This window comes from Tenacibaculum aquimarinum, from assembly GCF_022478115.1.
GTDB lineage: Bacteria > Bacteroidota > Bacteroidia > Flavobacteriales > Flavobacteriaceae > Polaribacter > Polaribacter aquimarinum_A.
In genome coordinates this window covers 346,029-403,699 of the sequence record NZ_JAKGSC010000002.1, presented here as the reverse complement: position 1 = coordinate 403,699, position 57,671 = coordinate 346,029, and the positions used below count along the sequence as shown (strand labels likewise).

Genomic DNA, 57,671 nt, shown 5'->3' with positions numbered 1-57,671 from the left:
GTTATATATAATGTCTGATTTTAAGTTGGATGCAGATTCGCCTTATGAAATTCCTTCGAAAGAAGAATTACAAGAAAAACCAGAAGGATTGCCTTACCCAAAATCGGCTTCAAAGTATCGTTATTACGGTAATAATATTCAAACAATGATAAGCGTAGCTTTAAGTTGGGAAGAAGATGATAATGAAAAGCAAGAAGCATTGACTTTTGTAATAGCAAATCACATGAAAAAATGCTATTTAAATTGGAATAAAGATACAGTAGATGATGCTGTAATTTACAAGCACTTATTTGAGTTGTCTGATGGAAAAATTGACTTACGTGAAAGCGGTGAAGAATTAGCGTTGAGCAAAAATTTACTTAGAAAAAGAGCTTCTCAAGGAAGTAATAAAGGTAAAAATCATACAAATAAAGGAAAATCTAATAATAACCATAAATACAGAAAAAGATAAATGGCATCTTTTAAAATTGAAGGCGGACACAAATTAAGCGGAGAAATACAACCACAAGGAGCAAAAAATGAAGTTTTACAAATACTGTGTGCAGTTTTATTAACACCAGAAAAAGTAGTTGTAAAAAATGTTCCAGACATTATAGATGTTAATAAACTAATCTTTATTTTAGGTGAATTAGGTGTTAAAGTAGAAAAACTTAGCCGAAACTCTTATTCATTTCAAGCTGATGAAGTAAACCTTAAATACTTAGAATCAGCAGACTTTAAAAGAGACGGAAGCTCATTACGTGGTTCAATTATGATTGTTGGTCCATTATTAGCGCGTTTTGGAAAAGGATATATTCCACGTCCAGGAGGAGATAAAATTGGTCGTAGAAGATTAGACACACACTTTGAAGGTTTTATAAACCTTGGAGCAAAATTCCGTTATAATAAAGAAGAATATTTCTACGGAGTAGAAACAGAAACAGGTTTAGTAGGTACAGATATGTTGTTAGACGAAGCTTCTGTAACCGGAACTGCCAATATTTTAATGGCAGCAGTTTTAGCAAAAGGAACAACAACAATATACAATGCAGCTTGTGAACCTTACATTCAACAATTATCTAAAATGTTGAATTCTATGGGAGCAAAAATCTCTGGAGTAGGTTCTAATTTATTAATAATTGAAGGAGTAGAATCTCTTGGAGGTTGTGAGCATACTGTATTACCAGATATGATTGAAATTGGTTCTTGGATTGGTATGGCAGTAATGACAAGGTCTGAATTAACCATTAAAAATGTAAGTTGGAAAAACTTAGGTCAAATACCAAATGTATTTAGAAAACTCGGAATTAAATTAGAGAAAAAAGGAGACGATATTTATATTCCTGCACAAGAATCTTATGAAATTCAAAATTACATCGATGGTTCTGTTTTAACAGTTGCAGACGCACCTTGGCCAGGATTTACACCAGATTTATTAAGCATCGTTTTAGTAATTGCAACACAAGCAAAAGGAACCGTTTTAATACATCAAAAAATGTTTGAAAGCCGTTTGTTTTTCGTTGATAAACTAATTGATATGGGCGCAAAAGTTATTTTGTGTGATCCACACAGAGCAACCGTAATTGGGCATAATTTCCAAAGCCAATTAAAAGCAACTAAAATGACTTCGCCAGATATTAGAGCAGGTATTTCATTATTAATTGCGGCGCTTTCTGCCAAAGGAACTTCAATAATTAATAATATTGAACAAATAGACAGAGGTTACGAAAACATTGAAGCACGTTTAAAAGCTATTGGAGCAAAAATTGAACGTATAAACGATTAGAAAAATATTTTTTTTAAGAAGCTATTTCCCGCTTTTTACTATATCTTTTTTCCGAAAAAGAAAAAAGGTTAAAAATATCAACAGAGATTTGAACGGTTTCAATCGGGGCTAAACTAACTTGCTAACTAAAAGAATTATAAAATAAAATAGTGTCAATCTGACACTATTTTTTTATTGGCAATATTTTTGTAAATAAATTGTAGACAATTTAATGAGATTAAAAGAAATGAGTAAAGATCAATATACAAAAGAAGACGAATTAAAAGATAATATCAAAAACGAAGAATTGAACGATATTATTGAGGAAAATAAAGAAGTTGAAGTAGAGGAAGCAAAGCCAGAACCAACTACAGAAGAACTTTTACAAGCCGAAAAAGACAAACATTTACGTTTGTTTGCAGAGTTTGAAAACTATAAAAAACGTACAACAAAAGAACGTATAGAGTTGTTTAAAACAGCTGGACAAGAAGTTGTGACAGCTATTCTGCCAATTTTGGACGATTTCGAACGTGCTTTGACACATATTGAAGATGACAAAGAGGCTGAAGAATTGCGTAAAGGAGTTTTATTAATTTATCAAAAATTATTAAACACATTAGAGCAAAAAGGTTTATCAGCAATAGATGTAAGAGCTGGAGATATTTTTAACTCAGAACTACACCAAGCAATTACACAAATTCCTGCACCAACCGACGATTTAAAAGGAAAAGTTATTGACTGTGTAGAAAAAGGATACAAGCTTGGAGACAAAATTATTCGTCACCCAAAAGTAGTTGTAGGACAAGCATAAATAAATTACAATTAACAATGTACAATTACCAATGATCACTGTTAATTGACAATTGAAAGAAAATGGCAAAACAAGATTATTACGAAGTATTAGGCGTATCTAAATCTGCATCAAAAGCAGAAATAAAGAAAGCATACCGTAAAAAAGCAATAAAATTTCATCCAGATAAAAATCCAGATGATACAACTGCTGAAGAAAACTTTAAAAAAGCAGCTGAAGCTTATGAAATATTAAGTGACGACAATAAAAAAGCACGTTATGACCAATTTGGTCATCAAGCTTTTGAAGGTGGTCATGGCGGCGGCGGCGGTTTTGGCGGCGGCGGAATGAATATGGAAGACATATTTAGTCAATTCGGAGACATCTTTGGTGGCGGTGGATTTGGTGGTTTCGGTGGAGGCGGAGGCCGACAACAAGCCAGAGTAAAAGGAAGTAATTTACGTATTAGAGTTAAGTTAACTTTAGAAGACATTGCAAATGGTGTTGAGAAAAAAGTTAAAGTTCGTAGAAAAATGCAAGCCGAAGGTGTAACGTATAAAACCTGTTCTACCTGTAACGGTCAAGGGCAAGTTATGCGTGTTACCAATACTATTTTAGGAAGAATGCAAACAGCAACAACATGTTCTACATGTCAGGGAGCTGGAGAAATGATTGATAAAAAACCAAGTGGAGCAGATGCACAAGGTTTGGTTGTAAAAGAAGAAACTGTTTCAATAAATATTCCTGAAGGGGTAACTGAAGGAGTACAATTAAAAGTAGGAGGAAAAGGAAACGATGCTCCAGGTAAAAACTCTATTCCAGGAGATTTATTGGTTTTAATTGAAGAAATTCCTCATGAAACTTTAAAAAGAGAAGGAAGCAATATACATTACGATATGTATATTAATTTCTCGGAAGCTGTTTTAGGAGTTTCTAAAGAAGTAGAGACTGTAACAGGTAAAGTAAAGATTAAAATAGATGCTGGAACGCAATCTGGTAAGATTTTAAGGTTAAAAGGAAAGGGTTTACCAAGTATTGAGCGCTATGGAAATGGAGATTTCTTAATTCATATTAATGTTTGGACACCTCAAGAATTAAATAAAGATCAGCGTAAATTCTTTGAGCAAATGCAAGAAGATGAAAACTTTAGCCCTAATCCTCAGCATTCAGATAAATCTTTTTTTGAGAAGGTAAAGGATATGTTTTCATAAATTTATGTAAAAAAACGAAAAAAACTTTTTTTGAATAGAAAAAGAAAGTATATTTGTAGTGTTGATGGAGATATCTATCAACACTTTTTCTTTTTCATAGCAATTTTCCCACTCAATTTATTGAGTGGGTTTTTTTATGAAAACGTTCTTTAAAATATTAGCAGACTTATCTTATCGACTTAAATTTATTTTAAGTAGGAAAGTCCGAACACCAAAGAGTAGCATAGCGGATAACAACCGTCCAACGTAAGTTGAGGACCAGTGCAACAGAAAGAATGTACAGTTAGGCTGTAGTGAAACCAGGTAAACTCTATGCGGTGCAATGCCATGTATATTAGAAATTGAGAGCTACTCGCTCGATTCTAAAGGGTAGGCAGATTGAAGTTACAAGTAATTGTAACTCTAGATAAATGATAAGACTTAGACAGGATTCGGCTTATTAGTCTGCTTTTTTATTATCAACTTGATAATTTTTTTAAGATTTAATTAATTTTTATTGTGATATTCTTTGTTTTTATTGATAAAAACAAGATTAATTCAATAATTAAATCACTTCATTGATTATCTTTAAAAATTCAGAGTAAAAATGTATTTTTGTTCAACAAAAATTAACATAAAACTTACTATAATATTGCTTTTTAAAATTGTTATTAATTTGATAAGCATTTCAGTAAAAAAAGATTTCTTACATGAGCATATATAAAGATTACCTTAAGCAGATTGAAGACCGAAAAGAATTAGGACTTCATCCACAACCAATTGATGGAGCTGAATTAACAAGCGCAATAATCGACCAGATTAAAGATTTAGATAATGAGTATAGAGAAGAATCTCTAAACTTTTTTATTTATAATGTCTTACCAGGTACAACAAGTGCTGCAGGTGTAAAAGCTAAATTTCTAAAGGAAATCATCTTAGGTGAATCAGTAGTTAAAGAAATTACTCCAGCCTTTGCTTTCGAACAATTATCACACATGAAAGGAGGACCTTCTGTTGAGGTATTGTTAGATTTAGCATTAGGAAATGATACTGCTATTGCTAATGAAGCGGCTAAAGTATTAAAAACACAGGTATTTCTATACGAAGCAGATACAGAGAAATTAGAGAATGCTTATAAAGCAGGAAATGCAATTGCTAAAGAATTAATAGAGAGTTATGCACAAGCAGAATTCTTTACAAAGTTACCAGAGATTGATGAAGAGATTGAAATTGTAACATTTGTTGCTGGAATAGGTGATATTTCTACAGATTTATTATCTCCAGGTGCAGATGCACACTCAAGATCAGATCGTGAATTACATGGTCAAAGCATGTTTGAGCACAATAAAGAAATGCAAAAAGAATTACTTGCTTTAAAGGAAAAACATCCTAATAAACGTGTAATGTTAATTGCAGATAAAGGAACAATGGGAGTAGGATCTTCTAGAATGTCAGGTGTAAACAACGTAGCATTATGGACAGGTATTTCTTCAAGTCCTTATGTGCCATTTATTAACATAGCTCCAGTAATTGCAGGTACAAATGGTATAGCACCAATTTTCTTAACAACTGTTGGAGTAACAGGTGGTATTGGAATCGATTTAAAAAACTGGGTAAAGCAAAAAGATGCTAACGGAAATACAATTGTTGATGAAGAAGGAGATCCAATATTAAAAGAAGAGTATTCTGTAGCTACGGGTACTGTTCTTACAATAAACACAAAAACAAAAAAATTATACAAAGGAGATAAAGAATTAAAAGATATCTCTACAGCTTTAACGCCACCAAAACAAGAATTTATTAAAGCAGGTGGTTCTTACGCCGTTGTTTTTGGTAAAAAATTACAAACTTTTGCTTGTAAAGTTTTAGGAATAGATGTTCCTCAAGTATATGCAGTTGCAAAAGAAGTTTCTATCGAAGGACAAGGTTTAACTGCTGTTGAAAAAATATTCAATAAAAATGCTGTTGGAACTACACCAGGTAAAATATTACATGCAGGTTCTAACGTAAGAGTTGAAGTAAACATTGTAGGTTCTCAAGATACTACAGGTTTAATGACTTCTCAAGAATTAGAGATGATGGCTGCTACAGTAATCTCTCCAATTGTAGATACAGGTTACCAATCAGGATGTCATACCGCTTCAGTTTGGGATGATAAGTCTAAAGCTAACATTCCAAGATTAATGAAGTTTATGAATGACTTCGGATTAGTTACTGCACGTCATCCAGAAGGAAAATACCATGCAATGACAGATGTAATTCATAAAGTATTAAATGATATTGCAGTAGATGATTGGGATGTAATTATCGGTGGAGATTCTCACACACGTATGGCTAAAGGTGTTGCCTTTGGAGCAGATTCAGGAACTGTTGCCTTAGCATTAGCTACAGGTGAAGCTACAATGCCAATTCCAGAATCAGTAAAAGTAACCTTTAAAGGTGAAATGAAACCTTATATGGATTTCCGTGATGTAGTTCACGCTACACAATCTCAAATGTTAGATCAATTTGAAGGAGAAAATGTTTTCCAAGGAAAAATTATAGAAGTACATATTGGTACATTGACTTCAGATCAAGCCTTTACATTTACAGATTGGACGGCTGAGATGAAAGCAAAAGCATCTATCTGTATTTCTGAAGATGATACCTTAATTGAATCGTTAGAAATTTCAAGAGATCGTATTCAAATCATGATTGACAAAGGGATGGATAATCCTAAACAAGATCTTAAAGGATTAGTTGATAAAGCAAATAACCGTATTACAGAAATTAAAACAGGTATTAAATCTGCTTTAAGACCAGATGCAGATGCTAAATACTTTGCTGAAGTTGTTATCGATTTAGATAAGATTGTTGAGCCAATGATTGCGGATCCAGATGTAAATAATGAAGATGTATCTAAGCGTTATACGCACGATAATATTCAACCATTATCTTTTTACGGAGGAACTAAAAAAGTAGATTTAGGTTTCGTAGGATCTTGTATGGTTCACAAAGGAGATATGAAAATTTTAGCTCAAATGTTAAAGAACATTGAGAAACAACAAGGTAAAGTGGAATTTAAAGCACCTTTAGTTGTTGCGCCACCAACTTATAATATTGTAGATGAGTTAAAAGCAGAAGGAGATTGGGAAGTATTAGTTAGATATTCAGGTTTCGAATTCGATGATAATGCGCCTAAAGCAGCAGCTCGTGTTAAATATGAAAACATGTTATATTTAGAACGTCCAGGTTGTAGTTTATGTATGGGTAATCAAGAAAAAGCAGAAGCTGGAGATACTGTAATGGCAACTTCTACGCGTTTATTTCAAGGAAGAGTTGTTAGAGATACAGATGAGAAAAAAGGAGAATCTTTATTATCATCGACTCCTGTAGTAGTATTATCAACTATTTTAGGTAGAACACCAACTTTAGAAGAATACCAGGCAGCAGTAGAAGGTATTGTTTTAACAAAGTTTAAACCTTCAACAAAACAATTGGTTGGATAATACATAAAGATTATAATTATATGAAAAGCCTGAGTTTTAAACTCAGGTTTTTTTTTGTTTACAGCTAAACTGTTTATAATTTGGAGGTTACCGTGCTAAAAAAAAAGCACGGTCGGGCTTTACGTTACAATCTTTTTTATGCTGAATTTAGTTCAGCATCTGTTAAATTTATATGATATTTTCTTTTAATAAGAAATATAGAAATTAGTTTAGTAAAAAAGGATTTTCACTTCAATCCCTAACCCAAAATCCGTAATTTCTTTAAACTTATTTCATTTACAATTAGCCAGATTCAATCAAAAAAGTCTATAAAACTATCAGTATTAAATATTTTAGACCTCAAGAAATAAATAATATATTTTGTATCTTGGAGTATTGAAATAATAGAATAACTAAAAAAAAAATAGAAATCTTATGGCTTTTGATATTGATATGATAAAAAAGGTATATTCTAAAGTAGTTGATAGAGTAGATGCTGCTCGTAAAATTACTGGAAAACCTTTAACACTTGCAGAAAAAATATTGTACTCACATTTATGGGATGGAAATCCTAATAAAGCATTTATAAGAGGTAAAGATTATGTAGATTTTGCACCAGATCGTATTGCATTACAAGATGCAACTGCACAAATGGCTTTATTGCAGTTTATGCAAGCAGGTAAAGCTAAAGTTGCAGTTCCTACTACAACACATTGCGATCATTTAATTCAAGCTAAAGATGGTGCTGCTGCTGATTTAAAAATGGCAAATAGTACAAGTAGCGAAGTTTTTGATTTCTTAGAATCTGTTTCTAACAAATATGGTTTAGGTTTTTGGAAACCAGGAGCAGGAATTATTCATCAAGTAGTATTAGAAAATTATGCATTTCCAGGTGGAATGATGATTGGTACCGATTCTCACACAGTAAATGCTGGTGGATTAGGAATGGTAGCAATTGGTGTTGGTGGAGCAGATGCAGTAGATGTTATGGCAGGAATGGCTTGGGAATTAAAATTCCCGAAGTTAATTGGAGTAAAACTAACAGGAAAAATTTCTGGTTGGGCAGCACCAAAAGATGTAATCTTAAAAGTAGCCGGAATTGTTTCTGCAAAAGGAGGAACGGACGCAATTGTAGAGTATTTTGGAGAAGGAGCAAGAAGTATGTCTTGTACAGGAAAAGGTACAATTTGTAATATGGGAGCAGAAATCGGTGCAACAACTTCTACTTTTGGTTATGACGAATCTATGGAACGTTATTTACGTGCTACAGAAAGAGCCGATGTTGCAGATGCGGCAAACAAAGTAAAAGAATATTTAACGGGAGATGATGAAGTATATGCAAATCCAGAGCAATATTTTGACCAAGTTATAGAAATAAATTTATCAGAATTAACGCCATTATTAAATGGACCATTTACGCCAGATTTATCTACAAAAGCTGGTACAGACATGACTGCAATCGCCAATAAAAACGATTGGCCTTTACAAGTAGAATGGGGTTTAATTGGTTCTTGTACAAACTCTTCTTATGAAGATTTATCAAGAGCTTCTTCAATTGCAAAACAAGCTTTAGATAAAGGTATAAAAATGAAATCAGAATTAGGAATTAATCCTGGTTCAGAAAAAGTACGTTATACAGCAGAAAGAGATGGAATTTTAGGAATTTTTGAACAATTAGACGCTAAGATTTTTACTAATGCTTGTGGACCTTGTATTGGGCAATGGGCAAGATATAGCGATCCTAAAAATGCACCAAAAAACAGTATTGTGCACTCGTTTAATAGAAACTTTGCAAAACGTGCAGATGGTAACCCAAATACACACGCATTTGTTGCTTCGCCAGAACTAACAGCAGCAATTGCAATTGCTGGTCGTTTAGATTTTAATCCGATGACAGATTCGTTAATTAACGAAAATGGAGAACAAGTAATGTTTGATGAGCCAACAGGTTGGGAATTACCACCAAAAGGCTTTGAAGTTAAAGACGATGGTTATTTAGCACCAGAAGAAGATGGAAGTGGTGTAGAAATTAAGGTAAATCCAACATCAGAAAGATTAGAATTATTATCGCCATTTACTCCTTTAGGAAATGAATTAAACGGTGTAAAATTATTAATAAAAGCATTCGGTAAATGTACAACAGACCATATTTCTATGGCTGGACCTTGGTTGCGTTTCCGTGGTCATTTAGATAATATTTCTAACAATATGTTAATTGGAGCTGTAAATGCGTATAACATGAAAACAAACTTTGTAAAAAGTCAGTTAAATGGAGAATATGACGCAGTACCAAAAACTGCAAGAGCTTATAAAGCAGCAGGAATTAATACAATTGTAGTTGGAGATCATAATTACGGTGAAGGTTCTTCTAGAGAACATGCTGCAATGGAACCAAGACATTTAGGTGTTGCCGCAGTTTTAGTAAAATCTTTTGCTCGTATTCATGAAACAAACCTTAAAAAACAAGGAATGTTAGGTTTAACATTTGCAAATGAAGCAGATTACGATTTAATTCAAGAAGATGATACTTTCAACTTTATTGATTTAAATGAGTTTGCTCCAGGTAAACCTTTAACGTTAGAAGTTGTGCATTCAGATGGTTCAAAAGACACAATTATAGCAAATCATACATACAATGATGGGCAAATTGAATGGTATAATGAGGGTTCTGCATTAAATTTAATTAAAAAAGAAAACGCTTAGTATCAGTATTTTATATGCGAAAAACTCCTTTTGTTTTAAAAAAGGAGTTTTTTTTTTGTAAGCAGTTTTTTTAAAGTTCGACTTAAGTTGAAATATTAACTATTAAAATTTACATTATGAAAAAATTACTTTTAGGTGTTGCAGCCTTAGCAACATTAGCTTTTACTTCTTGTAGTGATGACGATGATACAGCATCAACATCTAGTTTAACATTAAATTTATCTGGTTTAGAGAATTTAGGAGACGAATATCGCTATGAAGGATGGATTATTGTTGACGGAGCACCAGTTACAACAGGAACATTTTCTGTAGATGATTCAGGAGTTTTATCTCAAACATCATTTCCTGCAAATACAGCGCAGTTAGCAGCAGCAACAAATTTTGTTTTATCAATTGAACCAAATCCAGATAATGATCCAGCACCAGCAGCAACTAAATTATTAGCAGGAGAATTTAGTGGTAATTCTGCTTCTGTAAATTCTGATAATATTGTTGTAGATGCAACAAGTTCTTTAGGAACTTTAGGAGCATCTTCTGGTACATTTATTTTAGCTACACCAACAGATATGGATGATACAAATGAAGATAGTGGAGTTTGGTTTTTAGATAACTCTTCTGGAAGTGCAGCTGTTGGTTTAGATTTACCAACATTATCTGCAGGTTGGAAATATGAAGGATGGGCTGTAATTAATGGAACACCAGTTTCAACAGGAACTTTTACAGATCCAAGTATGGCAGATGATAATGCAGCAACATCTCCATATAAAGGAACAGCAGGTAATGGACCTGGTTATCCTGGAGAAGATTATTTAATGGGAACAGCAGCTGGAGTTACTTTTCCTACAAGTTTAAAAGGAGCTACAATAGTAATTTCTGTAGAACCAAGTCCGGATAATAGCACAGCACCTTTTGCATTAAAGCCATTAGCACAAGCTGTTGCAGCAGATGCAGATTTACATACAGCAATAACAATGGGAGCAGGACCAGTTGCAATTATTTCTGGGTCTGTTAGCAGATAAATTAATATAATTTTTAAATTCCCTTAGAATTTTTAGATATTTGAACCGCCTATTTAGTAGGCGGTTTTTTTATGGAAATAAATTCGTTTTTAACAAAATTATCAGCAAGTCCTTTATATGTAATTGATACTTCAATTTCTTTAAAAGACTATGTTCCAATCTCAATTTCATCAAAAAATAAAGACTTAAATTTTGATGTTTCTTCTGCTGCTGAATGGGAATCATATCTATCAAAATTTTTAAAAGAGAAAAATGCAAAAGTTGCTTTTGGTGGTTATTTAGAAGAAAGAGATATTTATAATAGAAGTGGTTACTTTAATTCCGAAGAAAACAAACGAAATATTCATTTAGGAATCGATTTATGGTGTAATGCCAAAACCAATGTTTTAGCTGTCTTAGAAGGTGAAGTACACAGTTTTAAAAACAATAATAATTTTGGAGATTACGGACCAACAATTATTCTGAAACATCAAGTTGAAGGTATTATCTTTTACTCTTTATACGGACATTTATCAACCAAATCCATCGAAAATATTAAAATTGGAGATTCCGTAAATACAGGTGAAAAGATAGCAGAATTAGGAAATAATACTGTAAATGGAGATTATGCAGCGCATTTACACTTTCAATTAATTTTAAATATGGAAGATTATACTGGAGATTATCCAGGCGTTTCTTCAAAAGAAAAACTACCTTATTACAAACAAAATTGCCCCAACCCAAATACTTTATTAAAATTACCCAATGAAATATAGACAACTTACCAAAGAACAGTTTGAAAGTTTACATGAAGAATTTGCTCACTTTTTAGCATCACAAAGTATTGATGTAAAAGAATGGAAACAATTAAAAGAAGAAAAACCACAGGTTGCAGAAGAAGAAATGAATGTGTTCTCTGATATTGTTTGGGATGATGTGTTAACTAAAGTTGAATATTTAGAGCATTTTTCTGAAAAAACGGTCAACCTTTTTAAGTGTATCGATGAAGAAATTAGCAGAATTGTTGTGAAGGTCGATAAAGATATAAACTTGTTAGAAAAAGAGGGTTATGAGTGGCTTTTAACAAACCCGTTAGATAAAAACGTGGAGTTTTTAAACGGAGAAAAACCGTATGGAAAAGAAAGAAATGTAGAAATTTTTGATTTAATTGAAAAAGGAAGTTCAATTTCTAAAGGAGAATTATACGAGTATTTTAATAGAATTATTAAGAGTTAATCTTAGCCTTTCTTCAATAATATTTCTAATAAAGTATCCGTTCCAGAACTTGCTACGTCTTTAATAATTGTCAAATTATTAAAATCATTTTTTGTTACAGAAGGTTTTGGATCTATAAAATAAATTGGTGTATTTGGTTTAATGTAATCTACCAAACCTGCCGCAGGATATACTTGCATAGAAGTTCCAATAATTACCAAAATATCTGCTTTTTGAGTAATTTCTATTGCTTTATCAAGCATCGGTACCATTTCTCCAAACCAAACAATATGTGGTCTTAATTGTTGGTTGTCTTCTGCTAAATCACCTAAAACAATATCTTTTTCTCTGTAAGTAACCAAAGTTTCATTTGCAACACTTCTTACTTTTAAAAGTTCTCCATGTAAATGTGTAACATTACTACTTTTAGCGCGCTCGTGTAAGTCATCTACATTTTGAGTAACAATTTCCACATTAAAATAAGCTTCTAACTTGGCTAAGTTTTCGTGACCTTTATTCGGTTGTACTTCTAATAATTGTCTTCTACGTTGGTTGTAAAAATCTAAAACCAATTCAGGATTTTTAGCAAAACCTTCTGGTGATGCTACTTCCATAACATTGTGGCCTTCCCATAATCCATCAGCATCTCTAAATGTTTGTATACCACTTTCGGCAGAAATTCCTGCACCCGTTAAAACAACTAAATTTTTCATCAATTATAAGTTATGAGTAAATTAAGCGAATCTCTCTTAGAACGTAAAAATAATAATTTTTATTTTTGTACTATGGCTAATAAAGATTTAAGAGAATATTTAGAAGGATATTTAACGGATAGGAGAAAAGCACTTTTTAAAACTGTTTTAGCAGAAAGAACACGTCATTTTACAGTTGTATTAGAAGACATTTATCAAGCCCACAACTCAAGCGCAGTAGTAAGAACTTGCGATATTTTTGGAGTTCAAGATTTATATACGGTAGAAAATAATTACATCAACAAAGTATCACGTCACGTAGCTAAAGGAAGTCAGAAATGGTTAGATTTTCACCGTTTTAAAGAAGATGGAGACAATATAGAAAATTGTTTTAAAGACTTACGCAGTAAAGGATATCAAATTGTTGGAACAACGCCACATACAGATACCGTTTTATCTGATTTTGATGTTACTAAAAAAACAGCCTTTGTTTTTGGGGTTGAAAAAGAAGGTATTTCTGATTATGTAAAAGATAATGCAGACGGATTTTTAAAAATACCAATGGTAGGTTTTACCGAAAGTTTAAACATTTCTGTTGCTGCTGCAATTATTTTACAAGATGTTACTACAAAGTTGAAGAAGACAGCTATTGATTGGCAACTTTCCGAAGAAGAAAAGGAAACTATTTATGCAGATTGGGTAGAAAAAACCATTAAAAACGTCGATAAAATCAAAGAACATTATTTAAATAAAAATAACTAACTTTAGAAAGAATTTTAAAAAGTTAGATTATGAGAAGTGATGTGTATTTATTTTTTGATGGAAATTGCGAAGAAGCAATGCTATATTACCAAGATATTTTTGATGGTAAATTTGAAATGATAATGCGTTATTCTGAAGGACCGCCAGAGTTTTCTACACCAGAAATAGCTAATAAAATTATGCATGCAACAATGTCTTTTGGTACAAATAGTCAAATAAAACTTTCAGATAGTTTTGAAGAACCATTAATTAAAGGAAATAATAGTAATATTTCTATTACGGCTGATGATGAAGAAAGCGGTTATGCAATTTTTGATGGTTTGGCTGATGGCGGAAAAACAACAATGCCATATGCTGAAGTTTTTTGGGGCGGAAAGTTTGGGAGTTGTATCGATAAATTTGGAATCCAATGGATGATTAGTGCTCCAAGTAACGATAATTCTTAAAATTTAAAATGGATTCGAGAGTAACAGAATTTATAACTTCTAAAGAAAAATGGACACAAGAATTAATATACTTGCGTACTATTTTATCGCAACTTCCTTTGACGGAAACCATAAAATGGGGTTCACCAACGTATAGTTACAAAGGAAAAAACGTGGTGAGTATTGCTGCATTTAAAAATCATTTTGGATTGTGTTTTTTCAAGGCGGCTTATTAAAAGATAAATTTAAGGTTCTAAGAAACGCACAAGAAGGTAAAACCCAAGCAATGCGACAAATGCGTTTAGAAACTGCTGCGGATATTAAAGAGGATATTATTAAATTATATGTTTTAGAAGCTATAGATAATATAGAAGCAGGGAAGGAGATAAAGCCAAACCGAACTACAAAACCACTTTTAATTCCTGAATTGCTAAAAGAAGTGTTTTCTAAAAACAAAGACATAAAAATAGCGTTTAACGAGTTTACAAAAAGCAAACAACGTGATTTTGCCGACCATATTTCTGGAGCAAAACGCGAAGCCACTAAATTATCTCGCTTAGAAAAAATTATCCCAATGATTTTACGTGGAGAGGGTTTACACGATAAGTATAAGAATTGTTGAGAAATTTAATGAAGTTCGCTAACGATCTAGTATAAGTATAGTAATGGATTTTTACGGCCTAATTTTTCGATTAAACCCGTTATATTTTTATACACTATTGGCTGCTGTGCTTTCTTTTATTTTAAGTATTTTATAAACTTCATCAAAAATCTTAGGTCTGTCAGCAAGAACAATCAATTTGTCTTGAACTTCAATTTTTGTTAAACCATTTGGAATTATGTAGCCCTTATCTCTTTTAATCATTGCTATTATCGCATTTTTTGGAAAGCCCAATTCCACAATTTTCTTTTCTACCGCATAAGAGTCTAAAGTTATCAAAACTTCTTTCATTTCTGCTTTGGGATTTTCTGCCAATAGCAAATCAGTAGCGTTCAGTTTCTTTTGTTTTTCAGGCAATCCAACATTTAGCCATTTTGCAACAATGGAAAGTGTGGTGCCTTGAAATAATATAGAAGTAACTGAAATAAAAAATACAATGTTAAAAATAATGCTTGCTTTATCAATTCCTGCCAAAAGTGGATAAGTCGCAAATACAATAGGAACAGCTCCACGTAATCCAACCCAAGAAATGTAAAATCTTCTTTTTAACCTCATTTTGAAAAATAGCAGGCTGATAAATACACCTATTGGTCTGGCAACAATTATTAGAAACAATGAAATGAGTAGTCCAATACCCATATGTGGAATAATTTCAGAAGGAAAAACCAGTAACCCTAATGTAAGAAATAGAACTATTTGCATTAACCAAGCTAAACCATCAAACATTTTTAAAATGGTTTTTTTGTGTATGAGGTCTTGATTACCTAGATAAACAGCACAAATGTAAATGGCAAGAAAGCCATTACCACCTACAAAATCTGTTGCAGAAAATGTAGTAAACATCAAAGCAATAACTAAAACAGGATAGAGTCCTTCAAAGTCAAGTTTGATTTTGTTAATGATATATTTACTACATATGCCAAAAGCAAATCCTGCAATTCCACCCAAAATCATTTGTTGTAAAAATAATGGGATTATAGATACAAAACTTTGGTCTTGATTGATAACCAAAGTTAAAAATGCAATAGTCAGCACATATGCCATTGGATCGTTACTTCCACTTTCCAATTCTAAAGTGGGTCTGAGATTAGTTTTTAGAGCAAGGTTTTTTGAGCGTAGAATTGAAAATACAGCCGCTGCATCTGTTGAAGATACAATTGAACCTAATAATAGACTTTCATAAATTGTGAAATCAGTAATAATCCAAACAAATGTGCCAAGAGAAACTGCTGTTAGTAAAACGCCTAAGGTCGATAATGCAATTCCTTCTCTAAGAATTGGTTTGACAGCTGCCCAATTAGTGTCAAGTCCACCTGAAAACAATATAAAGTTAAGCGAGACAATACCAATAAATTGGGCAAGTTTTGGGTCATCAAATTGAATACCACCAATGCCGTCAGAACCTGCCAACATTCCAATAGCCAAAAAGAGTAATAAAGTAGGAACACCAAATTTATAAGAAGTCTTACCTGCAAAAATACTTGTCAGAAGTAATAAAGAACCAATTAATAAAATATTTTCAATTGTTAAATTCATTCTTTTTTGTCTCTCTTTTCTGTCTCCACAAAGTTATGTTCTAAATTCAGTTAAGTTTTATTTTCTTGCCTTGTAGAACCGAAAATTATTCTCTTTTACAATATATTTCAGATTGTTCAGCATTCTAGCCAACTTTAACGCTGATATGTGTCGTTTTAATGACTAAAATCAATCGTTAGCGAAGTTATTGTTTTTTTATAAGAATATCAAGATCTTAAAACCTTAATTGTTATAAAAAAACCTCACTTCCAAAAATGGAAATGAGGTTTATAAATTTTATATCCTTGTAAATTCTTATGAATTTAAAAACTCTTTTAATTCGGTATAATTACTAACTTTTGTAGCAACTTTTACTTTATCAATTACAGATTTAATCTGCTCAGGAATTTCAACACTTACAGGCAATGTTTCTTCAACAATATCTAAAAACTTTACAGGATGTGCAGTTTCTAAAAACACACCAAAATCTGTATCGGCTAAATTATATTTCTTCAAACCTAAATATCCAACAGCTCCATGAGGATCTGCAACATAACCAGATGTTTTATAAATTTCTTTCATGGCTACTTTAGTTGCTTCATCTGTAAAAGAATACGAAGCAAAAGCTTGTTTTAATTCGGCTGTATTATTACCAAACAATTCTTGAATTCTAATAAAATTACTTGGGTTTCCAACATCCATTGCATTAGAAATAGTAGCTTTAGATGGTTTTGGATCGTATTTTTCAGTTGCTAAAAAGTTAGGAACTGTATCGTTTATATTGGTTGAAGCAACAAAATGCTTAACAGGTAAACCTAATTTTTGCGCCATAATTCCCGCACAAATATTTCCGAAATTTCCACTTGGTACAGAAAAAACGATGTCTTTATGTTTTTTATGTAATTGCTTATACGCAAAGAAAAAATAGAACATTTGTGGCAACCAACGTGCAATATTTATTGAATTGGCAGATGTTAGTGTTTTAGAAATTTCAGTATCTAAAAAAGCTGTTTTTACCATTTCTTGGCAATCATCAAAAACACCATCAACTTCTAAAGCTTTAATATTTTGACCTAATGTAGTTAATTGCTTTTCTTGAATATCACTTACTTTTCCGCTTGGATATAAAATAACAACTTCTACACCTTTAACACCTAAGAATCCGCTTGCAACAGCGCCTCCAGTATCTCCAGAAGTAGCTACTAAAACAGTTACTTTATCTTCATTATTCTTATTAAAATATGCTAAACAACGTGCCATAAAACGTGCACCAACATCTTTAAATGCCATTGTTGGTCCGTGAAATAATTCTAATGCACCAATGTTTTCTTCTACATTTACAATAGGGAAATCGAAAGACAAGGTTTCATCAATAATATTTTTTAAAACGTCTGTAGGAATTTCATCTCCAACAAATTGCTTAATAGCTTCGTACGCAATTTCTTCGTTAGAATAATTGGCAATATTTTTAATAAAATCGCTAGAAATAGGAGTGATGCTCTCTGGGAAATATAAACCTCTATCGGGCGCTAAACCGTTAACTACAGCACTTTTAAAGCTTACTTTTGGTGATTTATGATTAAGACTATAATAGTTCATTTTTATCTTTCTTCTAAAATTTTTATTCCTTCTGTATTAATTTTTGAACGATGCATATTAAAATCGATATTCGTGTTTTTATAAGCATTTTCAATAGATGCGTATACATCGTTTGCAATAGTTTCTCCTTTACATAACGCAAAAATAGTTGGTCCTGCGCCAGAAATTCCAGCACCTAAAGCACCTGCTTTTAAAGCTTCGCTTTTAACTAAATCGAAATGCGGAATTAAATGTTTACGAGCAGGTTCTACTATAATATCTGTTAATGAGTTAGAAATTAACTCGTAATTTTCAGTGTGTAAACCGCTAATTAATCCGGCCAAATTTGCCCATTGCGTAATTGCACTTTTTAACGGTACTTCTTTTGGTAAAACGTCTCTAGAATCTTTTGTTTTAACTTCCACTTGTGGATGAATGGCAACAACTCTTAATTCCGTTGGAACCGGTATTTTAATAATATCTAACGGTTCGTAACTTCTTACTAAAACAAAACCACCGTATATTGCTGCAGAAACATTGTCTGCAATTGCGCTTCCGCAAGCAGTTTCTTCTCCAATCATGGCAAATTTTGTTAATTCTAACTGAGAAAACGGATTTCCTAATAATTGATTTACACCAAAAGCAGCTCCAGCAGCACTTGCAGCGCTACTTCCCAAACCACTTCCAGGAGAAAAACCTTTGTGCATTGTCATTTCAATTCCAAAATCTACAGGATATTTTTCTAACATTGCCAAAGCAACAGCACCTGCGGCATTTTCTTTTGCATTTAAAGGTAAATTTGCGCCTGTTATTTCAGTAATTCTAACACCTTTTTCGTCGGTTTTAGTAAAAGTCATTTCGTCACCAACGGAGTCAATTGCTAGACCTAGCGAGTCAAATCCGCAGGAAACATTTGCTACAGTAGCAGGAGAAAATATTTTTAAATACTTCATTTTTTAGTTCTTTCCAATTCTAATTACATCTGCAAAAATACCAGAAGCAGTAACTTCTGCACCAGCTCCAGCACCTTTTATCAATAATGGATTTACTGGATATCTTTCTGTAAAAAATAACACAATATTATCACTTCCTTCTAAATTATAAAAAGGATGATCTGATGGAATATGTTGTAAACCAACTGAAGCTTTACCGTTTTCAAAGGTTGCCACATATTTTAAACGACAATCTTTGTCATTCGCTTCTTTATAGATATTCTGAAAATGAGCTTCAGATGCTGTTAAAGATGCGTAAAAATCGTCATTATTAGTTGTTTTAAGGCTTTTTTCTGTTAAAAATGAGTTGTTGTCAATATCAGAAAGCTCTAATTCGTATCCGCTTTCACGCGCTAAGATTAAAATCTTTCTGGCAACGTCAATTCCGCTTAAATCTATCTTTGGATCTGGCTCTGTAAAACCTTCTTTTTGAGCTTGTGCAACAACGTCATGAAAAGTAGTATTTTCATTAAAATTATTGAAAACAAAATTTAAACTTCCCGATAAAACAGCTTGTATTTTATGGATTCTATCTCCAGAAGCAATTAAGTTTTTTAAAGTGTCGATTACAGGTAAACCTGCACCAACATTAGTTTCAAACAAGAAAGGAGCATTAAATTTACGCGATACTCTTTTAAGTGTCTTGTAATTATCTAAACTAGAGGCACAAGCAATTTTGTTACAAGTTACTACGCCAATATTTTGTTCTAAATAATTTTGATAAACCTCCGAAACTTCTTTGTTAGCTGTGTTGTCTACAAATACCGAGTTACGTAAGTTTAATGCTTTAGTCTTATTAAAAAAGGCATCTAAAGATGTTTGTTCCCCATTTTCTAAGGCTTCTTTCCAATTTGTTAAATCTAAACCGTTTTCATTAAAAGTCATTTTTCTAGAATTTGAAATTCCAACAACTCTAATGTTTAGTTTTAAATGTTCTTTTAAATATGTTGTTTGTTTATGAATTTGTGCTAAAAAACGCTCACCAACATTACCAACACCAGTTACAAATAAATTTAACTGTTTTATGTTTTCTTCAAAAAACTGTTCATGTAATGTGTTTAAAGCTTTTTTGGCATCTGCACTTGTAATTACTGCAGAGATATTTTTTTCTGAAGCACCTTGTGCAATAGCTCTAATGTTTACATTGTTTTTTCCTAAAGAACTAAACATTTGTCCGCTTAATCCTTGATGATTTTTCATGTTATCACCAACTAAAGCAATAATTGCTAGGTTTTGTTCTACAATAACAGGATTTACTTTGTTTCTTTCAATTTCAAAAGCAAAAGTTTCATTAATGCTTTCCGTAGCTTGTTGAGCATCTTTATCAAAAATACCAATACAAATTGAATGTTCTGAAGAAGCTTGTGTAATTAAAACTACATTAATATTTTCTACAGATAAAGTTTCAAAAACACGTTTAGAAACACCAGAAACACCAACCATTCCGCTTCCTTCTAAAGTAAGTAACGTAATATCTTCAATATGACTTATACCTTTAACGCTACTATCGTTATTGGTTTTGTTGGTAATTAAGGTTCCTACATTGTCTGGTTCAAAAGTATTTTTGATAACAATAGGAATTTTCTTTTCTAAGGTTGGTTGAATTGTTGGTGGATAAATAACTTTTGCACCAAAATGAGATAATTCCATTGCTTCTTGATACGATATATGTGGAATTGGAAATGCTTCTTTTACAACACTTGGGTTTGCAGTGTACATTCCGCTAACATCTGTCCAAATTTGTAATTCTTCAGCATTTAAAGAAGCTGCATAAATTGCCGCAGAATAATCTGAACCTCCACGACCTAAAGTAGTTGATTGTCCGTTTTCTGTATTTGCTATAAAACCTGGTAATAATGTTACTTGGTTGTTGTTCTTTTTAAAGAAATCTTGACAGTTTTTCTCCGTTAATTTAAAATTAACTTGTGCATTTTCGAAACTGTTAGATGTTATAATTAATTCTCTACTATCTTTATAACCCGCATCTAATTCGTTTTTTGCAGCTTCAGAAATTATGTAAGAAGATAAAAGTTCACCAAAACCACTAATAGTTGCTAATGTTTTAGGTGTAATTTCTTCTAATAAGAAACAACCTTGTAGTAAAATTTCTAGTTTAGAAAATAATTTTTCGACCTTAGTTTTAACCTCATCTTGTCTTTCAGTTGCTATTAAATCTCTAATAACTTGAAGATGGTGTTGTTTAACCTCGTTAAAAAGTAAAGTATAGTTATTGTCTTTTGTAGCTGCTTGTTCTGCTGCTGCAATTAACTTGTTTGTGGTTTTTCCAAAAGCAGAAACGACTACTAATACTTTATTGTTTTCTGCTGTTTGTTTTACTACTTGTAAAACTTGTTGTATTGTTTGAGAACTGGCTACGGATGAACCTCCGAATTTTAAAACTTTCATTTTAAATATATATTGATAATTGTTATTGTTTTTTTTACTAGCCTATGTTTATTAGCTTTCGTTTGAAAGTATAATGATGACCTTAAGTTGATATGAAATTAATTACACCCTTAAAGGGTAATTGTAGAAATTGTGATAATAGCAATACGCCCAATCGTTATAATTGAGTTAGAAGTAGTTGTATTTTTATTAACGTTCACGCCTCAAAAGTAAATTATATTTAACAAAAAGACTATTCTTTTGAAAAATTATTTACGAAAACGTTTTAGGTGATAAGAATTAGCAATTTAATTGCTCTTTATTGTAATCTTATTTATTGTTGAAGTACTATCGCAACGTATTATGTATAAATCTAGCTTTTTTCCAGTAATATAATATTCTGGACAAGGTTTAATACGTGCTTTGCTTTTGCCAAAATTAACATCACCATTTTCTAAAACAGTAGCAATTTGAAGACTGTCAATATTATGTTTTGCCATTGTTATTTTAGCTTCATCAGAATATAAACGTTCTCTAATACGTATAGTTTTTAGCGTACGCGCATCCATACCGTAATTAAAAGTAACATCTTTTTTTGTCCAAAAGAAGTAAACAATTAAAGAACCAAGTGATAAACCAATAAAGTAATAAAAAAACCTTTTAAGCATGTTTTAAATTTGAACTGCAAATTTAATGGTTTTATTCCATTAAATAATCAATAAATTGATATCTCTAAATGGTAAGCTAAACCAATCTGCAACCGTTTTATTTGTTAAAATTCCGTGGTAAAAATACATTCCGTTTCGTAAACTTTTATCGTAACGCATTGCATTTTCAAATCCGCCTTCTTCAGCAATACTCAATAAATACGGTGTTAAAATGTTACTTATTGAAACAGAGGCAGTTCTAGAGTATCTAGAAGGTATATTTGGTACACAATAATGTATAACACCATGTTCTGTAAAAGTTGGCTTGCTATGTGTTGTAACGTTTGAAGTTTCAAAACAACCACCACGATCTATACTAACATCTACAATTACTGCTCCATCTTTCATTTTTTCAATCATGCCTTCAGTAACAACAACAGGTGAGCGATCTTTACCGCGAATTGCACCAACAGCAACATCGCAACGCATTAATGCTTTTGCCAATGTTTTTGGTTGAATTGTAGAAGTATAAATAGGTGATGGTAAACGATGTTGTAATGTTCTAAGTTTTGTTAGCGAGTTATCGAATACTTTTACTCGCGCACCTAGACCAATTGCAGAACGCGCTGCAAATTCTCCAACAGTTCCTGCGCCTAAAATAACTACAGATGTTGGCGGAACTCCACCAATATTTCCTAATAATAAACCGTTTCCTTCATTTATGCTGTTCATTAATTCTGAAGCAATTAAAATTGAAGCAGTTCCTGCAATTTCACTAAGAGACTTTACTATTGGATATACACCATGTTCGTCTTTTATATAATCGAAAGCAACGGCGGTAATTCTTTTTTTAGCTAAAGCTTCAAAGTATTTTTTGTTTTGAGTTTTTAATTGTAATGCAGAAATTAAAATGGCTTGCGGATTCATCATTTCAATTTCACTAATAGAAGGCGGTTCTACTTTTAAAATAATGTTGCATTCAAAAACTTCTTTAACATCGTACGATATTTTTGCTCCAGCTTCAGAGTATTCTTTATCGGCATAATTAGAGTTTTCTCCTGCGCCAGTTTCTACAACAATTCTGTGTCCATGTGCAACTAAAGCAGAAACAGCATCTGGCGTTAAACTTATTCGTTTTTCTTCGAAATGAGTTTCTTTAGGTAATCCAATAAATAATTCGCCTTTTTGCTTTTGAATTTCAAGCATTTCTGGCTGAGGCATTAAATCTTCCTTACTAAATGGCGAGTATAAACTCATGAGTTGGTTTTTAGTTGAATGTTGCGTTGTCCGTTTTCTAAAAGTGAAATATTAATTTCCACAGTTTCTAAAGGTAGTAAATTTTCTACATTGTTTGGCCACTCAATTAAACACCAATTATTTGAATATAAATAATCTTCAATTCCCATATCGTAAGCTTCTTCTTCTTGCTCAATTCTATAAAAATCGAAATGATAAACTGTTTCTCCTTTTGTAGTTAAATATTCATTTACTAAAGAGAAAGTAGGTGAATGGGCAACATCTTCGACACCTAATTGTTTACAGATTTCTTTTATAAGTGTAGTTTTACCAACACCCATTTCTCCATTAAACAACAATGTTTTATGTACTGCGGAAGTAATAATTTCTTGTGCAATTTCAGATAACTGCGCTATAGAATAATCTTTGTTCATTAATGCAAAAATAATGAAAACAACGATTAGTTTTTATAAAAAATATAAAACTCTAAAAACTCACCACAGAGTAAACATAGTTTTACTGAAAACTGCTTACTGAATACTGAAAGGCGCCAACTTATTTCGGTTCATAAATAGCACAAGGAATTATCATTTCTTCTAATGAAATTCCACCATGTTGATACGTGTTTTTATAATATTTTACAAAGTGATTGTAGTTATTAGGATAGGCGAAAAACATATCTTCTTTTGCAAAAATAAACGGACTATTAATTGCTATACTTGGTAAGAAAATGTCTTTCGGGTTTTTTACAGCAAAGACATCTTTTTCTTCATAAGAAAGACTTCTACCTGTTTTGTATCGTAAATTAGAACTGATGTTTTTATTACCAATTACCTTTGTAGGATGCTTACAATTTATGGTTCCGTGATCGGTTGTTATTATTAGTTTTTGACCTAATAATTTAGCTTTCTGAATAATTTCGAACAAAGGAGAATTCTTAAACCAACTAACTGTTAAAGAACGATACGCTTTATCATCTCCAGCTAATTCTTTAATTACTTCCATTTCGGTTTTAGCATGCGAAAGCATATCAACAAAATTATACACAACAACTGTTAAGTCATTCTGTTTTGTTCCGTTGTAATTATCGGCAAGTTCTTTTCCGCTTCGCAAATTGGTTATTTTATAATATTCGTGCTTAATATCTAAGTTTAAACGTTTTATTTGCGCTTCTAAAAATTCATTTTCATATAAATTTTTTCCACCTTCATCCATATCATTTTTCCAATAATTTGGATGTATTTTCTCCATTTCAGAAGGCATTAGTCCAGAAAAAATAGCGTTTCTAGCATATTGTGTTGCCGTTGGTAAAATGCTTAAATAAGAGTGTTCTTCCTCCTTTTTATAAAAGTTATTAAGTAAAGGTTCTAGAGTTCTGTATTGATCGAAACGTAAATTATCTATTACAATAAGTAGTGTTCCTTGGTCTTTGCTTAGTTGCGGAACTACAAAATCTTTAAATAATGTATGTGAAAAAGTAGGTCTATCTCCAGCAGTTAACCAATCTTGATAATTCTTTTTTACGAACTTAAAAAACTGTGTATTAGCTTCTTGCTTTTGACTTTCTAAAATTCCCAACATACCAGCATCAGAAATGGTTTCTAATTCTAATTCCCAATGAATTAGCTTTTTATATAACGTAAACCATTCTTCGTAAGAATTTACCATGGCTAAATCCATCGATATTTTTCTGAATTCTTGTTGGTAATTAGAAGTTGTTTTTTCAGAAATTAAACGTGAGTGATCTAGACTTTTCTTTAAACTCAATAAAATCTGATTTGGATTTACAGGTTTTATTAAATAATCTGCAATTTTAGAACCAATTGCATCTTCCATAATATATTCTTCTTCACTTTTAGTAATCATTACTATAGGAAGATTGGGTTGTTTTTGTTTTATTTCGGCAAGTGTTTCTAAACCTGTTAAACCAGGCATATTTTCATCTAAAAATACAATATCGAAACGTTTTTCATCAATTAAATCTATTGCATCTGTTCCGTTTGTGCTTGTTGTAACTTTATATCCTTTTTTTTCTAAAAATAGTTGATGTGGTTTTAATAAATCAATTTCATCATCTACCCAAAGTATATCTATTTGTTTCATAGTGTTTTATATATAAATACAAGCCAAATGTATGGTTCGTAATAATTATTTTAATTTTTTGCTTATTAATATTAAAAAAATAAGCGTCTACTAATTAACGTCAAAAAATAAATTTGTTGCGTTTTAAAAGCTTAAAATTACGTTAATAAAACGATTTTGTTAGATTTGCTAAAAATTATTGATTTGGCTAAACCGAAAAAAAATAAATTAAAAATATTAAACGATCCTATTTATGGATTTGTAACGATACCTAATTCGCTCATTTTTGATATTATTGAGCATCGATATTTTCAACGATTGCGAAGAGTTTCTCAAATGGGAATGTCTAATTTAGTGTATCCAGGAGCAAACCATACTCGTTTTCACCACGCAATTGGTTGTATGCATTTAATGCAGAAGGCAATACGCGTTTTACGTTCTAAGAATGTAGTAATTTCGGATGATGAAGCAAAAGCACTTTTAATAGCAATTCTCTTACATGATATTGGTCATGGAGCTTTTTCACACGCTTTAGAGCATAGTATTGTTAGTGGAATTTCTCATGAAGAGATTTCTCTGAAATTTATGAAAAAATTGAATGAAGAGTTCAATGGGAAACTAGATTTAGCTATTCAAATTTTTGAAGGAAAATACAATAGAAAGTTTCTAAACCAATTAATTTCAAGTCAATTAGATGTTGATCGATTGGATTATTTAAAACGAGATTCATTTTATACAGGTGTTACAGAAGGTAATATTTCTTCAGACAGGCTAATTGCAATGATGCATGTTAAAAATGATGAACTGGTAATTGAACAAAAAGGAATTTACTCTGTAGAAAACTTTATAATTTCTCGACGTTTAATGTATTGGCAAGTATATCTGCATAAAACAGGATTAGTAGCAGAAAATATGTTAGTTAAAGTGCTACAAAGAGCAAAAGAATTGGCAAAGAGTGGAGTAGAAGTTCCTGCTACAAAAGCTTTTCAATATTTTTTAAATACGGAAATTTCTGCTGATAATTTTTCAGAAGAAACATTAGAACTTTTTTCTACATTAGACGATTATGATGTGTTAGCTTCTATAAAACAATGGATGTTTAACGAAGATAAAGTACTGTCTAGCTTAGCAACAATGCTAATTAATAGGAAATTGTTAAAAATTGAAATGCAAGATAAACCCTTTACGAAAGAATATATTTCTAAAAAAGAAACAAAATATAGTGAAAGGCTAACACTATCTGATTCAGAAATTTCTTATTTTGTTTTTAATGATTCTACTTCTAATCAAGCTTATAATTCCGAAAAGCCAATAAAAATACTAAGTAAGAAAGGTAAATTAAAAGATATTGCATCTGCATCCGATCAATTAAACCTTCAAGCGCTAACAAAACCAGTGGTTAAGTATTTTTTATGTTATCCAAAGAAGTAATTTTAGATAAATGGTAGCTTTTTTATACATTTGCATTTGATGAAATTTACGGCCAAACAAATAGCAGAAATATTAGAAGGAGAAATAGTTGGTGATCCTAATCAAGAAGTCTCTACAATTTCTAAAATTGAAGAAGGAGAAAAAGGTTCTTTAACCTTTCTATCTAATCCTAAATATAATCCTTTCATTTACACTACAAAAGCATCTGCAGTTATTGTAAACAAAAGCTTTATACCAGAAAAGGAAGTTACAGCAACACTGATTAAAGTTAAGAATGCTTATAAATCTTTTTCAAAATTATTAGAGTTTTATAACGAAGCAAAAAATAATAAATCAGGTAGAGAAGAACCTCATTTTATAGCAAAATCTGCTAAAATAGGCAAAGAAGAATATATTGGAGCATTTGCTTATATCGGCGAAAACGTATCCATTGGTAAGAATGTTAAGATTTATCCGAACTCTTATATCGGAGATAATGTAACAATTGGAGATAACTGTACATTTTTCTCTGGCGTAAAAATATATTCAGAAACCATAATAGGAAATAACTGTAAATTTCATTCAGGAGTTATAGTTGGTTCTGATGGTTTTGGATTTGCACCAGATGATAAAGGCGAATACAAAGCAATACCACATATTGGAAATGTTATTATCGAAGACAATGTAGATGTTGGTGCTGCAACCACAATAGATAGAGCAACTTTTGGTTCTACAATTATCCGAAAAGGCGTAAAATTAGATAACCAAATTCAAATTGCTCATAATGTAGAAATAGGTAAGAATACAGTTATTGCTTCCCAAACAGGAGTTGCAGGTTCTACTAGTATTGGAGAAAATTGTATGATTGGTGGTCAAGTAGGTATAGTTGGTCATTTAACTTTAGGCAATAACTTAAAGATACAAGCACAATCTGGAATTTCTAAAAACTTAAAAGATGGTGAGAAAGTACAAGGTAGTCCAGCAATGAATTATTCAGATTACTTTAAAAGTTATGCGCTTTTTAAAAATTTACCTAAGATAGCAACAGTAGTTAATAAAATAGAAAAAGAGTTGAATACTCAAAAAATAACCAATGAGTAAGAAGCAAAAAACAATACAAAACGAAGTAACCTTATCTGGTGTTGGATTACATACGGGTAATAACGTAACAATGACACTTAAACCTGCACCTGCTAACCATGGTTATGCATTTATGCGTGTAGATTTAGAAGGGCAACCAACAATAGAGGCTAAAGCTGAGTATGTTACAAACACGCAACGTGGAACAAACTTAGAAAAAAATGGAGTTCAAATACAAACTTCAGAACACGTTTTAGCGGCAGCCGTAGGTTTAGAAATAGACAATCTATTAATAGAAATAAATGCTTCAGAGCCACCAATTATGGACGGTTCTTCTAAGTTCTTTATTGAGGCTCTTGAAAAAGCAGGATTAAAAGAATTAGAAGTAGATGTAGAAGAATATATTGTAAAGGAAATTATTTCTTATAAAGATGAAGAATCTGGAAGTGAAATAATTTTAATGCCTTCAGATGAGTACCAAGTTACTACTATGGTAGATTTTGGGACTAAAATTTTAGGTACTCAAAATGCTACTTTAGATCACATAGCTGATTTTAAAGAAGAAATTTCTGCGGCAAGAACTTTTAGTTTTTTGCACGAAATAGAAATGCTTTTAGAAAACGATCTTATAAAAGGTGGTGATTTAAATAACGCAATTGTTTATGTTGATAAAGAACTGTCTGAACCAACAATGCAACGACTTAAAAAAGCATTTAATAAAGAAGATATTAAAGTTAAGTCTAACGGAATTTTAGACAACTTAGATTTACATTGGGCAAATGAAGCTGCAAGACACAAATTATTAGACGTAATTGGAGATTTAGCTTTAGTAGGAACTCGTATTAAAGGTAAAGTTATAGCAAATAAACCTGGACATTTAGTAAACACCATGTTTGCTAAAAAATTAGCGAAACTAATAAAACAGGAAAAACGTAATAACGTACCAAAGTTCGATTTACATCAACCACCGTTATTAGATATCCATCAAATTATGGATATTCTTCCACACAGACCACCATTTTTATTAATTGATAGAATTATTGAACTATCAGATACTCATGTTGTTGGTATGAAAAATGTTACAATGAATGAAAATTTCTTTGTTGGGCATTTTCCAGGAGCACCAGTAATGCCAGGTGTTTTACAAGTTGAAGCAATGGCGCAATGTGGTGGTGTTTTAGTATTAAATACTGTACCAGATCCAGAAAATTATTTAACATTCTTCATGAAAATGGACAATGTTAAATTCAAGCAAAAAGTACTTCCTGGAGATACTTTAATTTTTAAATGTGAGTTAATTACACCTATAAGAAGAGGAATTTGTCACATGCAAGCCTATGCTTATGCTAACGGGAAAATAGTTGCTGAAGCAGAATTAATGGCGCAAATAGCCAAAAAGAAATAATATGAATCAACCATTAGCTTACGTTCATCCACAAGCAAAAATAGCTAGAAATGTTGTAATAGAACCATTTACAACAATACACGCAAACGTTACTATTGGTTCTGGAACTTGGATTGGCTCTAATGTTACCATAATGGAAGGAGCTAGGATTGGTAAAAATTGTAGAATTTTTCCAGGAGCTGTAATTTCTGCTATTCCTCAAGATTTAAAGTTTGATGATGAAGATACAACTGTTGAAATAGGAGATAATGTTACAATACGAGAGTGTGTAACTATAAACAGAGGTACAGCAGATAGAATGAAAACCAAAATAGGTGACAACTGTTTAATAATGGCGTATTGCCATATTGCGCATGATTGTATTGTTGGTGATAATTGTATTTTTTCTAACAATTCAACTTTAGCCGGTCATGTTACCATTGGAGACAACGTTGTACTTGCAGGTATGGTTGCTGTACATCAATTTGCTTCTGTAGGACAACATGCATTTGTAACTGGAGGTTCTTTAGTAAGAAAAGATGTTCCACCATTTGTAAAATCTGCCCGTGAACCTTTATCTTATGTTGGTATTAATTCAGTTGGATTAAGAAGAAGAGGTTTTTCAACAGAAAAAATTAGAGAAATTCAGAATATATATAGAATTTTATTTCAACAAAACTATAACTATACACAAGCTATAGATATTATTGAAGCAGAAATGGAGGCAACTCCAGAACGAGACGAGATTATTCATTTTATAAAAAACTCACACAGAGGAATTATGAAAGGATACTTTAAAGCAAATTAAAAAATAGAATAATAAATAATTGCATTAAGCAAAAAGCACCAAAATATGGCTACAACATCAGATATTAAGAACGGATTATGTATGAGATATAACAACGATATTTATAAAGTTGTTGAGTTTTTACACGTAAAACCAGGAAAAGGACCAGCATTTGTAAGAACAAAATTAAAGAGTGTTACAAATGGTAAAGTAATTGATAATACATTTCCTTCAGGAAGAAAAATTGATGATGTTCGTGTTGAAACACATAAATTTCAGTATTTATATAATGAAGGGGAAACTTTCCACTTTATGAATCAACAAGATTATTCTCAAATTACATTAGAAAAGGCTGCTTTAGATGCGCCAGAATTAATGAAAGAAGGAGAAATTGTAACTATTATTATCAATGCTGAGGATGAGATGCCTTTATCTGTTGAAATGCCAGCAAGTGTAATTTTAGAAGTAACTAGTACAGAACCAGGAGTTAAAGGAAATACTGCTACTAATGCAACAAAACCTGCAACTGTAGAAACAGGAGCGTCTGTAAACGTACCTTTATTTATCAACGAAGGAGATAAAATTAAAGTAGAAACTACTAAAGGAACTTACCAAGAACGTATTAAAGAGTAAAAATTAGTTAGCAGTATTCAGTCTTCAGTAAACAGTTAGACTGAAAACTGAATACTGAACACTGCCTACTGAATTATGAAATTCAAGCAACCACAAACGTTACAGCAAATAGCCTCTTTAATTGAAGCTGAATTTGTTGGTGCATCAAATTTTTCTATAACTGGAATTAATGAAATTCATGTTGTTGAAAATGGTGATATTGTTTTTGTAGATCATCCAAAGTATTATGATAAAGCTTTAGAGTCTAATGCTACAACAATACTTATTAATAAAGAAGTAGCTTGTCCAGAAGGTAAAAGTTTACTAATTTCTGATGATCCTTTTCGCGATTTTAATAAAATAACGAAGCATTTCAATCCTTTTATAGCATCAAAAAGTACAATTTCTGAAACTGCAATTATTGGTGAAGGAACGATAATTCAACCAAATGTTTTTATTGGAGATAATGTTTCCATAGGAAAAAACTGTGTTATTCATCCAAATGTAACTATTTATAGCGGTTCTGTAATTGGAGAGAATGTAACAATACATGCAAATACAGTATTAGGAGCTGACGCTTTTTATTATAAAAATAGACCAGAAGGTTTTGATAAATTACTTTCAGGCGGACGTGTTGTAATCAAAAACAATGTAGATTTAGGAGCTTCTTGTACAATTGATAGAGGCGTAACAGGAGATACAACTATTGGAGAAGGAACCAAAATAGATAATCAAGTTCATATTGGACATGATACTGTAATTGGTAAAAAATGTTTGATAGCATCACAAACAGGTATTGCAGGTTGTGTGGTTATTGAGGATGAAGTTACCATGTGGGGGCAAGTTGGTATGGCAAGCGGAATTACAATAGGTAAAGGCGCGGTTATACAAGCGAAATCTGGTATTAGTAAGTCTTTAGAAGGCGGAAAATCTTATTTTGGTTATCCAGCAGAAGAGGTAAGAACAAAGTTAAGAGAGCTTGCAACAATTAAAAGAATTGTAAAAGATTTTAATAAAAAATAAAAGTAACAAATCATTTTTTATATAGATTTCAAAAAACTATTTTTGCTTGTCTTATAAAAATAAAAAAAACAAACCAATGAGTGTTTTAGTAAATAAAGATTCAAAAATTATAGTACAAGGTTTTACTGGTAGTGAAGGAACTTTTCACGCAGGTCAAATGATAGATTACGGTACCAACGTAGTTGGTGGTGTAACTCCAGGTAAAGGAGGTCAAGAACACTTAGGTAAACCAGTTTTTAACACTGTAGATAATGCAGTTAAAGAAGTTGGAGCAGATACTTCAATTATTTTTGTGCCACCAGCTTTTGCTGCGGATGCAATTATGGAATCTGCAGAAGCAGGTATCAAAGTAATTATTTGTATTACTGAAGGAATTCCTACAGCTGATATGGTAAAGGTAAAAGCTTATATCGATAGTTTAGAAGACTGTAGATTAGTTGGACCTAACTGTCCAGGAGTAATTACTCCAGATGAAGCTAAAGTTGGAATTATGCCAGGATTTATCTTTAAAAAAGGTAGAGTAGGTATTGTTTCTAAATCTGGTACTTTAACCTATGAAGCTGCTGACCAAGTTGTAAAACAAGGTTTTGGAATTACAACTGCAATTGGTATTGGTGGAGATCCAATTATTGGAACTACTACAAAAGAAGCTGTAGAGTTATTAATGAATGATGAAGACACTGAAGCAATTGTTATGATTGGTGAAATTGGTGGAAATCTTGAAGCAGAAGCTGCTCAATGGATTAAAGCTGATGGAAACAGAAAGCCAGTTGTAGGTTTTATTGCAGGACAAACTGCACCAGCAGGAAGAACAATGGGGCACGCAGGTGCAATTGTTGGTGGAGCTGATGATACGGCACAAGCAAAAATGAAAATATTAGCTGAAAACGGAGTACACGTTGTAAGCTCTCCAGCAAAAATTGGAGAAATGGTTGCTAAAGTATTAGCATAACTGTTAAAATATACATAAAAAAATTACGTTTTAAATCCGAAGCTATATCTTTAGCTTCGGATTTTTTTATTAATCAAAATCAATAATCAATCAATACCTATGAAGAACATCAAACTAATTATGTGGATGAGCTTTGCTTTTATCGCTTTTTTAAGCTGTAAAACAAATACTTCTACAGAAGCAAAAACCGAAAGTCATACGGACGCAAGCGGTTACAATTATGAAACGGTTACAAACGACCCAACAGGTTTACGTTTGTACACATTAGACAACGGTTTAAAAGTATATTTAAGTAAAAATACGGATGAACCAAAAATCCAAACTTATATTGCCGTTAGAGCAGGTTCTAATTACGATCCTAAAGAATCTACAGGTTTAGCGCACTATTTAGAGCACATGGTTTTTAAAGGAACACATAAAGTTGGTACTGTAGATTGGGAAAAAGAAAAAGTATATTTAGATAAAATTTCCGAATTATACGAACAACACAGGGCAGAAAAAGATCCAGCTAAAAAAATAGCATTATATAAAGAAATTGATAAAATTTCTTTAGAAGCATCTAACTATTCAGTTGCTAATGAATACGATAAAATGACAGCTTCTTTAGGGGCAACTGGCACAAATGCACATACTTGGTTTGAAGAAACAGTATATAAAAACAAAATACCCGCAAATGAATTAAACAAATGGTTAGATTTAGAAGCAGAACGTTTTAGCACGTTAGTTTTACGTTTGTTCCATACAGAGTTAGAAGCAGTTTTTGAAGAATTTAATAGAGGGCAAGATAACGATGGGAGAAAACGTTACGCTTCTATGTTAAAAGGGTTATTTCCTAATCATCCTTACGGGCAACAATCAACAATTGGAACGGCAGAGCATTTAAAGAACCCTTCAATGGTAGATATTCATAATTATTTCAACAAATATTATGTGCCAAATAATATGGCTGTTGTTTTAGTTGGAGATTTAGATTTTGATAAAACTATTGCTGAAGTAAATAATGCTTTCGGTAAGTTTGAAAAGAAAGAATTAGTGCATCCAACTTTGCCAAAAGAAGAAGCAATAACTGCCCCAGTTGTTAGAGAGGTTTTTGGTCCAACTTCAGAAAGTATTTCAATTGCATACCGTTCTGGTGGTGTAAATACAAATGATGAGAAAATGGTAACATTAGCTGATATGATTATGGCTAACGGAAACGCAGGATTAATTGATTTGAACTTAAATCAAAAACAATTAGTGCAAAGAGCAGGTTGTTCTCCAACTTTTTTAAATGATTATGGTTATCACTCATTTACAGGAAGTCCAAAATCTGGTCAAACTTTAGACGAAGTTAAAGGTTTGCTTTTAGGTGAAATTGAAAAATTAAAGAAAGGAGAATTTGACGAATGGATGATTGAAGCTGTTGTAAACGATTTAAAATTATCTCAAACGCGTCAGTATGAAAACAATACTGCGTTAGCTTCTGCATACTTTAACGCATTTATTCACCATGAAAACTGGAACGATAAAGTAAATTTCTTAAACGATTTAAAGAAGATATCTAAACAAGAATTGGTAGATTTTGCTAATACTTTTTACAAAGACAACTATGTAGTTACTTATAAGAGAAAAGGTGCAGACAAGAATATTGTAAAAGTTTCTAATCCAGGAATAACACCTGTTAATTTAAATAGAGATAAAAGTTCAGAGTATATTACGGCTTTTAATAAAATGGAATCAGAGCCATTACAGCCAAAGTTTGTAGATTATAAAACTGCAATTAAAGAAACTAAAACTGACAATGGAATTAAAGTTTCTTACGTAGAAAATGAAAAAAATGATTTATTCGACATGAACATCATTTTTGATATGGGAAGCGATAATGATAAAAAATTATCTTTAGCAGCAGGTTATTTAGAGTATTTAGGAACAGATAAATATTCAGCAGAAGAGTTAAAGAAAGAATTTTATAAATTAGGTATTTCTTATTATGTAAGCGCGGGAAGCGATAAAACCTATGTTGGTTTAAATGGATTAAAAGAAAATTTATCTAAAGGTTTAGAGTTGTTAGAACACTTATGGGACAATGCAAAAGCAGATCCAGAAGCGTACGGAAAATATGTGGAGAAAATTTACAAAGGTCGTCAAGATGGTAAAACTCAAAAAGGAAATATTCTTTGGAATGGTTTAATGAATTATGGTAAATATGGTGAAAACTCTCGTTTAAGAGATATCATGCAAATAGATGAGTTAAAAGCAATAAACCCAGAAGAATTAGTTTCTATTGTAAAAGATATGAAAAACTACAAACAACGTGTTTTCTATTATGGAAAAGATGTTGAAGCAGCTATAGCTTCATTAAACTCAAGCCATAAAATCTTTGGAGATTTAAAAGAGTATCCTGAAGCTAAGAAATACGAAGAAACTGAAACAGGTGGAAATGTATTCTTTACAAATTATGATATGGTACAAACTGAAATGATGTTTTTAGCAAAAGGTGAACCTTTTAAAGCAGAAAACTTAGCAGCTTCTACCTTATTTAACACCTATTTTGGTAGCGGATTATCTTCAATTGTATTCCAAGAAATTAGAGAATCTAAATCGTTAGCATATTCTGCATTTGCTTCTTATAGTAATGCTTCTAAAAAAGGAGATTCTAATTATGTTATGGCGTATGTTGGTACACAAGCAAACAAATTAGAACAAGCTGTAGATGCAATGATGGACTTAATGAACAATATGCCAGAAGCAGAAAAGCAATTTAATGCAGCAAAAGCATCAACATTAAAGAAAATTGCAGCTCAGCGTATTACAAAATCTAATATTTTCTGGACGTATGAGTCATTAAAGAAAAGAGGTATTGAGAATGATCATAGAGAAGCAATGTATAATACTATTAAAGACATGACAATTGAGGACTTAAAAGCATTTTTTGATAAAAATGTAAAAGGAGAATCTTACAATGTAATGGTAGTTGGTAACAAGAAAGATTTAAATGTAAAATCACTTCAAAAACTTGGAAAAATTAAAGAACTAGAAGTAGATGAATTATTTAATTATGTAGACAAGAAAGAGATAAAATCGTAATTTAAAAATGTTTCCTCGAGGTTTTTTATCTCGAGGTTTCAATTAAAATTGTCATTCCTGTGAAAACAGGAATCTAAATAATAGAAATTTTAATTTCATAATTATTTCTTTTTTTTATTCGGAAGAAACTCGCAATGTTTAAATACATTGCGAGTTTTTTTGTTTTACTATATTTGTCTCACAAAACAACTAACAAAATTTAAGTATGAAATTACTAGAAAATAAAACTGCAATTATTACGGGAGCCTCAAGAGGTATTGGTAGAGGAATTGCTGTAGAATTTGCAAAACAAGGCTGTAACGTAGCATTTACCTTTAGTTCTTCTGTAGAAGCAGCAACAGTATTGGAAACAGAATTAAAAGCATTAGGTGTAAATGCTAAAGGTTATCAATCTAACGCAGCAGATTTTGATGCTGCACAAGAATTGGCTAAAAACGTTTTAGAAGAATTTGGTTCTATAGATGTATTAATTAACAACGCAGGTATTACTAAAGACAATTTATTAATGCGTATTTCTGAAGACGATTTTGATAAAGTAATTCAGGTAAATTTAAAATCGGTTTTTAACTTAACAAAAGCGGTTATTAGACCAATGATGAAACAACGTAAAGGCTCAATTATTAATATGAGTTCTGTAGTTGGATTAAAAGGAAATGCAGGTCAATCTAATTACGCAGCTTCTAAAGCGGGTATTTTAGGTTTTTCTAAATCGGTTGCCTTAGAATTAGGGTCAAGAAATATTAGATCTAACGTAGTTGCTCCAGGTTTTATAGAAACAGAAATGACGGCAAAATTAGACGAAGCTACAGTACAAAGTTGGCGAGATGGTATTCCTCTTAAACGAGGAGGAACGCCAGAAGATATCGCAAATGCGTGTGTATTTTTAGCTTCGGATATGTCTTCGTATATTACAGGACAAACTTTATCTGTAGATGGAGGAATGCTAACTTAGAAATATATTATGAAAAACAAACTATTAATTATTGCTTTATTATTAAACGTTACTGTTTTAATGAGCCAAGAATGGGAAAAGTACAAAAACGAAGACTTGAACTTAGTTGCGTACTTTCCTCAAACACCTGAAAAAACTATTCAAAAGGTAGAAACAGCAGTTGGTACTTTAGATATGCATATGGTAATGCATTCACCAACATCTGGAGATGATAATGCTGTATACAGTCTTATAAGATCGGATTACCCGAAAGAACAATTTGAGAATACTACAAGTGAAGATAATGATAGGGTTTTAGATGGAGCAGTTAATGGTGCCGTTAATAATGTAAAAGGAAAATTAGTTTTTGATAATAAAATTAATTTTAATGGTTATCCAGGTAGAAGTATTAAAATCTTAATAACTGGTGGTTTTATTTATATAAAAGCCATTTTGGTTGAAAACTCTATGTATATAGTGCAAGTTATTTGTTTAACTGCTAATGATGAAAATAAGAGTATAAATCGTTTTATGGATTCTTTTGATATTATTAAAACGAAGCAATAAATTAAATTTACTTTATATTTTAAACCTGTAACATAATATTGTTACAGGTTTTTATTTTTTAGATAGGTTTGTTTTAGCTTTTAGGTATCAGTTCGTATATTCGGCTAAAATTTAAATTAAATTGCAAACAACAACACTTTTATACATAATACTAGCGCTTTTAATAAGCGTTGCAGTTGCTTTTTTTCAATATTTTTATAAAGAAAAGAAAACGCCAAAAATTACAGTTTTACTATTTGCTTTAAAAGCATTTAGTTTATTTGTGTTGAGTTTACTTTTTATAAATCCGAAGATAAAATCCGAAGTAACTTCAACTGTAAAGCCCGTTTTATCAGTTTTGATTGATAATTCTTTGTCAACTAAATATTTTAAGCAAGAGGAAAATGTAAAGACAATACTTAAAAATATAAAAGAGAATAGCGATTTAAACGATAAGTTTGATGTTTCTTTTTTCTCAATTGGAGAAAACACACAAGTCTTAGATAGCTTATCTTTTAATGAGCCTAAAACCAATATAGAAAATGGTTTACAAGCTGTAGCCAATTTATATAAAGACAATATTGCTTCAACCGTATTAATTTCTGATGGAAACCAAACTATTGGAAACGATTATGAGTTTACAAACACAAAACAAGCCGTTTATCCATTAATTATTGGAGATACCACACAATATAAAGATGTGCGTATTTCTAAGTTAAACGTTAACAAATACAGTTATATAAAGAATAAATTTCCTGTAGAAACTTTATTGTATTATGAAGGAAACGAATCTGTAACTACACAGTTTTCTATTTATAGTAAAGGCAAAACTATTTTTACCCAAAAAGTTTCTTTTTCGGCGGATAAAAAAACGCAAACAATAACTGCTAATTTAACTTCAACAACAGAAGGACAGCAATATTATACAGCCTCGGTTAGAAAGTTAAAAGATGAAAAAAACACAAAAAATAACAGTAAAATTTTCTCGGTAGAAGTTATAGATGAGCAAACAAAAGTATTGATTTTAACATCTGTTTTACATCCAGATATTGGTGCGTTAAAAAAAGCGATAGAAAGTAATAAACAACGTAAAGTTGATGTTATTCTTATAGATAATTATAAAAAACAAATAAATGACTATCAATTAGTTGTGTTTTATCAACCGAATAATAAGTTTAATGATTTTTTAGTGCAAAGAAAATCTAATTTCATGATTGTTTCTGGCTCAAAAACTGATTGGAATTTTATGAATTCTCAACAATTAGGATTTAGTAAGAAAGCTATAAATCAGCCAGAAGATTATGCTGCAATTTATAATGATAGCTTTTTAACTTTCTTACAGAAAGATATCGGTTTTGCAAATTTTCCGCCTTTAGAAGATAAGTTTGGAGAAGTAACAATTACGAAACCGCATCAAACATTAGTGTATCAGAAAATTGCAGGAATAGCTACAGAGCAGTCATTAATTGCAACTTTTGATGAAACGGATAAAAAATATGCGGTAATTTTTGGAGAGAATCTTTGGAAATGGCGTTCTACAAGTTTTAGGCAAGACAATTCTTTTGAGGAATTTGACGCTTTTATGGGTAATTTGGTTCAATATGTAGCTTCAACTAAAAAAAGAAATCGATTAGAGGTAAACGCAGAAAGTTTATATCCTGCAAACTCAACAATTGCTATATCAGCTTTTTATGTAGATAAAAATTATCAGTTTGATAATAGAGCTTCTTTACAATTAACATTTACAAATACCGATTCTAAAGAAAGTAAAGTGGTGCCTTTTTCATTGGTAAATAATTCTTATCAAGTTGAATTAGAAAACGTATCAACCGGTAATTACACCTATAAAGTAACTGTTGTTGGAGAAAACGTTACTAAATACGGAAGATTTAAAGTTACCGATTATCAAGTTGAGGAACAATTTACAAACTCAAATCACAAAAAATTACAAAAATTAGCAGATAGAACAGGAGGTAAGCTGTTTTACGGGAATCAGTCTAATAACTTTATCCAAGAACTTATCAATAATAAAAACTATTATAGCACATTAAAATCTGTACCCAAAGAACAGAATTTAATAGATTGGAAATGGATTTTAGCTTTAGCTGCGCTATTGTTGTCGTTAGAATGGTTTATTAGAAAATACTATGGTAAAATTTAAAAAAGCAATTGATATTGCTTGTTTAAGGGGGTTTAATTGTAGAATTTTGCTATAGATTTAAAAGAAGAGTATATATGAAATTTCATACAAGAAAATGGGTAAAACCACAAGACTTAAACCCAAATGGAACATTATTTGGAGGGAGATTATTAGAATGGATTGATGAAGAGTTGGGTATTTATGCAATTATTCAATTAGAAATACCAAGAACAGTAACAAAGTATATGTCTGAAATTGACTTTGTAAGTTCTGCAAAACAAGGAGATATTATAGAAATAGGTATGGAAGTTTTGGCTTTTGGTAATTCTTCAATTACTTTAAAGTGTGAAGTTAGGAACAAGCTTACGCATAAAATTATAATAATTTTAGATAAAATTGTGATGGTTTCTTTAGATGAAGAAGGAAACCCTAAAAAACATGGTAAAACTAAAGTAGAATATGTTTCTGATAGATTAAAAGATAAGTAATTAATTGTATTTTTGAATAATTAAAAAATAAAACAAACAATGGCACAAAAACAATTTGAATTTCCAAAAGTGGGATTATTAATTCCAGTAGTAGTGGTACTTTTAATATTATTCGCAAAATCTACAGTAACTGTAGGACCAGGTGAAGGTGGAGTTATTTTTGAAACTCTTGGAGAAGGTATTAATACAGAAAAAACATACGGAGAAGGTTTTCATATTGTTGCTCCTTGGAACAAAATGATTGTAAGAAAGGTTCGTCAGCAATCAATTTCAGACGAAATGAATGTACTTTCTGTAAATGGACTAGAGGTTAAAGTAAACGGAACAATTTGGTACGAGCCGGAATTTGAAAATTTAGGTAGCTTAATAAAAACAAAAGGTGAAGATTATGAGCGCGAATTGTTAGATCCAGCAATTAATGCTGCTGCAAGAAGTGTTGTTGGTCGTTATACGCCAGAACAATTGTATTCTAGTAAAAGAGATGTAATTGAGCAAGAAATTTTAGACGAAGTAACTAAATTATTAGAAGGTCAGTTCTTAACAGTAAAAAGAGTTTTAGTAGAAGATGTTAAATTACCTCCTACAATTAAACAAGCTATTGAGCGTAAGTTAAAGCAAGAGCAAGAATCTTTAGAATATGAGTTTAGATTAGTAACTGCTCAAAAAGAAGCAGAAAAAGTAATTATTGATGCAAAAGGTAAAGCGGAATCTAACCGTATTTTAAGTGCATCTTTAACTGATAAAATTTTACAAGATAAAGGTATCGAAGCAACGGTTAAGTTATCAGAATCTCCAAATAGTAAAATAATTGTTATTGGTTCTGGCGATAGTGGAATGCCTATTATATTAGGAAATCAGTAAGAAGAAATTATTAGTGTAAATTAAAAATCCAGCTAAAAAGCTGGATTTTTTTATTGTGTAATTTATTTTCTAAACAACTCTTTATTCAGATTATTGTCAAATTTTATATCTGTCCAATTTACTAATATCCAAGGTTTATCGGTAACATCTGCATTCCAATTAGAATTTTTATATCTACGTTTAGTTGGTATTAAAAGACCATCTATATTTTCATATGCAAGCTCCATTAAAAGAGGCTCAGCTTTTTTAAAATCCATTACAGTAAAAAGAAACTGATCTACCAAGTTTGTTTCTTTATTAATATATAATTGATAAATATCTTTAGGAGTATTTTCTTTAGACTCAAAAGTAACTTTAACAATATCGTAATTTAAATTATTAATAGTTTTTTCACCTAAATACTCATAATTTAAACCTGGATCTAAAAGTTTTTGCATCATTGTAAACCAATAGTAATTTGTTGGTCTATTAAAAGCAACTCTTTTTAAAGCTTTAGCATCATTAATTAACTTCCCATTGTTTTTCAGCCAAAACTCGCTTCCATCATAGCCTTGTTCTATAATTCCTTCTAAGTTTGCTAGAGTTCTTTGATGTTTATTATATTTCCCGTAAGATAATTCTCCGTTAAAAATGTATTTTTCTGTTGAAATATCAGATTTTCCGTCAGGAGTTTGGTAGGTGTATGTATAAACAACATCTTTTTTATTGCTAAGCTTACTATAATCTCCTACTTTTTGAGTCATTTTATAAACTAATTCATGACCTTTATTTTGGAATGATATAGTGTTTTCTTTCTCTTGATTTGTTGAAGGTGTATCTACCTTTTTCTCATTTTCACATGATGTTAAGGCAAAAAATAAACTTAGACTAAGTATTAAAATGTGTTTCATTTTTATTTTAGATTTTTAATATATTATTTTAAAGATGAATGTGTTAGATTGAAAAATTTCGTTGTCTTTTAGCTTCAAACAAAACAATAGCAGCGGCAACAGAAACATTCATGGAATCTATTTGACCTTGCATTGGTATGTTTATATTCTGCGTTGCTTTTTCTCTCCAGATTTCAGATAAACCTGTAGCTTCTGTACCAACAACAATTGCGCTTGCATTGCTATAATTTTCTTTATGATATTCGTTAGAGTTTTGTAGCGTTGCACTGTAAATAGCAATGTTTTTTTCTTGTAAAAATGTTACAATTTCTTCAGAAGAACCAACAGCAATTTGATTTGTAAACAAACAGCCAACACTTGAACGTATAATGTTTGGATTGTACATATCTGTTTTAGGATTTGCAATAAAAACAGCATCTATATTTGCTGCATCTGCAGTTCTAAGCATAGCACCAATGTTCCCGGGTTTCTCAATTCCTTCTAAAACTAAAACTAACGGATTTTCGTTTTTAAAAACAACATTCTTTAATGATAATTCTTTGGTTTTTACAACAGCTAAAACGCCTTCGGTTGTTTCTCTGTATGCTAGTTTTTGATACACTTCTTTAGAGATTTCTATAAACTCTACATTATTATTTATGTTGTTTTTTAATTCTGAAGGAGAAAATAATTCATCAACAAACAATAGTGTTTCAATTTCATAATTTCCTTGTATTGCTATCGAAATTTCTCTTTTTCCTTCAACAAGAAATAACCCTTTTTTCTTGCGTTCTCTAGACTTTTCTTGAAGTTTAGTTAAGTCTTTAATGTATGAATTTTGTATACTTGTTAGTTTTTTCATTAGCGCAAAAGTACTTAATATATTATATAAAAAAAGCCTGATTTATTATCAGGCTTTTATTTTTTTATTGATTTTTATATTTATCGGAGTATCGTTTCCAAAGTTTAGTTTGGTGTGTTTCTAAACTTAACTTTCTACCATTAATAAAAGAGTTTGAAACTTTATTGGTTCTCATATCTAAAGCATCTCCTTCAGAAACAAATAGAGTAGCATCTTTACCAACTTCTAAAGTTCCTACTTTGTCATCTATTCCTAAAATTTTAGCCGCATTTGAAGTTATTAGTTTTAGAGCTTCTTCCTTGTCTAAACCATAAGCAGCATACGTTCCAGCATAAAATGGTGCATTACGTGTACTCATACGTTCCATATCACCTTCCATACCAATACTAACTGTTATACCTTTATCAACTAATATTTTAGCAGTTCTATAAGGTAAATCGTAATCTTGATCTTCTGCATTTGGCAATCTATGAGCGCGTTCTAAAACTACAGGAATATTGTTTTTAACCAATAAATCTGCAACTTTATCTGCATCTCCACCATGTACAATTACAATCTTATTAATACCTTCTTTTTTAGAAAGTGTTATAGCGTCTGTAATTTCTCTTTCTCCACTAACGTGAATAAATAATTTTTGAGAACCATTAAATAATCCTTTCATAGCTTCAAAAGGTAAGTTCTTTTCAGATTTATTTCCTTTTAAATATGTTTTAGCTTGTTGTAAATACGAAGAAAATTTATTTAAGTTTTCCGTATAATTCTTACTTTCTTTTACAACTCTTGGTTCTCCAGCCCACCATCTTCCAGAATACGATACGCTACTTGGCCAATTCATATGAATTGCATCGTTTTCTTTTACAATGGCATCTTCCCAGTTCCAAGCATCTAATTGAACTATTGAAGAAGTTCCAGAAATGGTTCCTCCACGTGGTGTAGTTTGTACAATTAAAACTCCATTTGGACGCATAGATTCTACAACTTTACTTTCGGTATTATAAGCAATAATACTTCTTATATGTGGGTTATAAGTACCAATTTCTCGTTCATCAATTGATGCTTTTACAGCATCAACTTCACCTAAACCTAATGTTGTATTAGCAACTATAAAACCTGGATATACGTGTTTCCCTTTAGCGTCTATTACAGTTCCGCGTCTTGCAATTTTAGTAAGTGCATTACCAACGTGTGTAATTTTTCCATTAGAAAACATTATTAGTGAGTTTTCTATTACTTGTCCATTTCCTAAATGTGCAGTTGCACCTTCAATGGTGTAATCTGCAGATTGCTTTGGAGCAGGTGTTTGTTGTGCAAATAAACTTCCAATTGAAAGTAAAAAAGCTATTGTATATATATAATTTTTCATCTTCTTTCTATTTTAAAGTTTCACAATGGAATAATTCTTTCACCCTTTTAGATGGTGGTTGCACTTTACCGCCATTAATTTTCTCATGAAGCATCATGTTTTCTAACTTGCTTCTTTCAGCTTTAATAGCTTCTCTTTTAGCTAAATCAGCATCAATATCAAAATAAGTTCTTCCTTCAATAATAGTTTTTAAAGGTTTTGCATATACAGATAATGGATTTGTATTCCATAAAACAACATCTGCATCTTTACCAACTTTTAAACTTCCTACTTTGTTGTCTATATGCAATAATTTTGCAGGATTTAAAGTAACCATTTTCCAAGCTTCTTCTTCAGACATACCACCATATTTAACTGTTTTGGCAGCTTCCTGGTTTAATCTTCGAGACATTTCTGCATCATCAGAATTTATAGCAACGGTAACTCCTTGGTTGTGCATAATTGCAGCATTATAAGGTATTGCGTCATTTACTTCGTATTTATAAGCCCACCAATCTGAGAAAGTAGAACCTCCAACACCGTGTTCTTTCATTTTATCAGCAACTTTATAACCTTCTAAAATATGTGTGAATGTGTTAATGTTAAAGTCGAATTTCTCCGCAACTTTCATTAACATATTAATTTCTGATTGTACGTAAGAGTGACAAGAAATAAAACGTTCTTTATTGATGATTTCAGCAAGTGTTTCTAGCTCAGCATCTTTTCTGTAAGCTTGTCCGCTTTTCTTTTTTGCATCATATTGTTTAGCGCGTGTAAAGTAATCGATATACATTTGCTCAACTCCCATACGTGTTTGCGGAAAACGAGTTCCGTTTCTGCTACGAGATTGCTTTACATTTTCACCTAAAGCAAATTTTATAAATTTTGGTGTATTGTTATAGATTAAATTGTCTGCATTTTCTCCCCATTTTAGTTTGATGATTGCAGAACGACCACCAATTGGGTTTGCAGAACCATGTAAAATTTGAATAGAAGTTACTCCACCAGCTAAATTTCTGTAAATATTTACATCATTAGGGTCTACAACATCTTCAATAGTTACTTCTGCTGTTGAATTTTGTGCCCATTCATTTACTGAAGTTGTTGCAATATGTGAATGTTCGTCAATAATTCCAGCAGTTACATATTTTCCTGTAGCATCAATTGTTTTTGCGCCTCCAACGGAAATGTTTTTTCCAATCTTAGCAATCTTTCCATTTTTTATTAAAACGTCAGTATTTTCTAAGTTTCCTTCTTTTTCACCTGTCCAAACTGTAGCATTTTTAAATAAAATAGTTTCTTGTTTAGGTTGTTGTGCTAAACCGAAACCAACATTTGGATAAGAAACAGGTAAAACGGTAGGAGTGGAGTTGTTGTCTTTTTTCTTTTTGTCTTTAGATTTTTCATCGTCTTTCTTAACAATTTTAGCTGCAGACCATTGAGATTCGTTTCCAAATTCATTTATTACTTTTCCTAAAATTACAGGACTATCAGTAATCTTAGCTGTTAAACGATTAAATTTAGTTGCATCATTTTCTGAAGGAATACTCATAAAAATCCATCCATCTTTAAAAGAAAATTTAGACTTCACTTTTTTATCATCTAATTTTAAAGCTCCTTTTTGTTTTGCTCCTTTACCAGTAATTGATAAATCGTATGTTTTTCCGTTTAAAGCTAAAGCATAATTTCCTGCAATATCTTTAACATTCATGTCATTAATTACGTTTTTATCACCTAAAGTCCAGTTTTCATATAAAGTAGTTTTAGGGTCAAAAATATCTCCAGAAGTAATTAAAAAGTTAGCGTAACTACCAGTTTGTAAGTTACCAATGTTAGATTTTCCTAAAATTTTAGCAGGAACTGTAGTTAAAGCTTCTAGGGCTTTTGTTTTATCTAAACCATATTTGATGGCTTTTTGAATGTTCTTGGTAAAATCATCAACTTTTTTTAAAGAATGCGTAGTTAAAGAAAAAGTTACACCATTTTCTGCCAATACTTTTGGGTTGGTAGGTTCTTGGTTCCATTTTCTCATATCATGTAAGCTTACATGTTGTGCTAAATACGGATTAGAAACATCGTAAGCAGCTCTAAAATTGATTGGAATAATAAATGTAGCGTTTGTTGCTCTTACATCATTTATGCGCTCAAACTCGTCTCCACCACCAACAATTGTGTATTGAATTCCAAATTCGTCACCAATTTTATCAGCTCTAAAAGCATTGATTTTTGAACCTGCATAAAATATTTGAGGTAAATTTTTGTTTCTATCTAAAGCTTCTAAAGCTAAATCTTTATTTTTTGTATTTCCTTTTAAATACCAATCTGCATCGTTATAAGTTTGACGTAAAAGCGCTATAGAACCCATTAAAGATCCTGGGTACATTTGTCTTGATTTGTTACTTTTAGTAAAAGAAAGATATTGAGCAGACTTATCTTCTAAAACTCTATAAGCATTTGTAGTTTGGGTATTTAAAGAAACTAATAAACCGTTTCCTCTAATAATACCATCTTGCATGTGCGTGTTTACAACTCCAAAGCCAGCTTTTAATAAATCTTTTGCTTTTTTAGCATCGAATTTAAAATCGGCTATTGGGTTCGTTTCTGGTCTAATGTGATCATTCCAGTAATATCCTTTTCTTTCAGGTTCGTATTGTGGACTTGCATTAGGATTTCCTCTTTGTCTTTTTGGTTTTGCAATTCCAAAATCCGTGTAAGCATCAATAAATGAAGGGTAAATATTTTTACCTTCTAAATTAACTATCTGTGCATCTTTTGGTATTGAAACTGAACGCCCAACATTTACAACTTTTCCGTTTTTAACTAATAAAGTTCCGTTTTTTATAACATTTGTAGGTGTTATATAAATAGTTGCTTTTGTAAAGGCTATTGTTTTGTTGTTCGGAGTTTTAACTCCATCATCTTTTGGAAAGTATTCTTGAGCACTTAATATTGAAGTGCATAAAAATAACAACCATAGTAGGTGTTTTTTCATTTGGTTAGTTTTTAGTTTTTAAAGATATTTCTTTTAATAGGATTAAGCTTTGGGTTTAACAAAATATTAAGAAATTAAAATTATTTTTATCATCATTTCGACCATAAGAGAAATCTCAAGATTTTGAGTAGAAATTAAGAAGATTTCTTAATCGTTCATGCTTCACTCATTTCGAAATGACACTTGTAGTTTGTCATTCAGAGGGAAGCATGACCGAAGAATCTAACAGTATAAGAAATAAAGATTCATCACTTTGTTTCTCGTTTTAAACGATAGATCTAATTTTGTTAATCCAATTTAATTTTTACACCTTTCCATTCCATGTTAGGTAATGTTAGTTTTCCAATTTTATTATTCCCAGATAACCAAGCGGTATTTGTATTTACAAACTGAATAGTATAATAAGAGTCTTTGCTAACTTCTTTCCAAGTTTGTCCAGCGTCATTAGAAAATGAAATTCCTGTTTTACCAACTGCAAAAACTTCTTTTCCGTTAGTATTTGGAACATATTGCACACAACTCTTATAATTAGGGTCTTGTTCATCAGCAATTAAAGTCCAAGTTTTACCACCATCTTTTGTAACAGCTTTATTTGCTTTGTTTTCTGTTGGTTTAGAGTAATCTCCTCCAATTGCTATTCCGGTTTGTTTATCAGCAAAATCAATAGAATAAATTCCTTGCGGTCCGTTTCCTTGAATAATTGGAGTATCGAAAATTTGCCAAGTTTTTCCTTTGTTTTCAGATTTTAAAATACGCGATTTCTTTCCTCCAGAAGCAATCCAAACTGTATTACCAATAATTTTAATGTTAGTATTGCTAGCAGCAAAAAAGGCTTCACCATCTTCAAAAACAGGTAATTTATCACAAGGTATTTTTGACCATGTTTTTCCGCTATCCGAAGTTAAAATAATAGAAGCGCAGTTTTCAGTTGGATCTCCAACGGCAATTCCGTGTTTGTTATCTGCAAAGAATTTCATTGAATCATAAAAAACTTTTTCATGTTCTTCTTTATAGATTAATGTTTCTTTTTCTTCAGAAACTTTATATAGCAACGCAGGGTTTCCTACAGATAAGGCGAATATATTTGTTCCGTTGGAAGCAATACTTCTAAAATGTGGTTTTATGCTATCGTTATAGTTAATGTTTATTGTTTCCCAAGTTTTTCCTGCATCAGAAGTAAAACCAATATCTCCTTTAGAACCTGCATAATAAAGAGTGTTTTCATCAAGAAACTGAATTGCTCTAATGCTTGTACTATCAATTTTAAATTCTTGAATGGTTACTTTGTCTATATTTCTTGGTTGATATTCATTTTTACAAGAAATAGTTAAGATTGCTAAAGAAAAAAGGATAAATAATCGGTTCATTTTTGTAGTTTTAAGGCAACTAATTTAATCAAATTTATACAGGTGAAAAAAGCATTAGTAATTTCTGGAGGAGGAAGCAAAGGAGCATTTGCAGGAGGTGTTGCAGAATACTTAATGAAAACACGCGGAAAAGACTATGATTTATTTTTAGGAACTTCTACAGGTAGTTTAATGACTTCTCATTTAGCTTTAGGTATGGTTGATGAATTAAAGGAGTTGTATACTTCTGTAAATCAATCTTCTATATTTAGTAATAATCCTTTTAGGGTAAAAAGAGTGCATGGTGTAAAAGTTATTTCTATACGTCACAGAAGTACATTTTGGAACTTTTTAAACGGAAGAAAAACCTTTGGAGAAAGTAAAAACTTAAGAAAATTAATTAAGAATAATGTTACTTTAGAAATGTACAACAACATTAGAAAGAGTAATAAGGATGTTGTGGTAACAGTTTCTAACTTAACAGCTAACCAAGTTGAATATAAGTCAATTAGAGAGTGTGAGTATGAGGATTTCTGCGATTGGATTTGGGGTTCTTGTAATTATGTTCCTTTTATGAGTTTGTTAGAAAAAAATCATTGCCAATATGCAGATGGTGGTTTTGGTTGTTTAGTTCCAATACATGAAGCCATAAAACGCGGAGCAAAAGAAATTGACGCTATTATTTTAGAAACAGAAATAACTCAAATTAATAGAATGCCTGCTAAAAATCCGTTTTCATTAATGTTAGATGTTTTTGATTTTATGTTAGAACACGTAGAAAAACATAATGTTACAATTGGTAAATTATCTGCAAAACACCAAGATGTTAAGTTGAATTTATATTACACACCAACAGTTTTAACAAAGAATTCTTTAGTATTTGATAAAAAAGAGATGAAAATATGGTGGAAAGCTGGTTTTGATCACGCTAAATTTAAAAATGACTCATTAATGAGTGATTTTAGACCTGAACTTGTTGGAAATAAAGAAGTTGAAAAGGGCTTGTTAGAGTCTAATTTAGACGAAAATATATAAAACAGATTGTCATAATAATTTTAAACAAACGTTTAAGAATGAGGTTACATTATGACAATCTGCAAAATATTATTTTAATTCTACATACATATTGTTACTAGTTGGTGTATGTAATTTTGAATTTGAAATTTCTTCACCAAAATAAGTGTTTCGAGGAGTAAAAACACCTCTTGCACCAGTTGTTATTAAGGTAATTGTTCTGTCTAATAAAGGTTCGTTTCTGTCTCCTAAAACACCTAAATTACCGTAATCTTCAGGAAATTCTACAGTTGGCTCAATACCATCTTTATCGTTATTACCATCTTTATTTACTATTTCTAAAACAATTGGTTGCATTGCCCAATTATGATTTGGATTTACATCTGTTTTATTGAAGTTAGGAGAATCGTATAAAGTAATAGAACCAACATATTTACCTAACGTTTTTGTACCAACTTGCTTTACATTTATATGAGGAACTAATCCGTTAATTACAAGTTCTGAAGCAGAAGCAGAGCTTCCTGTTGTAATAAAATAAATATTCTCTAAGTTTAAGCTGTTTATTTGTTGATTAACAATTCCGTTATCAATTTGATTTGTAAAATTATTAATAAAATTACTTGTGTCTGTTGCTTCTTCAACTTTACTATTCCATCTTTGTTTAGAAAAAACATCTCCGTTAAATTGCCCGGTAATCATACTTGCTAAATAGGTTGCAGTTCTAACAGATCCACCACCATTATAACGTAGGTCTATTATTAAATCTGTAACTAATTCACTTTTAAAATTTGCAAAAACGTCATTTAATTCATCATCAAACTGAGGAGTAAATGCGTTATACATTAGGTATCCAATTTTATTTGTTCCTTCATCAAAAACAGCACTTGTGTGCACTGAGTTTTCAGTAAATTGACTTTTATCTAAAGCGATTTCAGTTCCATTTTCAGTTGGATTTCCGCTATTAAAATCTGCTAATTGAATTGTATATGAAGTGCTTGAAGAAAATAGTAGACTTCTGTAGTTTGCTTGTGTTAAGGCTGTTCCGTTTACTTGAGTAAAAATCATTCCACGAGTTACACCTTTGTTTTCGGCATCTGTTCCTGGAACTACATAACGAACATATCCGTATACTTTTGTTGCATCGTTTTCAAAAGTACGTAAGCCAAACTCCATACCAGAAGTTTCAGTTGTACCTTCAAAAGAGTTTTCTAAAGCGATGTAATCATCTACAATCCAAGAAAATTTATCGGTTACTCCACGTTCAAATAATAAGCTTTCAAATAAATTTTCTGGATTACTAAATCCTTGTAAATAGCTGTATAATTGTTGGTCTGCAGAAAAACGTCTGTCAGATAAATCTGGAATTTCACCTTGCCATAAATAATAGGCGTTTAATCCTTTCCAAACAAAAGTTTGAACTTCAATGTCCGATGGAATATTTTCGTTTTTTGAACAAGAAATTAACGTACTAAGGGCGATAAATAAAATAAATAATCGTGTAAATTTCATAAAATTAAAGGCTTTATTATATTGGTAACGTAATATGAATAGTAATAGTATATGTTTTTTATTTCTTCCGCTTTGCGGGTATTTTAGCAATATTACAAAATAAATAGGTTTGTGATGTAACAAAATTTATATTGCTTCGTCGTAATAATGTAAACCTGATAATTTAGACGTTACTAATCTAAAAAGTTTACAATAATCTAACTAATAAAAATGAAACAATCAGACTTTTTAAAAGCTGTTTTACCGTTTAAAGATAAAGTATTTCGTTTAGCAAAACGATTACTTGTATCTACTGAAGAAGCCGAAGATGCTACGCAAGAGTTGTATTTTAAACTTTGGAAGAATAAACAAAAACTGTCTGAGTATAAGAATGTAGAAGCTTTTGCTATGACAATGACTAAAAATTATTGTTTTGATAGATTAAAATCTAAACAAGCTAGTAATTTAACATTAATACACAGTAATTATAAAGAGAAAGATACTGGTCTTGACAAGCAAGTTGAACATAATGATAGTGTAGAAAAAGTTCATAAACTGATAGAAGATTTACCAGAACAACAAAAAATTATTATTCAATTAAGAGATATTGAACAATATAGTTTCGATGAAATTGCAAAAATGGTTGACATGAAACCAACAGCCATTAGAGTAGCACTTTCAAGGGCAAGAAAAACAATAAGAGAAGCATTAATTAAACAACACAACTATGGAGTTAGCTAACATAGAAAAATTAGTAGAAAAATATCTGAACGCAGAAACCACTTTGCAAGAAGAGAAAACATTAAGTGCATACTTTGCCTCAGAAAATGTGGCATCGCATTTGCAAGAGTATAGTTATATGTTTGGGTATTTTAAGAAAAGTAAAGACGAAACCTTTAACAAAACCATTCAATTAGAACCTAGAAAAACTAAGAGAAAGAATTGGAAATGGTTACAAGTTGCAGCGTCAGTAGTCTTATTAATAAGTATGTATGCAGGTTATGGAGAATACGAGCATAGACAACAAGAAAAACAGTTAGCACAAGTAACAGAAGCTTTAAAGTTGTTGTCTACAAACCTTAACAAAGGAAACCAGGCTGTAGCAAGTTTATACACATACGAAGACACAGTTAATAAAATATTTAAAACCAAGTAAATTAGTAAAACCAAGTAAAAATAAGAAACCATGAAAAAAATAATAACAATAATAGCCCTAGTATTTACCTCAAGTTTAACTTTTGGTCAATCAATGTTCGATAAATTAGAAGATTTAGATGATGTATCTACAGTAGTAGTAACAAAAGATGCATTTGAAATTTTATCTAAATTTAATGTAGAATCTGAAGATAACGAAGCAATGGAAGTCTTTAAAATGATTCAAGATTTAAAAGAATTAAAAATGTTTTCTACCGATAATTCTAGTATTGCTTCTCAAATGGAAGGTATGGTGAAATCTGCTGTTAGCAAATCTAACCTTACAGAATTAATGCGAGTTAAAGACAAGGGTTCTCATGTAAAGATTTATGTTAAGGCTACAAAAAACAAAGATTTTGTTAGTGAAGTATTAATGTTTATCAAAGATAACGATGGTAAAAAATCTAAAGGAAACATGGAGTCTATAATTGTTTCTTTAACAGGAACAATAGATATTAATAAAATGTCTAAACTAGCAGATACTTTTTCTAAAGATAACAATGTAAAAGTAGAAATGAACAGTAAGTAATATATTTATTTCGAGCGCTTTTAAAAAGCGCTCGAATATAAATCAACACAAAAAAATCAAACTTAAAATGAAAAAACTATCCACAATACTTTCTTTAGTAGCTATTGTTTTATTGATGAGTTCTTGTAAAAAAGAACAAACTTTACAAAGCTATTTAGTAGAAAGTCAAGATAAAAAAGGATTTATGACTGTAGATATTCCTGCGAGTGTTTTAAAAATGTCTCAAGGAAAAGATGCAAATGCAGATGTAAAAGAGTCTTTAGAAAGTATTAGAAAAGTAAATATTGTAGCAATGCAATATAAGGGTAACGAAGCAAATTATGAAACTGAAAAGAACAAGTTAAAAGCAATTTTTTCTAATTCTTCAGAATATAAAAGCTTAGTTTCTTTTAAAGATAAAAGAGGAAACGGAAAAGTGTTTTATAGTGGAGATGCAGATGCAATTGATGAAATTGTAGCTTTTGGTTACAGTAAAGATGCAGGAGTAGGAGTTGCACGTATTTTAGGAGATAACATGAATCCTGGAAAAATTATGGAAGCAATGAAACATGTAAATTTAGACGGAGATAACGCAAGTCTTTCTCAGTTTAAAATGCTTTTAGAGGCAAAAGAATAACCAACTCAATTATATATTTTAAAAAAGCCATAACAATTACTGTTATGGCTTTTTTGTTTTAACTACGCATTAACAACTCACAATCTTTTATTTAGTATTTTTGACCCATAATGGGTTTTTATTTTTTAATACTATTCTTTATTATTTTTGGAATACTTATTGAAAGTAACTCATTATCATTCCTGGGTAGGCAGGAATCCATAGAAAGTAAATAAATATCCTGAAATTTCGAGACTGTTTTTACAGGAAATCCAGAAACATATATGAGAAAAAAAATTTTATCACTATTAATTGCCTTAACAAGCCTTGTGGCAACAGCTCAAACGACCACTTATAGAGCGGAAAAGGAAAAAGAACATAAATTAATTCACACAAAACTAAAGGTCGACTTTAATTTTCAAGAGCAAAAATTAAATGGCGAAGAATGGCTTACCGCTACACCTTATTTTTATGCAACTAATAAAATTACGTTAGATGCAAAAGCAATGATTATTCATGAAGTAAAAATGAATAACCGAACTTTAGATTATAATTATGACAATTTAAAGTTGATTATAGATTTAGGAAGAGAATATAAACGTAATGAGGAGTTTACTATTTATTTAAAATATACTGCGCAGCCAGAAAAAGTTAAACAAAAAGGAAGTGCAGCAATAACACAAGCAAAAGGGTTGTATTTTATAAACCCAACCGGATTAGACAAAAATAAACCTACACAAATTTGGACACAAGGAGAAACGGAAGCAAATAGTTGTTGGTTTCCAACAATTGATTCGCCAAATCAAAAAACATCACAAGAAATTTATATTACTGTTCCAGATAAATTTAAAACGTTGTCTAATGGAAAATTAGTTTCTCAAACTAAAAACGGAACAAACAGAACAGATTATTGGAAATTAGATCAAAAGCACGCACCATATTTGTTTTTTATGGGAGTTGGAGAATATGAAATTGTAAGAGAACAGAATAAAAATCTTCCTATAAGTTATTATGTATCTAAAGAATATGCGCCTTATGCAAAAGAAATTTTTGGACACACGGCAGAAATGATTGGTTTCTTTGGTGATAAATTAGGGGTTGAATATCCTTGGAATAAATACGATCAAATTGTTGGTGTAGATTATGTTTCTGGTGCTATGGAAAATACAACTGCTGTTATTCATGGAGAAAAAGCGTATCAAAAACCAGGACAATTAATAGATCAAAATGTACAGGAAAACACCATTGCACATGAGGTTTTTCATCATTGGTTTGGTAATTTAGTTACTACAGAAAGTTGGTCTAATTTGGCTTTAAATGAAAGTTTCGCAAGTTATAGCGAGTATTTGTGGAGAGAATATAAATATGGGGTTGAAGATGCAGACGCGCATTTGTTGGAAGATGTAGAGGGTTATAAAAACGGACAAAACTTTGACAAGCATTTAATCCGATTTGATTATGCTGATAAAGAAGATATGTTTGATGCAGTTAGTTACAACAAAGGTGGTGCAATTTTACATATGTTGCGTAACTATTTAGGGGATGAGGCTTTTTATGCTGGATTAAAAAAATATTTAACAGATTATAAATACAAAGCTGCAGAAGCGCATCAATTAAGGTTAACCTTAGAAGAAGTAAGTGGAAGAGATTTAAATTGGTTTTTTAATCAATGGTTTTTTGGAAACGGGCATCCGAAATTAGAAATTTCTTACGATTATAATAAGCTTCAAAAAACAGTAACAGTAAACATTATTCAGCTTCAACAAGGTAAAGAATTTAAATTTCCTTTAGCTATTGATGTTTTTGAAGGAAGTAATGCAGCGCGTCATACAGTTTTTGTAAACGGAAAAGATGCTTCATTTACGTTACCTTATACTAATCATCCCGATTTAATTCAAATAAATACAGATGGCGTTTTAGTTTCAGATATTGTTGAGAATAAGGTTTTGAGCGATTATATCCATCAGTTAAAACATGCCAAATATTACGGTCATAAAAAGGAAGCTTTACTAGAAGTTGCTAAAAAACAAGATGATAAAAATGCGTTTAATGCCATTGCAAATGCAATGAGTGATGATTTTTATAAAATTAGAATCCTTGCTTTAGAAAATATCGATTTAATAAACAAGCACACTAAAAAAGCTGTTATTAGTAAGATTAAGCAAATTGCAAATAATGATGTCAAAACGTTGGTGCAAGCTGCTGCCGTTGAAACATTGGGTAAATTAACAGATCCTGAATTGCAACCAATTTTTGAAAAAGCATTACAAAGTAAATCGTATTCAGTAATTGGTAAAGGTTTGGTTGGTTTGTATTATGTGGATAAAAAAGTAGCTATCGAAAAATCTAAAGCAATGCCAGATGAAATTAGAAAAGTCTTAGCAACGCCGTTAACACGTATTTTTATTGAAGAAAAAGATGAAAGCGAATTACCTTTTGTAGCTAAGCACATACTTAGCGGTATGTTTTTAACGAACATTGCCAAAGACAAAGCATTCTATCAAAAAGCATTTGAGTTTATTGCAAAAAGTGATAACACTGAAGCGATTCAAAACCTTGTAGATGATGTTGTTGTAAAAGGAAATCAATACAAACAATATGGTTTTGATAAAGTTGGCGTAAATTTATTACGTCAAATGGTGCAGTTTCAAGGAAAAGCGAATCATTCTAGTAGAAATAAAAACGAAGCTATTATTAAAGAAGCAATGGCTAAGTTGTTGCAATAATTTAGATGAATAAATTAGACATTAGAACAGTTGATGTTACTCAGTATCTCTGTCCTTTACGAGAAGGAGGTTCACTTCCTGCAATTGTAAAAGCAAATGACGGATTTTTATATGTATTAAAATTTAGAGGAGCAGGTCAAGGTAAAAAAGCATTAATATCAGAATTTATTGGCGGAGAAATTGCGCGAGTAATTGGCTTAAAAGTTCCGGAATTGGTTTTTATGAATTTAGACGACTCTTTTAGTAAAACGGAGCCAGACGAAGAAATACAAGACTTACTAAAGTTTAGTGTTGGTTTAAATTTAGGATTGCATTTTTTATCTGAAGCAATTACATATGATCCTTTAGTAAGTACTGTTGATCCGATGACGGCTTCAAAAGTAGTCTTATTAGACAGTATTATTAGTAATATTGATAGAACAGCAAAAAACACTAATCTATTACATTGGAATAATGAACTTTGGATTATAGATAACGGCGCTAGCTTTTATTTTCATCACGATTGGAAAAATTGGGAGAATCACCTTTCTAGAACCTTTCCACTTGTAAAAGATCATGTTTTGTTAGAGAAAGCAACTTGTTTAGCTGAAGCGTCAGAAGAAATTAAACAGTTGTTAAATTTAGATAAAATAGCAGCGATTGTTGCAAGCATACCAGAAGATTGGTTGTTGAGTGAGTCAGATGTTTTTAGTCCTAATGAAATGAGAGAAGCTTATGTAAAATTTATTGACACAAGGTTTTCTAAGATAGATGTATTAGTAAAAGAGGCTGAAGATGCAAAATAAGTACACATTTGAATATGCAATTATAAGAATTGTTCCTAAAGTAGAAAGGGAGGAGTTTTTTAATGTTGGTGTTATTTTGTTTTCAAAAAGGAAAAAATTTCTAGGAATAAAATACTTTGTTAACCCAGATAAGTTAATAGCTTTTTCATCTGAGATTACGCTAGAGACCTTTAATAATTACTTACAAGCTTGGCAACTGATTTGCGAAGGAAGTTCTTTGGGAGGTAAAATTGGAGCTTTTGAAATGTCTGATAGATTCAGGTGGTTGGCAGCTTGTAGAAGTACAATTGTACAGAGTTCTAAAACGCATTCAGGTTTATGTATTGATCCTCAAAAAGAATTAGAAGATATATTCAATGAATATGTTTTGTAATAAAATTTTAAAATAGATAAGTAGTTCTTCTACTTGTTGTATTCTTCAAAAGTACCGTCTTCATAAAAAACAACAATTCGTTGTATCTTTTTCTCAGACCTAGAGTTATTGTTTGAAGCCGATAAATTTGGTAGGGAAGAAGTAGTTTGTCTCTTTTCTTTCGGAAAATTTCCTGTTCCATTTAAAAGCCAATACATATCAACATCGGTGTATGTGTTTGTAATTTTCAAAACAAAATCCAAACTTGGTTTGTTTCTTCCGGAAAGAATATGCGAGATAGAAGAGCGCTGTACGCCAATTGCATCTGCAAAATTAGATGCCGTTAATTGGTGAAATTCCATCACTTTTTTAAGTCTGTTTATAAAATCTGCTGTGTTTACCATTGTAACATATTTGCGATGTTACAAATGTAACATTTGTAAAATTCAATTACAAGTTTACAATGTTAAATCATTAGCACAATAAAATTAATTTAAATAATAACTTTATTTAAGTGTTTTTAATAAACTCAAAAACAATCGATTAAATAATTAATATAATAAAAATCAATGCTGAGGTTTTTTTAATATTGAAAGAGTTTGATGAAAAATAATTTTTGAATAGAATTGTAAATTAAATTCACAAATTATCGTTTTACATTTGTAACAATTGATAAATTTACTTTTGTAAAACATCCTAAAATAAAATGTTACTTTTGTCAAGTAAAAAAGAACTATGCAATTACTTTCTATTTTAGAATTACAAAAAATATATCAGCAGCAAAAAGAAACTTCGTTGTTTGGTAAGTGGATTACTTTTGAAGATATTAAACCTAATATTTTAAAATTGAATAAAACAAAAGTTTCACAAATTGGAACTTCGGAAAAAAACACTCCTATATATAGTGTCTCATTTGGAAGCGGAAAACGAAAGATTTTAATTTGGTCTCAAATGCACGGAAACGAAAGCACAGGAACCAAAGCTGTTTTCGATTTGTTAAATGTTATTGAAAATAGTAATGAGACTTTTGTACAAGAGGTTTTAAATAACTGTACTATTAAAATTATACCAATGCTAAATCCAGATGGATCTAAAGCATATACAAGAGTAAATGCAAATAACATTGATTTAAATAGAGATGCAGTTGCATTACAAGCAAAAGAAAGTAAATTGTTGCGTACGGTTTTAGATGATTTTAAGCCGCAATTTTGCTTT

51 protein-coding genes and 1 other RNA gene (2 of these 52 cut by a window edge) are annotated in these 57,671 nt (G+C 31.1%); 36 read left to right on the top strand and 16 right to left on the bottom strand.

Annotated features, from left to right (window positions below; genetic code table 11):
* From L1S33_RS07760 to L1S33_RS07715, 10 genes are all read left to right on the top strand, one after another.
* Window positions 1-451, top strand: the 3' portion of a protein-coding gene (locus L1S33_RS07760; protein ID WP_240552409.1) for a DUF4290 domain-containing protein. Its footprint begins 209 nt before the window's first position; the window shows 451 of its 660 coding nt (coding positions 210-660); its start codon lies off the left edge, out of view; it ends in the stop codon at window positions 449-451.
* Window positions 452-1,765 (top strand): UDP-N-acetylglucosamine 1-carboxyvinyltransferase, encoded by a 1,314-nt coding sequence (gene murA, locus L1S33_RS07755; protein WP_240552408.1) that lies wholly within the window; start codon window positions 452-454, stop codon window positions 1,763-1,765.
* Window positions 1,766-1,976: 211 nt separating this feature from the next.
* Entirely contained in the window at window positions 1,977-2,555 is a 579-nt protein-coding gene (locus L1S33_RS07750; protein ID WP_394801761.1) for a nucleotide exchange factor GrpE, read from the top strand.
* Between the two features lie 62 nt (window positions 2,556-2,617).
* Complete coding sequence (dnaJ, locus tag L1S33_RS07745; protein ID WP_240552406.1) at window positions 2,618-3,745, top strand: molecular chaperone DnaJ; 1,128 nt, start codon at window positions 2,618-2,620, stop codon at window positions 3,743-3,745.
* A 157-nt stretch (window positions 3,746-3,902) separates the two neighbouring features.
* An RNA gene (rnpB, locus tag L1S33_RS07740) (RNase P RNA component class A) lies at window positions 3,903-4,200 on the top strand.
* A 234-nt stretch (window positions 4,201-4,434) separates the two neighbouring features.
* A complete protein-coding gene (locus tag L1S33_RS07735; protein WP_240561906.1) occupies window positions 4,435-7,212 on the top strand; it encodes a bifunctional aconitate hydratase 2/2-methylisocitrate dehydratase in 2,778 nt (925 codons plus the stop codon).
* Window positions 7,213-7,626: 414 nt separating this feature from the next.
* The gene (locus L1S33_RS07730; protein ID WP_240561905.1) at window positions 7,627-9,894 is read left to right on the top strand and encodes an aconitate hydratase; all 2,268 of its coding nucleotides are present in this window, start codon (window positions 7,627-7,629) and stop codon (window positions 9,892-9,894) included.
* Between the two features lie 116 nt (window positions 9,895-10,010).
* Window positions 10,011-10,913 carry a hypothetical protein gene (locus tag L1S33_RS07725; protein WP_240552403.1) on the top strand — a complete coding sequence of 301 codons (903 nt, stop codon included), beginning with the start codon at window positions 10,011-10,013 and terminating at the stop codon, window positions 10,911-10,913.
* Between the two features lie 71 nt (window positions 10,914-10,984).
* Complete coding sequence (locus L1S33_RS07720) at window positions 10,985-11,668, top strand: peptidoglycan DD-metalloendopeptidase family protein (protein WP_240561904.1); 684 nt, start codon at window positions 10,985-10,987, stop codon at window positions 11,666-11,668.
* Window positions 11,658-12,128: a DUF6495 family protein gene (locus L1S33_RS07715; RefSeq protein WP_240561903.1), complete on the top strand. Its 471-nt coding sequence runs from the start codon at window positions 11,658-11,660 to the stop codon at window positions 12,126-12,128. The genes L1S33_RS07720 and L1S33_RS07715 overlap by 11 nt, the downstream gene beginning before the upstream one ends.
* 2 nt (window positions 12,129-12,130) lie before the next feature.
* On the opposite strand, the gene L1S33_RS07710 is transcribed toward L1S33_RS07715, so the two are convergent.
* Entirely contained in the window at window positions 12,131-12,820 is a 690-nt protein-coding gene (locus tag L1S33_RS07710; protein WP_240552400.1) for an SIR2 family NAD-dependent protein deacylase, read from the bottom strand.
* A gap of 72 nt (window positions 12,821-12,892) precedes the next feature.
* On the opposite strand from L1S33_RS07710, the gene L1S33_RS07705 reads away from it, so the two are divergent.
* From L1S33_RS07705 to L1S33_RS07690, 4 genes are read left to right on the top strand one after another with little or no spacing between them, the layout of a single operon-like run.
* Window positions 12,893-13,561: a TrmH family RNA methyltransferase gene (locus tag L1S33_RS07705; protein WP_240553067.1), complete on the top strand. Its 669-nt coding sequence runs from the start codon at window positions 12,893-12,895 to the stop codon at window positions 13,559-13,561.
* A gap of 29 nt (window positions 13,562-13,590) precedes the next feature.
* Window positions 13,591-14,007, top strand: coding sequence for a VOC family protein (locus tag L1S33_RS07700; RefSeq protein WP_240552399.1), 417 nt, complete (start codon window positions 13,591-13,593; stop codon window positions 14,005-14,007).
* Between the two features lie 8 nt (window positions 14,008-14,015).
* Entirely contained in the window at window positions 14,016-14,222 is a 207-nt protein-coding gene (locus tag L1S33_RS07695) for a DUF1801 domain-containing protein (protein WP_240561902.1), read from the top strand.
* Window positions 14,198-14,608, top strand: coding sequence for a YdeI/OmpD-associated family protein (locus L1S33_RS07690; protein WP_240561901.1), 411 nt, complete (start codon window positions 14,198-14,200; stop codon window positions 14,606-14,608). The genes L1S33_RS07695 and L1S33_RS07690 overlap by 25 nt, the downstream gene beginning before the upstream one ends.
* 87 nt (window positions 14,609-14,695) lie before the next feature.
* Here L1S33_RS07690 and L1S33_RS07685 read toward each other — a convergent pair whose 3' ends face one another.
* The 8 genes from L1S33_RS07685 to porX form a co-directional block, all read right to left on the bottom strand.
* Entirely contained in the window at window positions 14,696-16,183 is a 1,488-nt protein-coding gene (locus L1S33_RS07685; protein WP_240561900.1) for a potassium/proton antiporter, read from the bottom strand.
* Window positions 16,184-16,477: 294 nt separating this feature from the next.
* Entirely contained in the window at window positions 16,478-17,761 is a 1,284-nt protein-coding gene (thrC, locus tag L1S33_RS07680; protein ID WP_240561899.1) for a threonine synthase, read from the bottom strand.
* Between the two features lie 2 nt (window positions 17,762-17,763).
* Complete coding sequence (locus L1S33_RS07675; RefSeq protein WP_240561898.1) at window positions 17,764-18,693, bottom strand: homoserine kinase; 930 nt, start codon at window positions 18,691-18,693, stop codon at window positions 17,764-17,766.
* A 3-nt stretch (window positions 18,694-18,696) separates the two neighbouring features.
* Window positions 18,697-21,138 carry a bifunctional aspartate kinase/homoserine dehydrogenase I gene (thrA, locus tag L1S33_RS07670; RefSeq protein WP_240561897.1) on the bottom strand — a complete coding sequence of 814 codons (2,442 nt, stop codon included), beginning with the start codon at window positions 21,136-21,138 and terminating at the stop codon, window positions 18,697-18,699.
* A 287-nt stretch (window positions 21,139-21,425) separates the two neighbouring features.
* A complete protein-coding gene (locus L1S33_RS07665; protein WP_240552394.1) occupies window positions 21,426-21,785 on the bottom strand; it encodes a DUF4258 domain-containing protein in 360 nt (119 codons plus the stop codon).
* A 39-nt stretch (window positions 21,786-21,824) separates the two neighbouring features.
* Window positions 21,825-23,021 carry an alanine dehydrogenase gene (locus L1S33_RS07660; RefSeq protein WP_240552393.1) on the bottom strand — a complete coding sequence of 399 codons (1,197 nt, stop codon included), beginning with the start codon at window positions 23,019-23,021 and terminating at the stop codon, window positions 21,825-21,827.
* On the bottom strand, window positions 23,018-23,434 hold the full coding sequence (gene tsaE, locus L1S33_RS07655; protein WP_240552392.1) for a tRNA (adenosine(37)-N6)-threonylcarbamoyltransferase complex ATPase subunit type 1 TsaE: 417 nt from the start codon (window positions 23,432-23,434) through the stop codon (window positions 23,018-23,020). The genes L1S33_RS07660 and tsaE overlap by 4 nt, the downstream gene beginning before the upstream one ends.
* Before the next feature lie 121 nt (window positions 23,435-23,555).
* Window positions 23,556-25,103: a T9SS response regulator signal transducer PorX gene (porX, locus tag L1S33_RS07650; RefSeq protein WP_240561896.1), complete on the bottom strand. Its 1,548-nt coding sequence runs from the start codon at window positions 25,101-25,103 to the stop codon at window positions 23,556-23,558.
* Window positions 25,104-25,286: 183 nt separating this feature from the next.
* Here porX and L1S33_RS07645 point away from each other — a divergent pair, with 183 nt between their 5' ends.
* The 13 genes from L1S33_RS07645 (at window position 25,287) to L1S33_RS07585 (ending at window position 40,362) form a co-directional block, all read left to right on the top strand.
* On the top strand, window positions 25,287-26,513 hold the full coding sequence (locus L1S33_RS07645) for an HD domain-containing protein (protein ID WP_240561895.1): 1,227 nt from the start codon (window positions 25,287-25,289) through the stop codon (window positions 26,511-26,513).
* Between the two features lie 39 nt (window positions 26,514-26,552).
* On the top strand, window positions 26,553-27,593 hold the full coding sequence (gene lpxD / locus L1S33_RS07640) for a UDP-3-O-(3-hydroxymyristoyl)glucosamine N-acyltransferase (protein WP_240552391.1): 1,041 nt from the start codon (window positions 26,553-26,555) through the stop codon (window positions 27,591-27,593).
* Window positions 27,586-28,977 carry a bifunctional UDP-3-O-[3-hydroxymyristoyl] N-acetylglucosamine deacetylase/3-hydroxyacyl-ACP dehydratase gene (locus tag L1S33_RS07635; protein ID WP_240561894.1) on the top strand — a complete coding sequence of 464 codons (1,392 nt, stop codon included), beginning with the start codon at window positions 27,586-27,588 and terminating at the stop codon, window positions 28,975-28,977. Before lpxD ends, L1S33_RS07635 begins: the two co-directional genes overlap by 8 nt.
* Window position 28,978: 1 nt before the next feature.
* Window positions 28,979-29,764, top strand: a complete 786-nt coding sequence (gene lpxA / locus L1S33_RS07630; RefSeq protein WP_240561893.1) for an acyl-ACP--UDP-N-acetylglucosamine O-acyltransferase — start codon at window positions 28,979-28,981, stop codon at window positions 29,762-29,764.
* A 45-nt stretch (window positions 29,765-29,809) separates the two neighbouring features.
* Window positions 29,810-30,376: an elongation factor P gene (efp, locus tag L1S33_RS07625; protein ID WP_240552388.1), complete on the top strand. Its 567-nt coding sequence runs from the start codon at window positions 29,810-29,812 to the stop codon at window positions 30,374-30,376.
* A 75-nt stretch (window positions 30,377-30,451) separates the two neighbouring features.
* On the top strand, window positions 30,452-31,378 hold the full coding sequence (locus L1S33_RS07620; RefSeq protein ID WP_240561892.1) for a UDP-3-O-(3-hydroxymyristoyl)glucosamine N-acyltransferase: 927 nt from the start codon (window positions 30,452-30,454) through the stop codon (window positions 31,376-31,378).
* A 76-nt stretch (window positions 31,379-31,454) separates the two neighbouring features.
* Window positions 31,455-32,330, top strand: coding sequence for a succinate--CoA ligase subunit alpha (sucD, locus tag L1S33_RS07615; RefSeq protein WP_240561891.1), 876 nt, complete (start codon window positions 31,455-31,457; stop codon window positions 32,328-32,330).
* Window positions 32,331-32,429: 99 nt separating this feature from the next.
* A complete protein-coding gene (locus L1S33_RS07610; protein WP_240561890.1) occupies window positions 32,430-35,396 on the top strand; it encodes a M16 family metallopeptidase in 2,967 nt (988 codons plus the stop codon).
* 205 nt (window positions 35,397-35,601) lie between these two features.
* Window positions 35,602-36,348 (top strand): 3-oxoacyl-[acyl-carrier-protein] reductase, encoded by a 747-nt coding sequence (gene fabG / locus L1S33_RS07605; protein ID WP_240561889.1) that lies wholly within the window; start codon window positions 35,602-35,604, stop codon window positions 36,346-36,348.
* 9 nt (window positions 36,349-36,357) lie between these two features.
* The gene (locus L1S33_RS07600) at window positions 36,358-36,894 is read left to right on the top strand and encodes a hypothetical protein (RefSeq protein WP_240561888.1); all 537 of its coding nucleotides are present in this window, start codon (window positions 36,358-36,360) and stop codon (window positions 36,892-36,894) included.
* Between the two features lie 121 nt (window positions 36,895-37,015).
* Window positions 37,016-39,034: a VWA domain-containing protein gene (locus L1S33_RS07595; protein ID WP_240561887.1), complete on the top strand. Its 2,019-nt coding sequence runs from the start codon at window positions 37,016-37,018 to the stop codon at window positions 39,032-39,034.
* A 74-nt stretch (window positions 39,035-39,108) separates the two neighbouring features.
* Window positions 39,109-39,501 (top strand): acyl-CoA thioesterase, encoded by a 393-nt coding sequence (locus L1S33_RS07590; protein ID WP_072554780.1) that lies wholly within the window; start codon window positions 39,109-39,111, stop codon window positions 39,499-39,501.
* A 39-nt stretch (window positions 39,502-39,540) separates the two neighbouring features.
* Window positions 39,541-40,362 (top strand): prohibitin family protein, encoded by an 822-nt coding sequence (locus L1S33_RS07585; protein ID WP_240561886.1) that lies wholly within the window; start codon window positions 39,541-39,543, stop codon window positions 40,360-40,362.
* Window positions 40,363-40,424: 62 nt separating this feature from the next.
* Here the strand turns inward: L1S33_RS07585 and L1S33_RS07580 are convergent, their stop codons facing one another.
* From L1S33_RS07580 to L1S33_RS07560, 5 genes are all read right to left on the bottom strand, one after another.
* Complete coding sequence (locus L1S33_RS07580) at window positions 40,425-41,252, bottom strand: DUF6503 family protein (protein WP_240561885.1); 828 nt, start codon at window positions 41,250-41,252, stop codon at window positions 40,425-40,427.
* Between the two features lie 43 nt (window positions 41,253-41,295).
* Window positions 41,296-42,093 (bottom strand): TrmH family RNA methyltransferase, encoded by a 798-nt coding sequence (locus L1S33_RS07575; RefSeq protein ID WP_240552379.1) that lies wholly within the window; start codon window positions 42,091-42,093, stop codon window positions 41,296-41,298.
* A 64-nt stretch (window positions 42,094-42,157) separates the two neighbouring features.
* Complete coding sequence (locus L1S33_RS07570) at window positions 42,158-43,456, bottom strand: amidohydrolase family protein (RefSeq protein WP_240561884.1); 1,299 nt, start codon at window positions 43,454-43,456, stop codon at window positions 42,158-42,160.
* A 7-nt stretch (window positions 43,457-43,463) separates the two neighbouring features.
* Window positions 43,464-46,427 carry an amidohydrolase family protein gene (locus tag L1S33_RS07565; RefSeq protein WP_240561883.1) on the bottom strand — a complete coding sequence of 988 codons (2,964 nt, stop codon included), beginning with the start codon at window positions 46,425-46,427 and terminating at the stop codon, window positions 43,464-43,466.
* A gap of 287 nt (window positions 46,428-46,714) precedes the next feature.
* Window positions 46,715-47,794 (bottom strand): WD40/YVTN/BNR-like repeat-containing protein, encoded by a 1,080-nt coding sequence (locus L1S33_RS07560; RefSeq protein ID WP_240561882.1) that lies wholly within the window; start codon window positions 47,792-47,794, stop codon window positions 46,715-46,717.
* A 42-nt stretch (window positions 47,795-47,836) separates the two neighbouring features.
* Here L1S33_RS07560 and L1S33_RS07555 point away from each other — a divergent pair, with 42 nt between their 5' ends.
* Entirely contained in the window at window positions 47,837-48,808 is a 972-nt protein-coding gene (locus L1S33_RS07555; RefSeq protein ID WP_240552374.1) for a patatin-like phospholipase family protein, read from the top strand.
* A gap of 69 nt (window positions 48,809-48,877) precedes the next feature.
* Here L1S33_RS07555 and L1S33_RS07550 read toward each other — a convergent pair whose 3' ends face one another.
* Window positions 48,878-50,296 (bottom strand): S41 family peptidase, encoded by a 1,419-nt coding sequence (locus tag L1S33_RS07550; RefSeq protein WP_240561881.1) that lies wholly within the window; start codon window positions 50,294-50,296, stop codon window positions 48,878-48,880.
* Window positions 50,297-50,506: 210 nt separating this feature from the next.
* Here L1S33_RS07550 and L1S33_RS07545 point away from each other — a divergent pair, with 210 nt between their 5' ends.
* From L1S33_RS07545 to L1S33_RS07515, 7 genes are all read left to right on the top strand, one after another.
* On the top strand, window positions 50,507-51,016 hold the full coding sequence (locus L1S33_RS07545; protein WP_240552372.1) for an RNA polymerase sigma factor: 510 nt from the start codon (window positions 50,507-50,509) through the stop codon (window positions 51,014-51,016).
* On the top strand, window positions 51,003-51,431 hold the full coding sequence (locus L1S33_RS07540) for a hypothetical protein (RefSeq protein WP_240552371.1): 429 nt from the start codon (window positions 51,003-51,005) through the stop codon (window positions 51,429-51,431). The genes L1S33_RS07545 and L1S33_RS07540 overlap by 14 nt, the downstream gene beginning before the upstream one ends.
* A 30-nt stretch (window positions 51,432-51,461) precedes the next feature.
* On the top strand, window positions 51,462-51,998 hold the full coding sequence (locus L1S33_RS07535) for a DUF4252 domain-containing protein (RefSeq protein ID WP_240552370.1): 537 nt from the start codon (window positions 51,462-51,464) through the stop codon (window positions 51,996-51,998).
* A gap of 67 nt (window positions 51,999-52,065) precedes the next feature.
* Window positions 52,066-52,614 carry a DUF4252 domain-containing protein gene (locus L1S33_RS07530; RefSeq protein WP_240561880.1) on the top strand — a complete coding sequence of 183 codons (549 nt, stop codon included), beginning with the start codon at window positions 52,066-52,068 and terminating at the stop codon, window positions 52,612-52,614.
* A 263-nt stretch (window positions 52,615-52,877) separates the two neighbouring features.
* Complete coding sequence (locus L1S33_RS07525; RefSeq protein ID WP_240561879.1) at window positions 52,878-55,319, top strand: M1 family metallopeptidase; 2,442 nt, start codon at window positions 52,878-52,880, stop codon at window positions 55,317-55,319.
* Between the two features lie 5 nt (window positions 55,320-55,324).
* Window positions 55,325-56,104, top strand: a complete 780-nt coding sequence (locus L1S33_RS07520) for a HipA family kinase (protein ID WP_240561878.1) — start codon at window positions 55,325-55,327, stop codon at window positions 56,102-56,104.
* On the top strand, window positions 56,094-56,477 hold the full coding sequence (locus L1S33_RS07515) for a DUF3037 domain-containing protein (protein WP_240561877.1): 384 nt from the start codon (window positions 56,094-56,096) through the stop codon (window positions 56,475-56,477). Before L1S33_RS07520 ends, L1S33_RS07515 begins: the two co-directional genes overlap by 11 nt.
* Window positions 56,478-56,506: 29 nt before the next feature.
* Here the strand turns inward: L1S33_RS07515 and L1S33_RS07510 are convergent, their stop codons facing one another.
* A complete protein-coding gene (locus tag L1S33_RS07510; protein WP_240552365.1) occupies window positions 56,507-56,860 on the bottom strand; it encodes a helix-turn-helix domain-containing protein in 354 nt (117 codons plus the stop codon).
* A 331-nt stretch (window positions 56,861-57,191) separates the two neighbouring features.
* On the opposite strand from L1S33_RS07510, the gene L1S33_RS07505 reads away from it, so the two are divergent.
* Window positions 57,192-57,671: the 5' portion of a M14 family zinc carboxypeptidase gene (locus tag L1S33_RS07505; RefSeq protein ID WP_240561876.1), read on the top strand. 564 nt of this gene lie beyond the right edge of the window; 480 of the gene's 1,044 nt are visible here — the first part of the coding sequence; it begins with the start codon at window positions 57,192-57,194; the stop codon falls past the right edge of the window.

Bases quoted from the DNA above. Each gene is read 5' to 3' on its own strand.
- murA (WP_240552408.1), top strand. From the start codon at position 452: ATGGCATCTTTTAAAATTGAAGGCGGACACAAATTAAGCGGAGAAATA.
- L1S33_RS07700 (WP_240552399.1), top strand. From the start codon at position 13,591: ATGAGAAGTGATGTGTATTTATTTTTTGATGGAAATTGCGAAGAAGCA.
- L1S33_RS07560 (WP_240561882.1), bottom strand. From the start codon at position 47,794: ATGAACCGATTATTTATCCTTTTTTCTTTAGCAATCTTAACTATTTCT.
- L1S33_RS07750 (WP_394801761.1), top strand. From the start codon at position 1,977: ATGAGATTAAAAGAAATGAGTAAAGATCAATATACAAAAGAAGACGAA.
- fabG (WP_240561889.1), top strand. From the start codon at position 35,602: ATGAAATTACTAGAAAATAAAACTGCAATTATTACGGGAGCCTCAAGA.
- L1S33_RS07580 (WP_240561885.1), bottom strand. From the start codon at position 41,252: ATGAAACACATTTTAATACTTAGTCTAAGTTTATTTTTTGCCTTAACA.
- L1S33_RS07540 (WP_240552371.1), top strand. From the start codon at position 51,003: ATGGAGTTAGCTAACATAGAAAAATTAGTAGAAAAATATCTGAACGCA.
- L1S33_RS07565 (WP_240561883.1), bottom strand. From the start codon at position 46,427: ATGAAAAAACACCTACTATGGTTGTTATTTTTATGCACTTCAATATTA.
- L1S33_RS07590 (WP_072554780.1), top strand. From the start codon at position 39,109: ATGAAATTTCATACAAGAAAATGGGTAAAACCACAAGACTTAAACCCA.
- lpxD (WP_240552391.1), top strand. From the start codon at position 26,553: ATGAAATTTACGGCCAAACAAATAGCAGAAATATTAGAAGGAGAAATA.
- lpxA (WP_240561893.1), top strand. From the start codon at position 28,979: ATGAATCAACCATTAGCTTACGTTCATCCACAAGCAAAAATAGCTAGA.
- L1S33_RS07735 (WP_240561906.1), top strand. From the start codon at position 4,435: ATGAGCATATATAAAGATTACCTTAAGCAGATTGAAGACCGAAAAGAA.
- L1S33_RS07600 (WP_240561888.1), top strand. From the start codon at position 36,358: ATGAAAAACAAACTATTAATTATTGCTTTATTATTAAACGTTACTGTT.
- L1S33_RS07575 (WP_240552379.1), bottom strand. From the start codon at position 42,093: ATGAAAAAACTAACAAGTATACAAAATTCATACATTAAAGACTTAACT.
- L1S33_RS07550 (WP_240561881.1), bottom strand. From the start codon at position 50,296: ATGAAATTTACACGATTATTTATTTTATTTATCGCCCTTAGTACGTTA.
- L1S33_RS07535 (WP_240552370.1), top strand. From the start codon at position 51,462: ATGAAAAAAATAATAACAATAATAGCCCTAGTATTTACCTCAAGTTTA.
- tsaE (WP_240552392.1), bottom strand. From the start codon at position 23,434: ATGAACAAAGATTATTCTATAGCGCAGTTATCTGAAATTGCACAAGAA.
- L1S33_RS07715 (WP_240561903.1), top strand. From the start codon at position 11,658: ATGAAATATAGACAACTTACCAAAGAACAGTTTGAAAGTTTACATGAA.
- L1S33_RS07520 (WP_240561878.1), top strand. From the start codon at position 55,325: ATGAATAAATTAGACATTAGAACAGTTGATGTTACTCAGTATCTCTGT.
- thrA (WP_240561897.1), bottom strand. From the start codon at position 21,138: ATGAAAGTTTTAAAATTCGGAGGTTCATCCGTAGCCAGTTCTCAAACA.
- L1S33_RS07695 (WP_240561902.1), top strand. From the start codon at position 14,016: ATGGATTCGAGAGTAACAGAATTTATAACTTCTAAAGAAAAATGGACA.
- L1S33_RS07710 (WP_240552400.1), bottom strand. From the start codon at position 12,820: ATGAAAAATTTAGTTGTTTTAACGGGTGCAGGAATTTCTGCCGAAAGT.
- L1S33_RS07730 (WP_240561905.1), top strand. From the start codon at position 7,627: ATGGCTTTTGATATTGATATGATAAAAAAGGTATATTCTAAAGTAGTT.
- L1S33_RS07660 (WP_240552393.1), bottom strand. From the start codon at position 23,021: ATGAGTTTATACTCGCCATTTAGTAAGGAAGATTTAATGCCTCAGCCA.
- L1S33_RS07635 (WP_240561894.1), top strand. From the start codon at position 27,586: ATGAGTAAGAAGCAAAAAACAATACAAAACGAAGTAACCTTATCTGGT.
- sucD (WP_240561891.1), top strand. From the start codon at position 31,455: ATGAGTGTTTTAGTAAATAAAGATTCAAAAATTATAGTACAAGGTTTT.
- L1S33_RS07675 (WP_240561898.1), bottom strand. From the start codon at position 18,693: ATGAAGTATTTAAAAATATTTTCTCCTGCTACTGTAGCAAATGTTTCC.
- L1S33_RS07585 (WP_240561886.1), top strand. From the start codon at position 39,541: ATGGCACAAAAACAATTTGAATTTCCAAAAGTGGGATTATTAATTCCA.
- dnaJ (WP_240552406.1), top strand. From the start codon at position 2,618: ATGGCAAAACAAGATTATTACGAAGTATTAGGCGTATCTAAATCTGCA.
- efp (WP_240552388.1), top strand. From the start codon at position 29,810: ATGGCTACAACATCAGATATTAAGAACGGATTATGTATGAGATATAAC.
- L1S33_RS07720 (WP_240561904.1), top strand. From the start codon at position 10,985: ATGGAAATAAATTCGTTTTTAACAAAATTATCAGCAAGTCCTTTATAT.
- L1S33_RS07610 (WP_240561890.1), top strand. From the start codon at position 32,430: ATGAAGAACATCAAACTAATTATGTGGATGAGCTTTGCTTTTATCGCT.
- L1S33_RS07570 (WP_240561884.1), bottom strand. From the start codon at position 43,456: ATGAAAAATTATATATATACAATAGCTTTTTTACTTTCAATTGGAAGT.
- L1S33_RS07545 (WP_240552372.1), top strand. From the start codon at position 50,507: ATGAAACAATCAGACTTTTTAAAAGCTGTTTTACCGTTTAAAGATAAA.
- L1S33_RS07705 (WP_240553067.1), top strand. From the start codon at position 12,893: ATGGCTAATAAAGATTTAAGAGAATATTTAGAAGGATATTTAACGGAT.
- L1S33_RS07515 (WP_240561877.1), top strand. From the start codon at position 56,094: ATGCAAAATAAGTACACATTTGAATATGCAATTATAAGAATTGTTCCT.
- L1S33_RS07510 (WP_240552365.1), bottom strand. From the start codon at position 56,860: ATGGTAAACACAGCAGATTTTATAAACAGACTTAAAAAAGTGATGGAA.
- L1S33_RS07525 (WP_240561879.1), top strand. From the start codon at position 52,878: ATGAGAAAAAAAATTTTATCACTATTAATTGCCTTAACAAGCCTTGTG.
- L1S33_RS07530 (WP_240561880.1), top strand. From the start codon at position 52,066: ATGAAAAAACTATCCACAATACTTTCTTTAGTAGCTATTGTTTTATTG.
- porX (WP_240561896.1), bottom strand. From the start codon at position 25,103: ATGAAACAAATAGATATACTTTGGGTAGATGATGAAATTGATTTATTA.
- L1S33_RS07665 (WP_240552394.1), bottom strand. From the start codon at position 21,785: ATGCTTAAAAGGTTTTTTTATTACTTTATTGGTTTATCACTTGGTTCT.
- L1S33_RS07725 (WP_240552403.1), top strand. From the start codon at position 10,011: ATGAAAAAATTACTTTTAGGTGTTGCAGCCTTAGCAACATTAGCTTTT.
- thrC (WP_240561899.1), bottom strand. From the start codon at position 17,761: ATGAACTATTATAGTCTTAATCATAAATCACCAAAAGTAAGCTTTAAA.
- L1S33_RS07620 (WP_240561892.1), top strand. From the start codon at position 30,452: ATGAAATTCAAGCAACCACAAACGTTACAGCAAATAGCCTCTTTAATT.
- L1S33_RS07685 (WP_240561900.1), bottom strand. From the start codon at position 16,183: ATGAATTTAACAATTGAAAATATTTTATTAATTGGTTCTTTATTACTT.